We start from the raw sequence: 57,671 nt of genomic DNA on the forward strand, positions 1-57,671 counted from the left end.
GTTAAAGAACCGGCGAGGGCAGCGCCTCCAACCGTGGGATGCGAATTATACGCATCATTTGTTTCTTGGCAAGCAAAATTTTTAACTTTTTTTGCTGCCGGGTCACGTCGCTTTCCGCCTCAGCGTTCCGCTCCATTTCCCTTCTCCTCACTCCAAGGAGGCGCGCATTATACACATTCGCTTTCGCTTGTAAACACTTCATTTCACTCAAGTTTTACAAGCCGGTCAACTCGTCCTTTCTCAACCGCTCCCCGTCTGGAGAGGCGCGCATAATACCCGCTTTATCGCACCGCGCAACTCCTTTTTACAATTATTTTTTGGGGTGAACATTTAACAAACAAATCTGATTAACAAGCGGACATTTTGCGCACTTATACAACGGTTTATTGGTCCCCATCTGTATGGCGACGGCTAAAAATGAGACTGCGTTTACGCCATAGCCACAAAACCGGAGCCGACAGACCATAAAGAATCGAGATCGTAAGCAACACACTGGCCTGGTCAATCAACAAAACAGCAAATACAAATACGATCAGCAACATGACCACAAAGGGTACCCGGCCACGCAGATCAAAGTTTTTAAAACTGCTATACCGAAAATTGGACACCATCAACAATCCCGTCAACGCTGTGATCAGTGCTGCAGGTATTGCTGCTAACTCACCCATTTCACTGTTGTGCCAGGTCCAAACAATGCTGGCAATAATGGCAGCAGCAGCCGGACTTGCCAGACCGACGAAGTGCTTTTTATCGACAATACCGATCTGAGTGTTAAAACGAGCCAAACGCAGAGCCGCACAGGCTGCATAGATAAACGCAGCTGCCCAACCGAGCTTACCCAAATCGTGTAATGACCAACTGAACATAACCAGGGCCGGCGCCAAACCGAAAGACACCATATCCGACAAGCTGTCGTATTGCTCACCAAACGCACTGGATGTGTTCGTCAAGCGAGCAACCCGCCCGTCCATGCCATCGAACACCATCGCGATGAAGATGGCTATGGCTGCACTATCAAAATTGCCGTGCATGGCCGCGATAATGGCGTAAAAGCCAGCAAAGAGGGCGGCCGTGGTGAATAAATTTGGTAGCAGGTATACCCCCCGATGGCGCACCTTCTGGCCATTCTCGGAGACCTCTTCAACATGTTCATCAAATGGCAATAAACTTTCGTTTTCCCTTGATTCCTGCCCCTTTGTTTGCTCTGTCTCTTGGTTTGTCATACTTAGCCTCTTATTCTGCGAGAGCGACATTGTACACACGTGGCGCACTGACGCACCCAATAAAAAACGCGGCCTTAGCCGCGCTTTTTATTGTGACATCAATTGGGACCACGAAATCAGTTCTTGGTTTTGTCAATAATCTTGTTCGCTTGAATCCAAGGCATCATGGCGCGGAGCTTGGCACCCACTTGTTCAATTGGGTGGGCAGCATTATTGCGACGATACGCGGTCATTGAGGAATAGTTGGTCGCACCTTCCATGATAAATTTCTTGGCGTACTCACCATCCTGAATATCTTTCAACGCCTGACGCATCGCTTTGCGCGACTCATCATTGATCACCCGCGGGCCAGTTACATACTCTCCATACTCAGCATTGTTTGAGATGGAGTAGTTCATGTTGGCAATACCGCCTTCGTACATCAGGTCCACAATCAGCTTCAATTCGTGCAAACATTCAAAGTAAGCCATCTCCGGCTCGTAGCCTGCTTCGACAAGCGTCTCAAAGCCCGCTTTAACCAACTCAACACAACCACCGCAAAGTACCGCTTGCTCACCGAACAAGTCGGTTTCAGTTTCATCTTTAAAGGTAGTTTCGATGATGCCAGTACGACCGCCGCCAACACCTGATGCGTAGGACAACGCCAGATCTTTTGCCTTGCCGGATGCGTCCTGATAGATCGCAATCAAGTCCGGAATGCCGCCGCCTTTCACAAACTCGGAGCGCACTGTGTGGCCTGGCGCTTTGGGTGCAATCATGATTACATCCAGATCTGCACGAGGTACTACCTGGTTGTAATGAATAGCGAAGCCGTGAGCGAAAGCCAAAGCAGCGCCTTGCTTGATATTTGGCTCAATTTCTTCTTTATACAGACGCGACTGGAATTCATCCGGGGTCAAAATCATGACGAGGTCTGCTGATGCTACGGCAGAAGGCACGTCGGTCACTTTCAAGCCATGCGCTTCAGCTTTCTTGACCGTTGCAGAACCCGGACGCAGGCCAACAACAACATCCACACCAGAGTCTTTCAAGTTGCACGCGTGAGCGTGACCCTGGGAGCCATAACCGATAATGGCGACTTTTTTGGATTGAATAATGGAAAGATCACAATCTTTATCGTAATAAACGTGCATGACTGACTCCTGAATAAGGTGAGCACTGAGGATTGCCACGCCCATCCGGAGAGGCCGCAGCACTAAAAGGGCCGCTAGTGTAGAAAATTTCTCGTATGGCGTAAAATGATATATTCGCAACTTAATGATGCACAAATCGCAATATTATGGATATCGCCAAACTCAAGCTCTTCTGCGCTCTTGCCAATACACTCCATTTCGGACGGGCGGCGGCCGCCAGCCATGTCAGCCCATCGACTATCAGCCGTAGCCTTAAACAGCTCGAGGATGATCTAGGAACAATCCTGTTTGAACGCAATAATCGTTCGGTGGCGCTCACTCATGAGGGGCAAAGCTTTCTTCTGTTCGCACGGGAGGTGTTGCAGCAATGGGATACATATCAAGAGTCACTGTTAGCCCAAGCCGACCAATTGCGCGGCCAATTAAGTATTTACTGCTCTGTCACCGCCAGTTATAGCTTTCTCTTCGATATCCTGACTGAATTTCGCATCAGCCACCCGGGGATTGCGATTAAATTACATACGGGCGACCCGGCCCAGTCCATTGAGCGGGTATTAGCGGGCAATGAAGACATTGCGATCGCGGCCAAACCGGACAAACTTCCCGCAGGTATCAGCTTTAAATTGATCGCACGCTCACCGTTGATTTTCATTGCGCCGCGTAATGACAAAACCTGGCACCCTCCCACGTCCACTGCACGGGATTTTTGGCAAACCATTCCCATGATCATCTCCGAGGAAGGGCTTGCACGAGAACGCCTGGACGCATGGTTTACTGCACAACAGATCCGACCCAATATTTATGCTGAAGTAAAAGGGAATGAAGCCATTGTCAGTATGGTGAGCCTGGGTTTTGGTGTGGGGGTATTGCCAAAGATTGTGCTGGACAACAGTCCCTTGGCGGATCGGGTGCAGGCATTAGATCACCAACCGGATCTGGGGCCTTATGATCTGGGTATTTGCGTGATGGAAAAACGGCTCAGGAGTCCGATCATCAGCGCCTTTTGGCAACAATTGCCGGCAGAGGACCTGGCGATAGAAGAATAAAAAAACCGACCAGCGTTCACTGATCGGTTTTTTGAGGAGCAAGACAGACTTATAAACTCAGCACTTTCTCACCGCGAGAAATTCCGCTGACACCGGTACGCACCACTTCGAGAATGGCCGCGTCACCGACCGCTTGCAAAAACGCATCCAGCTTATCGCTCGCCCCAGTGATCTGGATGATGTAGAGCGAACTCGTTACATCCACGATCTGTCCGCGAAAGATATCCACGCAACGCTTTACCTCGGCACGCTGCGCGCCCGCCGCCTTGACTTTTACTAACATCAGTTCACGTTCAATGTGAGCACCTTCGGTCAAGTCAACCAGCTTCACCACATCAATCAACTTATTCAGATGCTTGGTGATTTGTTCAATCTTGTGGTCATCACCCAAGGTCGTCAGTGTTAAACGCGATAACGTAGGATCTTCCGTGGGCGCTACAGTCAAACTCTCGATGTTGTAACCGCGCTGTGAAAACAAACCGACAACGCGAGACAATGCACCGGGAGCATTTTCCATCAATACAGAAATGATACGTCTCATATCAGGTACGCTCCGTCTTACTCAGGTACATGTCACGCATGGAGCCATTGGGGGCAACCTGCATCGGATAAACATGCTCGGATTGATCCACCATGATGTCCATAAATACCACCCGGTCTTTCAATGCAAAACACTCTTCCAGTTTCGCCTTGAGCTCTTCTTTTTTGGTCACGCGCATACCGACATGGCCATATGCCTCAGCCAGTTTAATAAAGTCGGGTAACGAATCTTCGTAAAGGCTTTCGGCATAGCGGCTGGAGTACTGCATATCCTGCCACTGGCGCACCATTCCCAACGCCTGGTTGTTCAGGCAAATCACCTTCACAGGCAGATGATATTGAGTACAGGTAGACAACTCCTGAATACACATCTGGATACTGCCTTCGCCGGTTACGCACACCACTGTGGCATCACGATGAGCAATCTGCACCCCCATAGCGGCGGGCAGACCAAAGCCCATGGTGCCAAGGCCACCGGAGTTAATCCAGCGACGCGGCTTGTCAAACTTGTAGTACTGCGCCGTAAACATCTGGTGCTGACCTACGTCTGACGTCACAAATGCATCGCCTTGGGTGACGTCCCAAATGGCTTTGATTACATCCTGGGGCTTAATCAGTTCGCTGGCCGTGTCATAACGGGGTTTGGTGTAAATACCGTGCCGCTCGCGCCACTCATTGATCTGTTTCCACCAGGCCGCAATGGCCTCCGCATCCGGACGTTCATCAGTTTCCTGAATCAATGCCAGCATCTCGCTCAAAACACTATCGACTGCACCGACAATAGGTACATCCGCAACAACCGTTTTGGAGATAGACGCAGGATCTATATCCACGTGGATAATCTTGGCGTTAGGGCAGAATTTGCTCACCGTGTTGGTGACGCGATCATCAAAGCGCGCGCCGATAGCCAGGATCACATCGCTGTGGTGCATGGCGGTATTGGCTTCAAAGGTGCCGTGCATCCCCAACATGCCCAGGAAGCGCTTGTCCGTCGCCGGGTAAGCCCCCAACCCCATGAGCGTATTGGTGCATGGAAAGTCGAGCAGTTGAACCAATTGCGTCAGCAATTCAGAGGCATTGCCCTGCACTACACCGCCACCGGTATAAATGACCGGGCGCTTGGCGCCCAACAACAATTGCACCGCTTTCTTGATCTGCCCCGAGTGGCCACGGGTTGCCGGTGTATAGGAACGGATTTTGACCTTGTCCGGGTACTCATAAGGAAAGGTCTGGGCCGGATGGGTAATATCCTTGGGCACGTCAATCACAACCGGGCCGGGCCGGCCAGTAGCAGCAATGAAATAGGCCTTTTTGACGATCTCGGGAATTTCACTGGCGTGCTTGACCATAAAGCTGTGCTTTACGATCGGGCGGGAGATACCCACCATATCGGTTTCCTGGAAAGCATCCTCACCGATTAAATGGCTTTGGACCTGGCCAGAGATGACCACCATAGGAATGGAATCCATATAGGCAGTGGCGATGCCGGTAATGGCATTGGTCGCACCGGGACCGGATGTCACCAGCACCGTACCCACTCGACCGGTGGAGCGTGAATAAGCATCCGCCATATGGGTGGCGGCTTGCTCGTGGCGCACCAGAATGTGCTTGACATCTTGCTGCCTGAAAATAGCGTCGTAGATATGCAATGCAGCACCGCCCGGGTAGCCGAAGATGTATTCAACACCTTCGTCTCGCAACGCGCGGATTAACATATCTCCGCCTGAGAGCATTTCCACTTTGATTCCCCTTTAAAAACGTAAATTGCGCAAGTTACAGGAGTAAGAGTTGCGCGATAACAGAAATGGCAACGCACAGGTCCGACTTTACCCCAATGCGGGAGTCGCCCTGTGCATCATCGACAGTGTGATTAACCAGATTCCCCTGCCCCCGCGCGGGTAGCGATTGCGGTGGCCAGCAGGGCAGACGTCGTCGGTGGACGCGCCTTCGCGATTGCGAATGGTTCGATAAGCGGGTGACTTACCGGAAGCAGACTGTGGTGCCGAGGTTATCGACTGGATCTACAAGCCATCTTGCGAACTGGCAATTTTGGCAAGATAGTCACCAAAGTCAAGGGAAGATGCGGAGATTTTCCTGATTCCAGCCATTTCACCGCCGGTATTAGACTGGCAAACTGTCACAGTTTCCAGCTTTCCTGTTCCGCTATTTGCCCATAAGCAGCTATAGTTGATGCATTACCCGTAAAACAATGAGTCTTATCCATGAAACGTTTGTTTGTCTTCGCTCTTTGTATGGCCAGCCTGACACTGGCGGGCCAGGTGTTTGCCGCCAAAGTCTATAAATGGGTTGATGAAAATGGTGTTACACATTTCAGTGAGCACCCACCCAAAAACACGCAAACTGAAGTTATCAAGCCAAAAACCGGCCACAGCGAACCGGTCAATTACGAATCAGCCACGCCCACAAATAACGCGGACGCTGCGGCAGTCGCTGCACAAAAACAGGCTGAAGGAAATGTAGCACAAGCGTTAAAAGATCCCACCCGCTGCGCCGCCGCGCGCAAGAACATGGAGACATTGCAGAATTTCGGACGCGTCAAGGTCAAGGGGGAGGACGGTTCATTTCACTATCTGACTCCCGAGGAACAACAGGAGCGTATACAGTCGACGCAACAAGCTATTGATGAAAGCTGTTAATACCGAGCGCCGAATGAAAAAGGCCATCTTGCGATGGCCTTTTTTGTTATCAATGCATCCGTTTCTCGCCAAGGAGTTCCGCTTTACTACGGGAAAAAACCAACTTATCGCCTTTTAATCCCGCAAAGATCGTGTCTCCTGGCATGAACTTGCCGGCCAGTATTTCCTGAGCCAAAGGATTTTCAACCTGCTGCTGGATAGCTCGCTTTAGTGGACGGGCACCGTAGACCGGGTCAAAGCCAGCCTTGGCTAATTTATCCATCACCTCGTCATCCAAATCCAGACTCAAGTCGCGCTCAGCCAGACGTTTGCGCAACAGGTCCAACTGGATATCGGCAATACCGCGAATCTGCTCGCGCCCCAGTGGGTGGAACACAACCACTTCATCAATCCGGTTGATAAACTCGGGACGGAAATGCCCGGTAACAACCTCCATCACGGCATCCTTCATCGCGTTGTAACGATTCTCGTTGTTGATGGAATTGTTGGCATCATCATTGAGCAGACCGTCAAAGCTCACTGTGTCAAAAGATTTATCTTCGGCCAGCTCCTGGATGCGGTCTGAACCTAAGTTTGAGGTCATAACAATAACTGTATTGCGGAAATCCACGGTCCTACCCTGGCCGTCGGTCAAACGACCGTCTTCCAGTACCTGAAGCAAAATGTTGAAGACATCCGGGTGCGCCTTTTCAACTTCATCCAGCAACAACACCGAATAGGGTTTGCGCCGCACCGCTTCGGTTAGATAACCGCCCTCCTCATAACCCACATAACCGGGGGGTGCCCCGATCAAACGAGCAACGGAATGCTTTTCCATAAACTCGGACATATCGATACGTACCATGGCATCCGAGGTGTCGAATAAAAATTCTGCCAAGGATTTACACAATTCCGTTTTACCCACCCCGGTCGGGCCGAGGAACAGGAAAGACCCATTGGGTCGATTCGCATCGGAAAGTCCTGCACGCGAGCGACGTACCGCATTCGCGACAGCAACAACCGCCTCATGCTGGCCGATCACGCGTTTATGCAAGGCGTCTTCCATGCGCAACAATTTTTCCCGCTCGCCTTCGAGCATCTTGGATACTGGAATGCCGGTCCACTTGGAAACCACTTCGGCAATTTCTTCTTCCGTGACTTTATTGCGCAGTAACTTCATCTCCATCATCTCAGCCTGGCTGGCCATGTCCAATTGTTTTTCCAGTTGCGGAATAATGCCGTACTGCAACTCAGACATCCGCGCAAGGTCGCCTGCACGACGCGCCGATTCCAGATCCAGGCGAGCCTGCTCCAAATGGCTTTTAATTTCATGAGAGCCTTGCAACGCCGCTTTTTCAGTGCGCCAGATCTCCTCCAGATGCGCATATTCGCGTTCGAATTTCGCGATATCCTGATCAATCTTTTCCAGGCGTTTTTTGCTGGCTTCATCTTCGTCTTTTTTTACCGCTTCGCGCTCAATCTTCAATTGAATCAAGCGGCGCTCAAGGCGGTCCAGCTCTTCCGGCTTGGAGTCAATTTCCATACGGATACGGCTGGCGGCTTCGTCAATCAAATCGATAGCCTTGTCGGGCAACTGACGATCCGTGATGTAACGCTGAGACAATTTTGCGGCGGCAATAATCGCCGAATCGGTGATGTCGACGCCGTGGTGAACTTCGTAGCGCTCCTTTAATCCGCGCAGGATAGCAATGGTATCTGCCTCGTTAGGTTCGTCGACCAATACCTTTTGGAAGCGGCGCTCAAGGGCTGCGTCTTTCTCAATAAATTTCCGGTATTCATCCAGGGTGGTCGCTCCAACGCAATGTAATTCGCCACGCGCCAGGGCCGGTTTGAGCATGTTGCCTGCATCCATCGCGCCCTCCGCCTTGCCGGCGCCGACCATAGTATGCAATTCATCAATAAACAGAATGACCCGTCCTTCCTGCTTACTGAGTTCGTTAATAACCGACTTAAGCCGCTCTTCAAACTCACCGCGAAATTTCGCTCCAGCCAAGAGTCCCCCCAGGTCCAGGGCGAGCAGACGTTTATTCTTTAAGCCTTCCGGCACTTCACCGTTGATGATGCGCTGGGCCAAGCCTTCCACGATTGCCGTTTTGCCCACACCTGGCTCGCCGATCAGGACCGGATTGTTTTTGCTGCGCCGTTGCAACACTTGAATCGTACGACGAATTTCGTCATCGCGACCGATCACCGGGTCCAGCTTTCCGGCCTCGGCGCGCGCGGTTAAATCCACCGTATACTTCTCCAATGCCTGCCGGTTGCCTTCAGATTCTGGATCATCCACCGTTTCGCCACCCCGCACCTTGGCCACTGCTTGCTCAAGCCGTTGCGTGTTGCCAAACTCTTTCAACAATTTGCCGATCTGGCTGTCACCGTCGTCCATCGCCGCCAGTAACACCGCTTCACTGGAGATGAATTTATCCCCGGCCTTTTGCGCACGACGATCCGCCAGATTCAATAAACGCACCAACTCCTGGGACATATTGACGTCCCCGGTGGGGTTCTTGATACGCGGCAACTGTTCCAGTGTTTTTAGCAATGCATTACGCAAACCCGCGACGTCAAACCCCGCCTGGCTAAGCAGGAGACGCACCGTACCTGCCCCTTGCTGATCCAACATTGCCTGGAGCACATGCAGTGATTCCAGTTGGCTGTGGTCCCGCCCAATGGCCAGGGATTGCGCATCAGATAAAGCGGTTTGTAATTGGTTGGTCAGGCGATCAATACGCATGCTTACCTCGAATGAATAAGTCGGGAAAGAATGACTTCAAAATGGGGACACCATGAGTGAAATCAAGCAAGGTTATGGTGCCGAACCGTGACCAGGTAGTCGTTGCGGTATATCAACGAAACAAAAGATACGCTAGTGAGTGAGCATTACGAGTCAGCCAACCAGATCAGGCTCGCCATTCGGCCTGTGGTTTTATCACGGCGATAGGAAAAAAAACGATCGCTATCGGCGTAGGTGCAATAGTCGCCACCGTAGATAGCACTTACGCCAAGAGCATTGAGTTCAGCGCGTGCCAAGGCGTAAATATCGGCATAAAAGTGCAATGGGCGCAGTCCGGGTTTGAACGCCTGGGCGATATCGTCACTGTGCTGGGCGTTGCGGGCCATCTTGAAGAACGCTTCAAGCACTTCGATCCCGACTTCAAAATGCGGTTGGGAGATGGCTGGACCGAGATAAGCCATGAGCTGCGCACTGGGACCGCTAAATTTTTGCAGCGTGCGCGCGATGATGCCTTTGGCCAAGCTGCGCCACCCGGCATGGATCGCAGCAACCTGGGTGCCCTGTTGGTCACAAACCAGAATCGGCAGACAGTCAGCGGTCATGACGACACAAGCCAACCCCGGTTCGGCGGTGTAGCAGGCGTCGGCTGTTTTTACCTGGCCACCCGCCTGGGCCATGGCCACTTTGACGCCATGGACTTGTTCCAGCCATTGCGGCGTCTTTTCAAGCCCAAGAGATTCGCACAGATGTTGACGGTTAGCCGTTACCGCTGCGGGCACATCGCCCACATGAAACGCGAGGTTATTACTCTCGTAAGGTGCCTGGCTGACACCACCCCGGCGGGTAGTGATGCACGCGCGCACGGTGGAGGGCAAGGGCCAGTTCAACGTGAGAGAACCTCCAGCGCTCATCATCCGCCCGCCTTAGTCTTCGTCGTTATAACCATGCTTGAGCGCATCCAGCAGTTGCTGAAAATCATCCGGCAATGGACTAGACCATTCGCAATAGTCACCGGTGTCCGGATGTTCCAGGCCCAGGGTCGCTGCATGCAAAGCCTGGCGGGGAAAGTGTTTCAGCACATTGATCAAGTGATCATTAGCGCCCTTGGGAATCTTGAAACGCCGCCCGTAGGTTGCATCACCCACCAACGGAAATTGGATGTGCGCCATGTGAACACGAATCTGGTGGGTACGGCCCGTTTCCAGGCGAACCCGGATATGAGTGTGGTGAGGGAAACGATTCAGCACCCGATAGTGAGTGACTGCCCGCTTACCGCCATGACTCAATACCGCCATCAATTTGCGCTGAGTTGGATGGCGTCCCATCGGCGCATCAACGGTGCCACCACCGGTCATCGCGCCTACCGCTACCGCTTCGTACTCCCGACTGACGGTGCGATCTGCCAGTTGCTCAACAAGATCGGCGTGGGCCTGCAAGGTTTTGGCGACTACCATCAGGCCGGTGGTTTCCTTATCCAGACGATGTACGATACCGGCACGGGGTACGTTGATAAGGTCCGGGCAATGATTAAGCAAAGCATTCAACAGGGTGCCAGTCTGATTACCGGCGGCGGGATGAACCACCAGCCCTGCCGGCTTGTTGATCACCATCAGGTGATCGTCTTCATAGACGATATTGAGGTCGATAGCTTCCGGCTCCCAGGTGCCCTGCGCTTCCAGTTCAGCCCGTAATTCAAGGTGTTCGCCGCCGATGAGCTTGTCTTTGGGCTTGGCAGTGCGCCCGTCCAGGGTCAATTGGCCATCGCGAATCCAGGTCTGCAAGCGCGAACGGGAGAAATCGGGGAACAACTCCGAGGCCACTTGGTCGAACCGCATGCCGCCCATCGTGAGCGGAACCTGGGCGCTGTGTTCAAGCACTTCTTTCATTGCGTAGCAAAACCTCTGACTAAAAAAGTCGCCCAGCTTACACCATGAGCGATCCAAAAGCTGGAGCCGGAATAAAAACCACTCATAAGGACCAGCAACACAGAACGGTGATTGCCACTTTGGTATCGGCAAGCTCTGTGTTTAAATACCCGCCGCCAGTCAATGGCGGCACTTTCCTGAAACAAGATGCGAGTTTAAACCACTATGCGTGTTATGCACTTCCTGCTACTCAGCGCCCTGATCTTGCTGACAGCCTGCTCCAGCACCCCGAAAGAGCCCGAGTACACCACGGAGGCGGATCTCTATAATGCGGCCACTACCCAACTGAATCGCAGCCAGTGGGAAACCGCGATTAAAAACTTGCAGACCCTTGAAGAAAACTTTCCTTTTGGTACCTATGCCGAACAGGCCCAGTTGGAATTGATCTACGCCTACTATATGTCCAATGACCCGGACGCCGCCATTGCGACGGCCAACCGCTTTATCCGCCTGCATCCCCAGCACCGGAATGTGGACTACGCCTACTACATGATGGGGCTAAGCTCGTTCACTAAAGACAAAGGGATGTTCGAACGGGTGTTGCCCACCGACCTGACCATGCGCGACCCGGGTGCTGCACGCGAATCCCTGGCTAATTTTTCCCAGTTACTGAATCGCTATCCTGACAGTGCCTACGCTGCCGATGCCAAGAAACGCATGCTTTACCTGCGTAACCTGCTGGCCCGCTATGAAATCCACGTGGCTAACTATTACTTCAAGCGTGGCGCCTACCTCGCTGCCACAGCCCGCGGTCGCTATGTCCTGGAGAATTACCCGCGCACACCGGCCATTCCCGACGCCCTGGCTGTGATGGTACAAGGCTATAAAGAGTTAAAGATGGAAGACGCTGCCGAGCAGATGCTCGCCATTTTGCGCACCAACTATCCCAACCATCCCGTACTCGACAGCAATGGCCAGTTCAATGACAGATTTCGCTACGGTAGCGACGAGCGTTCCTGGATCAGCCGCTTGACCTTTGGCTTGTTCGACAAGCGCGACCCACCAGGCTTTGATACCCGGGACCTCTACAATCCTGAGTACCAGAAGCCAGCGCGACCTGATCGCAGCTGATAAAAAAATCCGGGCAAGCCCCGGATTTTTTTCGTCCATCACAAGTGCCTGGTTATTCGCCCGGCTTCCAACCGGAGGTGATAGGATAACGGCGATCACGGCCGAAACCTCGCTGGGAAATACGAACCCCGATAGGCGCCTGCCGCCGTTTGTATTCATTGACATCCACCAGGCGCACCACTCGCTCCACCGTCGCTCGGTCAAACCCCCGACTGATGATGGCTTCAGCGCTGTAATCCTGTTCCACATACAACGCAAGAATCTGATCGAGGATCTCGTAGGGTGGCAGGCTGTCTTCGTCCTTCTGGTCAGGAGCCAGCTCAGCCGAGGGCGGACGACTGATAACAGTCGACGGAATGACTTCATTCAACGTATTGCGATAACGAGCCAGCTCAAATACCAGGGTTTTGGGCACATCCTTCAAGGCATCAAACCCGCCCGCCATATCACCGTAGAGTGTTGAGTAACCCACCGCCATCTCACTTTTATTGCCCGTGGTAAGAACGAGATAACCCTTTTTGTTGGAGATCGCCATCAGCAGCACCCCGCGACAGCGAGCCTGAAGGTTTTCTTCCGTGGTGTCGCGCGCTGTGCCGGCAAACTCCTCGTGCAGAGCCGCCATGAAGGCCTCATACATCGGCTCAATGCTGATGGACCCGTAACGCACACCCAGCCGTCGCGCCTGCTCTGCAGCGTCGTTTTTACTGAGGTCAGAGGTGTAGCGAAACGGCATCATCACTGCTTCAACTCGATCCGCGCCCAGTGCGTCCACGGCAACGGCCAAGGTCAATGCTGAGTCAATACCGCCAGACAAACCAAGCACGACGCCCTTAAAACGGTTTTTATTAACGTAATCGCGCATCCCCAGAACCAGTGCCTGGTATACCGAAGCCAAGGGGTTTAGTAAGGGAGTCAGCTCTTGCTGCGGTATCGAGGCGGTTGTGCCAGTCACATCAAGATTCAGTGCAAACAAGTTTTCCTCGAAATTGGGAGCACGAAAGCAGACTTGCCCTTGAGCATCCACCGCCACGGAACCGCCGTCAAAAACCAGCTCATCCTGGCCGCCGACCAGATTCGTATAGACAATTGGCATATCCCCCTGTCGGGCGCGAATGGCCAACAATTGTTCCCGCTCCTGCTGCTTACCCTGATGGTAAGGCGAGGCATTGAGGTTGAACATCAGTTTCGCCCCCGCCTCTTTGGCCTGTGCCATCGGCTCCGGGTGCCAGATATCTTCACAGACACTCAGTGCGACAGACAGTTGCCCGAGGTAAAAAATACCGGGGCGGGCACCCTCGTCAAAATAACGCTCCTCATCGAATACCTGATAATTAGGCAAACGCTGTTTAGCGTACTCAACCAGCCATTCACCGTCGCGCATCACGCCGGCCATATTGAATACTCGCCCACCCTTCACACGCGGATAGCCAAATACCAGAGCAATCGGTAACTTCTGCGCCTGAATGTGGGTGAGTGCCCGCTCAATACGCGGAGCCAAACTTGGGCGTAATAACAGGTCCTCTGGGGGGTAGCCGGTTAACGTCAATTCAGGAAAGATAATGACATCGGCGTTGTGTTCATCAATGGCCCGGCGGGCGGCAGCAAGAATCAGCTCGGTATTGCCGGGGATATCCCCGACGAGGGTGTTGATCTGGGCCAATGTGATTGTCAGGCGTGGCATAAGAAAAGGCTCTCCAAAGGTATCGAAGCAGCTGGCGTCAAATACATGAATGGCGCGACTGATACAGAACCGGCAACAAGGGTATAGTACGCAGGGACGCGCATTGTCGGATAATCCGGTCGTTTAGGCAAAAACTGATTTTTAACCGCCAAACCCAAACGCAATACCAACATAAGATCGATGAGATTCAATGAAAGCATTTGCCCCTAATTCGCCCACCTATAACCCTTATGACTTACTGCGGGTCTACACCTATTACCGCACGCTTTTGGGTGCTGTACTGCTGTTGATGTTTCAAGGCGACATCGCCCGGAACGTGTTAGGCAACGATCACCCGGATATCTTTTTTTATACCTCCGCCAGCTATACCTTGATCAACTTCATCAGCCTGATCATGTTTTGGCGGGTACAGTTTCTGCCCTCACAGAAACAGCTGTTCAGCCTGTTGTTTATTGATCTGGTAGCCATCATCTTGCTGATGTACAGCAGCGGAGGCATCCTCAACGGCCTCGGCTATTTATTATTGGTGGCCGTCGCCGCGGGCGGCATGTTGTTACGCGGACAGATCGCTATTTTCTTTGCCGCGCTGGCCAGCATCGCGGTCATTTCGGAAAGCACCTATCGGTACTTCACTTCATCGCTCGACAATAAAGCTTTCTTTTCGGCAGGGTCTCTCGGCGCACTAATCTTTATCATTGCTATTGCGTTTCAATACCTGACCCGCAAAATCCGCAGCAGCAATGAAGAGGCAATTGCACAGGCGCAGCATGTCGAACATCTGCAAAAACTGGCGCAAATGATCGTCGAACGTATGCGTACGGGGATTGTGGTATTTAATAAACATCGCGGGATAGAATTATTAAATAATTCGGCGCGCAACCTCCTGGGGTTGCCGCCGGAGCAAACCTCTCGCCTCAGCCTGCGCGACGTACCTGCATTGGACCACAAGGTAACGCAATGGCAACAAGCAAAAAAACAATACTCACCTATCCTGAAGATTGATAACGGATTGAGCGATGAAGTAAAAATTAATTTCGCTCCACTGGAATCCGATGAAAATACTGATACCTTGATTTTTGTGGAAGATAACCGGGCTATTGCGCAACAAGCGCAGCAACTTAAATTAGCCTCTCTGGGCCGGTTAACCGCAAGCATTGCCCATGAGATCCGCAATCCCCTGGGCGCAATCAGCCATGCCAGTCAATTGCTCGGCGAGTCGGAAACCATGTCGACTCATGATCAACGTTTAATTGAAATCATCAACAGTCATTGCAAACGCGTCAATCAAATTATTGAAAATGTGTTGCAACTATCCCGCCGCCGAATGGCGCAACCTCAACAGGTGCATCTGAATAGCTGGATTGAGCGTTTTATGGAGGAGTACAAAAACAGCCGGGCAGAGCCTGTGGATCTGAAAGTCATCTGCCTGGAACCCAATATTGTCGGCCAGTTTGACCCGGGCCAGTTACATCAGGTTATTAATAATCTGTGTGATAACGGCTTGCGCTACAGCAAGATCGCCGGTGGCAGAGCCAGTGTCATTCTTGAAATCGGCGTCGATGAAAAATTACAACGCCCCTATATTAATGTAATAGACAGCGGCCCCGGCATCGCGCCGGAAAACATGAAGCACCTGTTCGAACCTTTCTTTACCACCGAGAATACCGGCTCGGGTTTAGGGCTTTTTATTTGCAAGGAACTTTGCGAAGCCAATCAGGCTTTTATACACTACCGTCGCACAGAAGACGGCAGCAGTTGTTTTCATATACAACTGGCACACCATGAACGCGCTCTATAAAGCTTCAGGGCAAAAATAAACGTATTACACGATGGTATTGTTATGAGCAACAAACGCGCACTGGTTATTGATGACGAACCGGACATTCGCGAACTGCTGGAAATCACCCTGGGCCGCATGCAGATCGACACAGATAGTGTCGCCAGCGTTAAAGAGGCTCGGCAATATCTCGCCCAGCGAAACTATGATCTCTGTTTAACGGATATGCGCCTGCCCGACGGCAACGGGCTGGAACTGGTGGAATTTATTCAGCAACACCATCCTCGTTTGCCTGTTGCGGTCATTACAGCCCACGGCAGTGTGGATACCGCGATTGAATCGATGAAAGCCGGCGCCTTTGATTTTATTACCAAACCGGTGAACCTCAGCACGCTGCGCAAACTCGTTTCCACCGCGATTCAATCCAGTCAACTACCGCCGGCAAAAATGCCCAGCGACACCTTAATTATCGGGCAATCTTCTGCTATTCAGGACCTCACTCGTAGTATCCAAAAACTCGCGCGCTCTCAAGCACCGGTGTATATCAGTGGCGAATCCGGTTCGGGCAAAGAATTAGTGGCGCGCTCAATCCATGAGCTCGGCCCGCGCGCGCACAAACCCTTTATTGCGGTTAACTGCGGTGCAATTCCCCGAGAATTAATGGAGAGTGAATTTTTTGGCCACAAGAAAGGCAGCTTTACCGGCGCACACCAGGATAAACCCGGCTTGTTTCAAGCAGCTGAAGGCGGCACACTCTTCTTCGATGAAGTTGCCGATCTGCCACTCGATATGCAGGTAAAACTCCTGCGCGCCATCCAGGAAAAATCCGTGCGCGCCGTCGGCTCCGCCGAGGAGATAACAACCGATGTACGTATTCTTTGTGCAACGCACAAAAGTCTTGAAAGAGAAGTCCAGGAGGGCCGTTTTCGCCAGGATTTATTCTACCGCCTGAACGTTATCCAACTCTCTGTTCCCGCCCTGCGCGAGCGTAGACAAGATATCCCTCTACTAGCCAATCATTTATTAAGAAAACTTGCTGAAGCTGTCAACCTGCCACCACCTCATTTATCCAATGATGCATTGAAGCGACTGAACGACTACGGCTTCCCCGGCAACGTACGCGAACTGGAAAATATTCTGGAACGTGCATTTACCTTGAGCGACAGCGATGTTATTGAAGCAGAAGACCTGCAGTTGCATGGCGAGCAATCATTAAAAATAAACCCGGCAACACATAAATCCTCAAGCAGCAATCTCGTTGACTACCCGGCCCGTTGCGCGGAATACCCATCGTTGGATGATTATTTACAAGATGTCGAGAAAGATATTCTGTGTAATATGCTGGAGCAGGTGAAATGGAACAAAACCCTAGCTGCGAAGCAGCTAGGGATTAGTTTCAGGTCGTTGCGGTATCGGTTGCAGAAGTTGGGGTTGGATGAGGATTGATGTATTAATAACTACCAACAGTTTGCAGCATCAGAGCCTGTTGCTCCTCGAGCACCAGAGTTATCCAACGTAAAGGTTGTACACTTAGCATCATTCGCTTGGGCACCCACAGGTGTCGCGGTTAAGGTGTATGTGTTCGCCAAGATCACACCGGTTATAGAGTAGTATTCCTCTGGTGAAATAACCTCTGCACCGTCAGCCATCGAGGTGGCCACCGCGCAATTAGCATGATTATAGACGCTGTAGGCAGTAAAGCACCGTTGCAACCGCTGCGCCGTATCATTCAAAGAAGCTTTAGCATCAGCTCGATTACTTTTTCTTACTGACTCCATATACGATGGGTAGGCAATACCGGCAAGTATCCCAAGTATTGCCACCACAATCATTACTTCTATTAACGTAAAACCATTGTGCTGTTTCATATAAAACCCTTTTTGCCGCTATCTTAATTGTCGCCAAGTCATCCGCCCTAATGCATCACCAGGCAAACAAACTGTTCTACTGGACGTTGAGCCATCCGAACCGCTACTCACTATAGTTGCGGGAGAGGTCCCATCAGGACATGGACCATCGTCAGGCTCGGGCTCAGAGCCTTCATCATCATCGTCAGAATTATCGATAATTCCTAACCCTAGATCACCAAGTATCAAATAATCGTTCTTGATGTTCTCGTCCAATAAGTAATTCCCCGTATATTTGTCACCAACAGCTGTTACTTGCATCAGCCAGCTTGTTCCACCATAGTTGCATGGCACATCTGACGGAATTAACGTAGCAAAAATAAGACGGTCATAAAGCAACAACGCTTTGATGGTGACTTTCTCGCCATTTTCAACATTAAAATCAAGATACCATCCGCTATCAACAGCCCAATCAGGCTCATTATTAGTAACAGTACGGACACCATTAGTCTCTGCAATTGTTTTCTGATGCAAATTACTACGATTAATATCTACAGCAGTCCCGGTATCCGCTATAGCATAAAAACTATGTATAGGTGATGCATTCGTCTGGTTATCGCTTATATCAAAATATTTACCTGTGCCAACGTACACCATTACTGCGTTATTTTTCAGAGCATTTCTTCCTAGCGTAGGAGGAGCACTAATAGGCTGAGCATTACCATCCTCGTCTACAGCCTGGAAAAGTTTATAGGCAACATCCCAATCATCCTCATCATCACTAAATAAATCAAACTTCCAGATATTACCACTTAGGTCTCCCGCATAACCCCACTCGGCTTGGCCAAGACCGTTAGGCATAAGCTCTGGCGCTGATAAACCAATCCCCTCTCCAGTGCTGATAACTTTAGTTCTGGTACTGTATGGATCCTCGACATCTACAACAAAAAGATGCGAGCCACCGGCCTCACTGCCATTACCAAAGACTACAGCCCAACGATTATTCTTCATTGGAACAATCAATGGCTTACCCATTACATAACCCAGCTCTGGATACTGACCTAGAGCTTGGTTTCTTGTAGCACTGTATTTGAGCTCAAAAATAACTTTAGGTGCATCATCAGGATTCGTAACATCCAAAGCGAATATACTTCGCCCACCGGCACCCAATGATCCCACGGCAATGGTGCGCCATTCACCTGTACCATTGCCATCAGTATCGATAAAAACATCACCAACTGTCACAGGTCCGTCAACGATATACTGATGCGGATTATCGCTGCGACCATAGTTAGGGAACGTCAGATCGGCCAATTTAGGATAAGCACCTTCCGGCACATAAGAATAAATAGGTTCAAGGGTGTCGGCCTCAAACGCATGAAACATCCCATCATTCGCACCAACAAAAATTCTTGGCTCATATCCTCTTTTAACTTGCAAAAACGCGTTATATGAATTGCCGCCTACAGGCAGTCGGCTATAACGCATATCTCTACCACCAGCATAAACTGGACTTGAATTAATGATATCTCCCAACAAGCGTTTGCGTGCCCGGAGACCACCAACCCCCTCATTCGTCCTATCGCCTTTTATCCAATTAAAGCGTTTCTGAGCATTCACATCATCCGTTTCTCCACCGATACGCAAAGATAGTTTTTGCGCAGCTGTCAGGTTAGCCCAGGTAAACGCCGATGCCGTATTCCAGCTACCTGTCGTAGTGCTGGTGTAGATACTGCGACCTGAATCGCTTGTGGGCATCGTGCCATTCGTACTTAGATCAGCCGTGCCAGAGAAACTGGCATTGGCACCAAATGCATAACCAAGTATCTCTCCACTCCAGTCTTCGCTATTGAATCTGGCTTGATAGAGATAATCACCTTCAGAGAGTCTAGTAGAGTTAGTCGCCACCGCAGATGCAGAGCCAACATCAGCTGCAACGCTTTGGAATGCGGTTCTTAAGGACTCCTCAAGGCGACGCGGATCGGTAGCATAAAAATACGTGTCTTGAGGATCTCTTGCTGCAATCGCAGCACTCAACATCTCATCTGTAAGCGTGGTGCTCTCTCCCAAATCTATATCTTCAATAAAATCATCCGAATATCCACCCCATTTGGCCGCATAGTACAACGGTTGCTCCAACGGTAGAGTGGTCGACGTCCCCAATATGTACGTATTCGTTGTAGCTGCGTTGTCTGTTTGGCAATTATTACAACCGTTAATGACTGCGCCTGCAGGTGCAGCCTGTGCTGCCCTTGTAAAACCATTCATACCGGAATGAACCTGAAAGCCATCAGAGGTAGTTCCACTGATCACATAACCAAAGCCCATTGGATCGCCACTGGATTGCGCGATAACATCCGTTGTCACTCTCACTACCGTCGGAGTTACCTCATAGTTAATAATGCCCCACATATCCTGATCAAAGTCACCACCTTGTTCGCTATCTTCCCAGTTCACATAAAGTCTACCTGCCCGAGTCAACACTCCGTTCACAGTCGTTTCCGTTTGACTCACAATCTTAAAGTCAACAATTGCGCAGTTTGCATCATTCGGGCTAGTTATGCGATTGCGACACGCGGGAAGAATAGTCACTTTATTAGTAGTACTACCTGGTACAGGAATAGTTATCCTTGGGACCGCTGGCGCTAATGCCACACCATATGTCCTTACCGTTTGGTTATTTGTTCCTGCGGTAACACCAGTCAAAGGAATACCATTTTTACGCGCGTGATATGCCAAGCCAGCAATTTGATAACCCCCTTCCAATCTGGGCGAATCAGGACATGTACCACGAGCAGCCGACAAGCTCCCCACAGTTTTAGCTGTACACAATTGGTTACCATCATCAGCACCAGTTCCGCCTATGACTTGACCAATAAACCGCGAGGAACCATTAATATTTTCACCGCTTCCCACAGCATTTGTTAGCGCATCCAAATTACTAATACCTATGTCACTTGCGCCGCCCAATTGATTCCAGTCATACGAACTGGTCGATGCGTTAAATTGAATAACACTCAACGGTGCACAATAGTTCGTATTATTAATTGGCCTAACCCAGGTAGCAGAATTTAATCCTGATATACGAGAGGAATCGTTCGCGGCAAATCCCGTCGTTGCTGTTGCCCCTGACAAATAACGCAATGACTCCAAATATATTTCCGATTGCGGATTTCCCCAATTGGAACAATCGCCATCAGCAAAGGAACTCCTGGCCCAAATGCAGTTATCACTACCAGTCGCGCTATGATAAGTGCCATCATCAAAACGATAACCATATATTTTCAAACGGTTTAACGTACCAATAATACTTTGCGTAGGAATAGTAAAAGTACCATCATCCAAATCAATCTCATTTGTCATACTGCCTATATTTTTTCGCAGCACACCACCCGATTTATTTGCACCATATGAGCCGGTTAATAAGCCGAAATAAATATCATCTTTTTCACCAAACTCTTGCAGTAGCCCAGTCGGCTTATAAGTCTCGCCATACAAACTACAATTTTCATTATTTGTGTCATTAATCAATGTATCATTAACACATGTTCTAACCCGAACCAAAAAATCTCTTCCGCCCAAGCGGTTGTCAGCCGTTGTTGGACTATATGAATAAGCGTTAATACCACTCAATGTCGGCTGGTTATCATTTGTACCCTGTCCCCAACGGCATTGCCAACGTTCGTTACTTGCCCACAAAGAGAAGTTTCCTCGCGCCACCCTCATACGTGGAGCACCATTGTCAGACTGGGACAAATTACTTCGGTTAGTCGGTTCAGTCGTATTACAAATCGTTATACCGGAAGCACTAGTATTCGCCCCTTTAGTAATCCCCCCCCTTGAAGATGAAGTATCAAACGGAGTCAATTTGTCTATATCACTTCCGTTGTAGTATTTTGCAAACGCGTGAGCATCTTGCGGCAAGTATGCTCTCTCCAATATTGTCATCGCGCCGGTATCGGTTGAACGTAACCCACCATAAAGAATTTTTCGCACAGCATCTATGCGGGTCATTGTGGCCCAATTCAGAAAGTTACCGCTCCATTCATTTGTTGTGGAGCCATTATTACAGTATCTGCCGCTATTTCCGGAGATAACACCAAAACCACTCGGATTGAATCGACCATTCGTTGCGTCGTATGTATAGCATTTCTGGCTATCAAAATAACCATAGTAATCATAGGTATTTTTGTAAGTTGTATCAGCAAAACCATCGTCGTCTAAGTCCGAATAATCATCATAGGCTTTGAAAAACAGTTGATGATCATTAGACATGTTTAACATCATTAGAGGTCGCACGGGAGCAGTCAAAAAGAGTGGTGCCTGTGCAGGTGCAGCCATCACACTGTGTGTAATACCCAATGACATCAAAGCAGTGAATAATGCTAATGGTGTTTTTATCTTTACTATGGATAATAAATTTTTAATTCGCATGGGATAACTCCCCAACTCTTCTGATATTAATCGATGAAGTACGTTTTGTAGGTCGACTGAAGAACAACTTCGGTGGTATCAGTACCCCCCAGGGCTCGACTGGTAACACGGAAATAATCCGGCTCAGGCACCTGGTTCCCCTGATTAATACTACCTATTCCTATAGCACTGCCGTCAGCCGCAGCCACCTCACCTATAGGAAGCGACATTTTTTCTATGACATACCTTGGATTGTTCACCAAGCCGGGCGCATTGGTTTCCAATGCGTTAACAACATTGTTATTTACCGCCAGCCATTGCTCAGCCTGCCAAGTGCTAACAGGAGTGCGCGGAGCTCCGGGAACATTCAGGTCCTCCCACAAACCATTTCCTGAAAACGGATTCCCCACCAAACCATCCACAGTGCTCTCTGCCAATCGCAGCCCCGACTCGGTAGTCTGGAAAGCGATATTGCGATCTCGCATATTCCCCGCCATCAACTCTTGCATACCGCTGCCTCGAATTGAAGCCAAGCCAACTACTGTAATTAACAACAACATAATTAAGCCGACGATTAATACTGCCCCCGTCTCAGCCCTAGGATAAATTACGTAAGTGCTCTGTTTATTGCGCATACACCGCTCCACGTATGTCTTTCTCTTTAAGGAAGCCTGCTGCGAATACCAACTGTATTCACAAAAACTTGTCGCATGCGACGATCCAACGGATCAGGCATTCTTTCTGGAGTCCCAGTTGGAAATATAAACGACTGCGGTTGATCCAATACATTATCCTGAACGCTACGAACTAGCAGCTCTATTCTCACACTAACCACCGGATTTTCTGTATCAGTCCAAGCGGCGGCGGGTAGCGTTGCTGCATCCTGAAAAACTGATGGGGAGTTGCTACGACTGTATGTCAGGTGCATGTCCTCCACCCCCTCCAGCAACTCAAGAGGTGCATCATTGTTGATTTTTTGATACAAAGAGGGCTCCTGGGATACATTACTGGCAGCTATGTAGTAGACGATATTATTTACCGTCAGAACCTCAGCGCCTGGACCAAATATCGGATCAGGATTCGCCGCCGCCCCCCAGGAAACCATTGCATTACCGGGTGTTCCAGCGGCGGCGTGAGCAATATTAATGACCAGTCCCGCATCCTGTACATTTGTTGCCTGAAAGATTCTAGCTTTAACGCAATCTGACACAATCAAGATATCCCCATCACATATACCACTATAACTTGTTGTGTTTCCTGGACATGCATTAGCAACAGCTCCTGTATCCGTTATAAATAATTGAGCAGCACTATTATTCTGCGCAACTGCAGCATTATTTCCATTGGCACTTCTAATCACGAGCACATCGGTATTGGCTAAGGGGGCAGGATTTAAATTGGATGCCGGCGGCGCCGCTGTATAGCCTTCAATGCCCACGTCCATTCGGTAATAAAAACCGTTTGCCGAATTCAAAGTATTCGCTATCTGAGGATTTGAACGGTCAGTACAACCCAGGTAACCCGCCATACGAATATCTCTCGATAAAAACTCAATAGCAAACCTACCAGTCTCCTGAATACGAGAAATACCTTGCTGGGTAGAAAAAGAAATGCGGCTGGTAATAAACATCTGAACAACACCAGTCATCAAAATAATTCCTATTGTGATAGAAATCATTAGCTCAATTAAAGATAACCCTTGCTGCTTACGCATGTGTAGCAGTCCTCTTACAAACGAATCGTATAGGTAAATGTAGACAAGCCAGTTTCTTCGTCCATGGCATCCTGCTCCGCCCAGCTAACTGTCACTGTACACACACGGCCCGGACAGTTGTTAACGTCAGCATCTCCTTCCGGCAATGAACTAGCCATCTCATCCAGGTCATCGTCAGAGGGGATGACCAAAGCACCTGGAGCGATCGGACTTAAAATTCGAATACGGTCGATAATGTCGTATGCAATAATATTTGCCTGCGAGCGTAAGAATGCGCTGTGATTGTGCTGCAATGATCTACTTTGAAGCGCAGCCATTGCTAAAAGAGAGGTTGCTAGAATTAAAACCGTTACCATAACCTCAATTAAACCTATCCCCTGCTGCTTTTGAATTTTCATTAGTTTCCTCCAGCCGGGCAAGCGTCTCGCTCGGTATTAACGATGCCAGATAAGCCAATGGTTATGGTATTGGCATTGTTGTTTACACATTTTTGAAAACGTGCGGAAACTGTAATGAAATTATTATCAACTCGTCCTAACGCACCCAAACCCGTGAAACGCACGAACGTTTTGTTATTGCTGACAGTTACTACCGCCTGATTATCGATGTCATCCCAGTAACGCAATACATTGTTAACCACAACAGCTGCTGCATTATCCGTGTTTGCACCGTCAAGAAAAACTATCCATCCATCATTCCAGCCACCACCACAGGCAGCACCGTCACTGCTCGCACATATAGAAACCCTCTGGCCTCTCTTAACCGCTTCACTGCGAGCAAAATTGAACGCTGACGCCAACTCTTCTCCTAGTGCAACAGAGCGGCTATTCTGAATTTGAGTGTTGAAGCTGGGGATGGCTATACCAAGCACGATAGCGGCAATAGTAACCGTCACCATGAGTTCTATTAGGGTAAATGCCTTTTGATATTTATACATAAACTCTATTCACCTAAAGTCTGGAACCTAGTTTTTTTAATTGCGCCACTATACCCATTCGCACAAGAACAAACGAATAAACCTGTCACCAATTTATGCAGAATCAGTCATAGAACCTGCTGAAAAAGGCTGGACGCATGGTTCTTCGATGTTTATATTGGCCCACGCTATCACAAGCTGCCTGATGTAGAGCAGTTTCAACGATACGCGGTCAACAGGGATGAATGAACGGCAGGGCGACCACGGGTTGTGGATAGGCTGCTGTTTAAGTGTCTCGTAACCTACTGTTTTTTCAAGGATGATTGTCTTATGACGGCTCGTGGTTTTACGCTTTTTGAGTTATTAGTTACCCTCCTGATTTTGGTATTACTTCTCACAATAGGTGTGCCAAGCCTCTCACATCAGATTCAAAATACCCGCACCCAAGCTGCTTTACAGGATCTGCTCCAGTCAGCTCAGCACGCCCGTACGCTCGCCGTCAGCCAGAATCAACGCGCAACCCTGATGCACAAGGGAAGCTGGGGGGACGGATGGGAGCTTTTTATTGATACAAACAATAACGGAATACGTGATGGCGAGGAGGCACTTATCTTTGAAGGAGCACAGCCGGAAGGAGTAAAGGTGTATTCCAACGGTCCAGTTCGGGATTACATTTCCTTCATCGGCACCGGCGAAAGCAGGAAAGTCGGCCGCGCCAACGGCGGCAGCTTTCAGGCCGGGACGCTGCGCGTTTGCCCCGAGAGCGATGGGGACGGATTTCAGCTGGTGCTCGCGCGTAGCGGCAGAATGCGTGTCGAATCGATATCAGCTGACGCCTGTGTAGCTTTTAATGGATGATGCACAGACAGGTATGGAACACAGCCGAGCGAATACGCCATTCAGCTCCAAAGCACCGCACGAGCTTCATCCGGCATCCTGAATACGCAACGCTTTAGGCAACGAAAAACTGATATTTTCAGGAATCCCCGGAAGTTCTTGCGGTGCGGTGGCTCCATGAGTGCAGAGCCTTTCAATCACTTGTTGAACCAGGACCTCTGGGGCGGATGCGCCGGCGGTGATGCCAATACTTGTTTTGCCTTGCAACCATTCGCTACGAATATCATCCGGACCGTCAATGAGATAAGCCTCTGTACCGCACCGCTCCGCCAATTCGCGCAGACGATTAGAGTTGGAACTGGTGGGCGATCCAACCACCAACACCAGGTCACACTCCAGAGCCAACTGGCGCACGGCATCCTGGCGGTTGGTGGTGGCATAGCAGATATCATTTTTGCGTGGCCCCTGAATGCTGGGGAATTTTTCGCGCAGCGCATCGATAACCTTGGCCGTATCATCCATGGACAGAGTAGTCTGTGTAACATAAGCCAGCGCCTCAGGGTTTTTCACCTGAAGCAGGGCAACGTCTTCTTCGTCTTCAACGAGATAAATTTCACCCCCATTACTGTTGTCGTATTGCCCCATCGTGCCTTCGACTTCCGGATGGCCTGCGTGGCCAATCAAAATGCACTCGCGACCCTCGCGGCTGTAACGCATCACTTCCATATGGACCTTGGTCACCAGCGGACAGGTTGCATCAAACACCTGCAAGCTACGCCGCTTTGCTTCTTGCTGCACGGCCTGGGAAACACCATGGGCGCTAAAGATGACAATGACATCATCCGGCACCTGATCCAGCTCATCGACAAATACAGCCCCACGTTCGCGGAGCGAATCCACAACAAATTTGTTATGCACTACTTCATGACGCACATAAATCGGCGCTCCAAATACATCGAGTGCACGATTCACGATGTCGATGGCGCGATCAACACCGGCACAAAAGCCGCGCGGGTTGGCAAGTTTAATTTGCATAGTGTCAATGTACCTGTGCAGGTTCTATACGCAAGATAGCCACATCAAACAGGATGTCGCGCCCCGCCAGCGGATGATTAAAGTCAACAATTACCCGCTCATCGTCAAAACGTTGTACCACCCCGGGCAATTCGGTTTTCTGGGCGTCAGCGAATGACAGCATTAGCCCTTCACTTAACTCAATATCTTCACTGAACTGATCACGCGCGATTTCCTGGATATTGTTAGGGTTACGCTGACCGAACCCTTCTTCCGGCTTGATCAAAAATGTTTCGCGATCACCTTCCTGCATACCGAAGATCGCTTTTTCAAACCCTATCAATAAGCTGCCGTCACCCACGGTAAAAGTGGCCGGATCGCGTTCAAAATTGGAATCGATCACATCGCCATTCGCGAGCGTCAGCGAAAAATGCAGGGTCACTTTTGTACCGGGTCCGACGGTTAATTCACGCATTGGCTGGCTTTTCCTTGGTGAAAATCATATCGGCAATCAACAGGATGGCGCCTAAGGTAATGGCAGAGTCTGCCAGATTAAAAGCGGGCCAATAATAATCCTGATAATGCACCACAATAAAATCAACGACGTGACCGAGCACGATACGATCATAGACATTGCCAATAGCGCCACCGAGGATCATGGTCAAGCCGAAGGCTTCCAGTCTTTTGGTCGCAGCAACGCGCGCAATCCACACCACCAGTAATGCACTGACGACAATCGCCACAACAGTAAAAAACCATCGTTGCCAGCCACCGGCGTCGCTTAGGAAGCTGAACGCTGCGCCTGGGTTGTAACGCAAGGTAAAGTTAAAAAACGAGGTAAATACAACCGGCTCGTTATACGTCAATACCGCTTCGACCCAGTGTTTGCTGATTTGATCCAGCACAATTACCAGGAGTGCCAGACCATACCAACGCCAAGCTTGAGCAGGAACTTTATTCAGCATGACTTTCTCTCTAATAACCTCATGAATTAGCGCGGCGCATCATTAACACATTAACAGATCAGGCATATTGACGCTGCTCGCCCTCACCGTTCACATTTTCAACACAACGCAGACAAATTTCCGGATGCGCGGCATTTGCACCAACATCGGCACGATGATGCCAGCAGCGCGCACATTTGACATGCGCAGATTTTTTAACCGCAACACGTAAACCTTTCAGCGCCGTCGGTTCCGCATGATTTGCTTCAGCAGCGGGACGCACTTCGGCGGTTGAGGTGATCAGGACAAAGCGCAGCTCATCACCCAATGCCTGTAGTTTCGGTTGCAATTCGCTATCGCAATACAAAGTCACTTCTGTACCCAGTCCGCCGCCAACCTCACCACTGTTGCGCTTGGCCTCCAATACTTTATTGACTTCATCTTTAACCTGCGCGATCAAATCCCAGTAGCTATCGGCGAAGGAGTCTGCAGGCATCGTCGGCAGCTTGTACCACTCGGCCACAAATACTGTTTGATCGCGCTGCCCCGGAATCAATGGCCACATTTCTTCAGCGGTAAAACTGAGGATGGGTGTAATCCAGCGCACCATTGCTTCAATGATGTAATGCAACGCCGTTTGTGCTGAGCGACGCGCAAGGCTGTCAGCTTTGGTGGTGTACTGGCGATCCTTGATAATGTCGAGATAAAACGCACCCAATTCCACAACACAGAAGTTATGCAATTTCTGATAGATCAAGTGCAACTGGTAATTGTCGTAGGCCTTAATGATGTCTTGCTGCAGCGCAGCCGTGCGACCGACAATCCAGCGGTCCAGCTGCAGCATCTGCTGCATATCCAGCGCATGAATTGAGGGATCAAAGCCGTTTAAATTCGACAGGATAAAACGCGCGGTGTTACGGATACGACGGTACGAATCCGCTGTGCGTTTTAGAATTTCATCCGAGACACTCATCTCGGTGCTGAAGTCGGTCGCCGCCACCCACAGACGCAACACATCAGCGCCCAGGTCATTCATGACTTTTTGTGGAGGAATCACATTACCGATGGATTTGGACATCTTGCGCCCTTGAGCATCCACGGTAAAGCCATGCGTGAGGACAGTTTTATACGGCGGCACACCATTGATCGCCATGGAGGTTTTCAATGATGACTGGAACCAACCGCGATGTTGATCTGAACCTTCAAGATATAAATCCGCCGGGAATCGCAATCCGGCGCGTTGCGCCAGCACGGCGTAATGCGTTACGCCCGAATCGAACCAGACGTCCAGGGTATCAGTCACTTTTGCGTAGTGTTCAGCATCGGCGCCGAGCAATTCCGCAGCGTCCAGGTCAAACCAGGCATCCATTCCATTCTGCTCCACCTTTTGCGCGACGGCTTCGATCAGGCGCGGTGTTTCCGGGTGCAGTTCCTGGGTTTCCTTATTCACAAACAACGCAATGGGAACTCCCCAGGTACGCTGCCGCGAGATGCACCAATCCGGCGAGCTGGCCAACATGGCATCAATGCGTGCCTTGCCCCAATCCGGCACCCAGCGCACATCATCCACCGCATGGGCAACCTGTTCACGCAGATGGTTTTTACTCATGCTAACAAACCATTGCGGTGTTGCACGGAAGATCAACGGCGTCTTGGTTCGCCAGCAATGCGGAAAGCTGTGCGTGATCTTGCCTTGCGCCAGCAGTGCATTTTTTTCCTTTAACAGATCGATAACTTTTTCATCAACCTTGTAAACATGGTCGCCAGCAAAAATCGCCACAGTGGGGCGGTAATAACCATTATCGTCAATATAATTGAGCGTGCCGATGTCGTACTTCAAACCGACTGCAAAGTCGTCAGCACCGTGATCAGGTGCTGTATGTACGAAGCCGGTACCCGCTTCCGTGGTGACGTGATCGCCCAGAATAACGGGCACTTGTCGGTCATAGAATGGATGTTGGACTTGCAGGTTTTCCAGCACAGCACCTTTGCAATAACCCACCACTTTAAAATCCGCGATGCCTGCCCGGCCCATGACACTGAGCAATAAATTTTCAGCGATCAGCAGGCGCTCTTCGCCCACCTGAACCGCTACATAATCCACTTCTGCGTTGGCACTGACGGCTTGGTTGGCCGGGAGCGTCCAGGGCGTGGTCGTCCAGATAACGAGCGAAATCTGCCCGCGCCCGGTCAATTTACCCAGAGCATTTTCAACCGCCGCCTGGTCGATAAAGGCAAATTTTACGTCGATGGAGAAAGAGGTTTTTTCCTGATATTCAACTTCCGCTTCCGCCAGCGCAGAACCGCCCACGACGCTCCAGTAAACTGGCTTGAATCCTTTATGCAAATGACCGTTTTCAGCAATCTTGCCCAAGGCGCGGATGATGTCGGCTTCGAACTTATAATCCATCGTCAAGTAGGGATTATCCCAATCACCCAATACGCCCAGGCGAATAAAATCCTGCTTCTGTCCAGCCACTTGCTTGGCGGCGTATTCACGACATTTTGCGCGAAATGTTTTTACATCCACTTTATCGCCGGCTTTGCCGAGTTTTTTCTCCACATTGTGTTCAATCGGCAGTCCGTGGCAATCCCAGCCCGGCACATAAGGTGCGTCAAAGCCGCTCAAGGTACGACTCTTGATAATAATGTCTTTAAGAATTTTATTAACCGCGTGACCAATATGAATATCGCCATTAGCGTAGGGTGGACCGTCGTGTAGGATAAATTGTTCACGACCGGCGCGAGCTTGGCGAATTTGCTGATAAATATTGTTGCTTTGCCATTGTTTGAGCATCTCGGGCTCACGCTGGGCCAGGTTCGCCTTCATGGCGAAGTCGGTGTTGGGCAAATTCAATGTCGCTTTGTAATCAGTCATGATCCACGGTCAACTTAACGTTTGAGAGTTAAAAAAATCCTGCGAGTGTTTAATATCCTGCTGCAACTGTGCCTGCAAGGCTTCCAGTGATGGAAAGCGTTGTTCATCGCGCAACTTTTGATGAAACACCACTTCTATCATGGTGCCGTAAATTGCTGTAGCGAAATCAAACAAGTGCACTTCCAGGATAGGCTTTTTGTCGCCACTCACCGTCGGGCGCACCCCCACGTTGGCTACACCCCGATGTACATCACCCTGCTTGAATCTGGCCGTCACTGCAAATACGCCGTGCAGCGGCGAACGGTAACGCCACAGGTGAATATTCGCCGTCGGCACCCCCAGCTTGCGGCCCAGTTGCTGGCCATAACCTACCCGTCCGGTAATGCTATAAGGCCGGCCCAGGAGTTCTTCGGCCCGGGCAAAATCACCCAGTTCCAACAAATGGCGAATACGGGTACTACTGACACGCTCACCGTGCAACAGCAGCGTACAGGTGTCACTCACGGTAAAGCCGTGCCTGGCACCTTCCGTTTGTAAAAGGCTGAAATCCCCCTTGCGATCACAGCCAAACCGAAAGTCGTCCCCCACCACCAAATGCCTGATAGCCAGTCCGCTGACCAACACCTGATCAATAAACGCCTGCGCTGATAAATTGCGCAAGGATTCGTTGAACTCGATGCACAATATGCGGCTGACACCGGCGGCAAACAATGCCTGGATTTTTTCCCGCAGACGCATCAGCCGTGCTGGCGCTTTATCGCCAGAAAAAAATTCGTGGGGCTGGGGCTCAAATATGATCACCACCGAGGGCAACTGATGCGCTTCGGCAGCCTGCGCCAACTGGAGCAAAATCGCCTGATGACCGAGGTGGACGCCGTCGAAAGAGCCGATTGTGGCGACGCAGCCCCGATGCCAGGGGCGCAGGTTATGCAGGCCACGAATAAATACAGGGGGCGCCGGAGTCACAGACTGCTACATTGCCTCGATTGGGTATTAAAACGAACGCGGGAGTATACAGGAGCAGGCAATGCCAGCCTACCCCGCCCCCATTGGGCATCTCGCCCCGCCTTACAGGTTGCGGAAGTCTTTTAGGCGTACACCAACCACTGCCAGCGTAATCACGTAGACCATGAACCCGGCTCCACATAGCGCCCCCAGCCGCATGGCACGCTGGAGCCAATCCCAGGTTGCCCAGTCGCTCCAGACCTGCAACAAACCGAGCAGTGCCAACACCATCATCAGATTGGCTGTGCCATAACGCATCATCAACCTTCCCCAGCCCCGCTCCGGCTGATAAACGCCGCTGCGACGCAAGCCGCGATACAACAAACCAGCGTTGACATAAGCCGCCAGGGCGGTCGCCAAAGCCAGTCCGACGTGCCCCAGATTGAAAAGGAAGTAAAGGGGGGCGACAAACAGGGCTTTCATGCCGATGTTGGCAAAGACGGCAATGATGCCAATCCGCACCGGCGTTTTCATATCCTGACGCGCAAAATAGCCCGGAGCCAGCACCTTGATGAGCATAAAGCCGAGCAATCCCAGGGCGTAGGCTTGCAGACTATAGGAAGACATCAGGATATCGCGCACCGTCATCTGGCCGTGGTGAAACAGGGTAAACAGAATCGGCTGCGCCAGGATCACCAGGGCGAGCAAGGAGGGCAATGCAATCAGCACGATCATCCGGATCGCCCAGTCCAGGGTGCGATTGAAATGCTCACCCGATTGCGCGGCATGCTGGCGCGATAGATTGGGCATGATCACCGTCGCCACCGCGATGGCGAATACCCCCAAAGGCAATTCCACCAGACGATCTGAATAGAACAGCCAGCCCACGCTACCGTCGGGCAAAAACGATGCAAGGATGGAGTCGAGCATCAGATTAATCTGGCTGACCGAGACACCAAAAAGCGCTGGTACCATCAACGTCAGGATGCGCTTGACGCCCGGATCCTGCCAATCCAGCCTGGGCACTGGTAGCAAATGAATGCGGCGCAGGAAAGGTAGTTGGAACAGCAACGACAAAATTCCCGCCACCAATACCCCCCAAGCCAAGGCGAACACCGGCTGGGAAAACCAGGGCGCGGCAAACCACGCTGCACCGATCATGCAAATATTCAGGAGCACCGGGGTAAAGGCAGGCACCGCAAAGCGGTCGTAGCTGTTAAGCACCGCGCCCGCAAAACCCGTCAGGGAAATCAATAGCAAATAAGGAAACGTAATGCGGATCAGGTCGCTCAGTAAGGTAAATTTAAGCGGATCGTTTAAATAACCTGACGCAAAGATGGCAGCCACAACGGGCGAGCCGATCACCGCCAATACCGTCACCAACAACAATACCGACCCGAGGCAACCGGCAACCCGGTCCACCAAGGCCTGCACCGCTGCATGGGGCCCGTTTTGGCGATACTCCGACAGGACCGGGACAAAGGCTTGGGAAAAAGCGCCTTCGGAAAATAACCGCCGGAAGAAATTCGGAATCTTGAACGCCAGAAAAAATGCGTCCGCCGCGCCCCCTGCACCGAGCACATGAGCCAACACCTGATCGCGCACCAGCCCCAGCACCCGCGACATCATCGTCATAGACCCGGTGACCACACTGGAACGCAGCATACCGGTGCGGGGCTTGATGGGAGTTGACGCTTGATCGGACAAGATGAATTTCCTTGAGGACTCAGATTAAGGGGCGCCATTATCCATGCTTCTATCAGGGAGATACAGCCTGACATTCAGGCCGCACTATGCCTCATTTAATCGTTGACATTCTTTCGGCGCACGAATACTGTATATAAAAACAGTATCGAGATGCGCTGTTTACTATTGTTGAAATACAGGTAAAAACACGAGGGTAAGATCATGGCAGTTATCGCCGTTTGGCAATGCGATCGGGACGGAAGTATGTTTGAAGATAAGAAACAAGCCGAAGAACACGACAAGTATCTGGAACTGGCCGCCAATATTACCAGTTTGATTGAGCGCGAAATTCCCGGTATCAGCGATCAGCACAGCGAAGCTATCGGGCTGTTGCTCGCCCAGCGCCGCGAACAGCTAGCCAAAGCCTGCAAGGGTAAACCGGAAGAGTTGCTCGAACCCTTCGAAGCAGATACTCAACCCAAGGGCATGATCAACGCCGGCTTGAAATCTGCGGGAGCTACAGGAAACAAGGAAACGGATAACGTGACGCCATTGGCAGCCAATCAATAGAACACCTATTGCCATTGCGAGGCAAGCGGCAACGCAAGGCCTCAATCATCGTCGCCTATATTGATCATCGGTTTATGGACTCATCAGCAAGGACGCTGTTTTTAAATTGCATTAGTTAATCGAGCTTTTTAACTATCGGGTAAAACAGGCAAAAAAGACTCTCCGCCTCGACTCTATCAACCGCGCGGATCACCCCAACCACTTTTATCATCCCCGAATTCCAATCAAGTTACCCATGTCAGCCATGGTAACTTTCTTGCCACTGCACCTGCCTCAACGGGTGCGGTGGTTTTTTTTCTGCAATTCCTATAGCCAAAATTTATGGCTTTTCGATTGTCATCGTTTTATGCGCCGGGTAGAACACGCTCTGTAGCACGATAACAATGATTATCTACAGGTTCAGGCAGCATGAATTCCCAAGGTATCTCCTTCCATCATCCGTTCGCGTTCTGGTTTGGTTGCATCTTTATTACCGCTGGCGTACTCGCTCATATCCCCATGTTCATGCACGCTTCCCACATGGGTTATCGCATGGCGGGTATGCCAATGGACGCCACCATGCTGACGGGTATGGGGTTGATTCCGCTGGGCGTACTGCTGGCCTGGTACGGTTTGATGCCGCGCCTGGCCCAGTTGCGCCACGATGATCAGAGCACTATTCATTTCCATGTGGCAGATAACATGCCGCTCAATCGGGAGCATTGGAAGCTGGTGATTGCACTGGTGGTCGCCGTCGCGGTCGATGTGATGAAGCCAGCCACCCTTGGGTTTGTTATGCCGGGCATGACGCTGGAGTATGAGATCAGCAAACAGTCCGCCGGCACACTGGCGCTGGTGGCACTCACCGGCACAACGGTTGGCTCGATCATCTGGGGACGATTGGCCGATACCATGGGACGCCGCGCGGCCATCCTGTTATCAGCGCTTATGTTTATCGGCACCGCTATTTGTGGCGCGATGCCGACCTTTGAGTGGAACCTGATTATGTGTTTTCTGATGGGCGCTTCCGCCGGTGGTTTGCTGCCCATCACCTTTACCCTGATGGCCGAGATGATTCCGGCGGCTCACCGCGGCTGGTTACTGGTGGCGCTCGGCGGCGTGGGAACTTCTGCGGGCTATCTCCTGGCGTCCGGCTCTGCGGCAGTGCTTGAACCCTTGTTCAGTTGGCGCGTGCTGTGGATGCTGGGATTGCCGACGGGCCTGTTGGTGATATTCCTTAATCGCTATATTCCCGAATCACCCCGTTTTCTGGCCAGCGCCGGCCTGAAACGGCAAGCTCGGACTATTCTGGCAAAGTTCAATGCCCATATTGACCAAGAGTCCGGTGACCAAGCGACAGCCGCTGAAGTCCAGCATGCCGGCAGTTTTCGCGACATGATTCGCGGCCCCTATGCGCGCATTACACTGGGACTTGTCGGTGCCGGGGTTGCCTGGGGTCTGGTGAATTTCGGATTTTTACTGTGGTTGCCGACCAATTTGCGCGACATGGGCATGAGCGCTGAAGCCGCCAATGGCCTTCTCGCGCAATCTGGCCTGCTGGCATTGCCCGGTATTCTGATGGTGATCTGGCTTTATCATCACTGGAGTAGCATCAAGACCCTGGTGCTGTTTATCGGAATGACGGCAGCCAGCTTGCTGTTATTTTTGGTACTGGGGCTGCTAAAGGTCAATGCCCACACTGCCATCATCGTGGCGACCGCACTACTACTCATCAGCGCCAGCGGAGTGATTGCCATGCTCATTCCCTATGCTGCCGAGATTTATCCTGTCCATTTGCGAGGCACCGGCGCAGGACTGGTCGCCGCCAGTTCCAAATTTGGCGGCATCCTCGGTGCCGCATGCGGTGTCCTGGGGCTATTCAATGACCTGGCGATCTCCGCGTTACTCATCGCCCTTCCACTCATTCTTTTTGGTGGCTTGTTACTGCAAAACGGTATCGATACCCGCGGACGCAGGCTGGAAGAAATACACGCAGCCGTCATGCACAAATCCGGTGTTGAACCGACACTGGACGCATAACCTGCGGTTGGCAGACGACAGAAGTAGAGCAGATAAACTGACGAAATTGCTCAGGGCTCTCCGGAATCAGAGAGCCCTGACGGTGATATTCAACAGTGAGGGGTTACTTGGGCCCGAAGAATAGCCACAAGATAAATCCAAGGAAGGGCAGGAATAACAACACCAGAATCCAGATGACTTTCGTACCCGTGCTGGCGCGACTCTGCAAAGTTTTCACAATCGCGTAGATCACGCAAACCAGTAATATAAAACCTAAAAAACCACTGACTTCGACGCTCATACTAATCTCCTGTTATCGCGTTTATAAATAGAATCCCGTTGCAGGAAGATGGACACCCACGAGTATCAGAGGTTCAGGGGAGCATAATATGTCAGGTATCAATGTCCGTTGCGCTATTAAAATCCTTATCGGCCGGCTATGCTGTGAGCATCGTTTAAAATTGTATCAAGGATGTGGTCAACCAGCCCCCTGATTGCACGTTGATGAAACAACAACCTATACACACCATTATTCGGGTCACCCCGGAGATAAAAAAGCCGTCCCGCCCGTGGTGCTGGCTTGCGCTGTTATTACTATGCTGTTTTTCTTCCGCCTCCCAGGCACAAGCTCTGAACAAACATAAAATCACTGCATCCTACCTCTACAACTTCGCCAAGAATATTGAATGGCCCGACGAAAAATCGATGGCATCATTCAACATCGGGTTTTACGGCAGTGACAATCCGCAGCTACTCAATGAAATCCGTACCATGGCTGCCAGCGTCAAGCTGAGAAATCTTCCCATTACCGTTACCCAGGCCACCACTGTCAATTCCTTGTCACGTTTTCATCTGGTTTATGTAGAACAAGCGAACAACAATATGGTGTCGGACATCTACGATGCGCTCGGCGGCCAGCCGGTGCTGTTGGTGACAGCCGAATACCCTAACAAACAACTGGTGATGATCAACCTGATCACTGACAATGATCGGCTGCGTTTCGAGGTAAACCGCTCAAACATCATCAACCACGGCTTGCAGCCCTTGCCGGAGTTGATACTCAACGGCGGCACCGAGATTGATGTGGCCCGGCTATATCGCGAGGGGCAGGCGTCTCTGGTCGCGCTGCAAAGACAACTACAGAATCGTGAAAAAACACTGAACGAATTGAGCACCGCGATTGACGCTCAGGAAGCCAAAAACCAGCGCCTTGAAACACAACTTGCGACGCTCAATCAGAGCATCCAGAAAAGTGATGCACTGATTGCGGATCAAAATCTGTTGATACAAAACCAGCTTGACCAGATTGAGCAAAGCAAACAGGAACGCCTCCGCTTACTGGAAGAAGTCGAACAGCGGACCCAGGAGCTGGATAAGCAACAGCAGCAGCTGGATGCCATCGTGCAACAAATTGATCGCCGCGAAAAACGACTTGCCGAACTCAACACCACCATCAAGTCCCAGGAAGATGAAATACTGACACAACGCCAGGCTATCGCCGGTCTCGATGAAAAAGTCGACGCGCAAAAAACAGCCTTGACCTATTTATGGGGGCTGGTGAGTCTGGGTGTGCTGTTGATCATCACCATCCTGATTGGCTACACCATCAAGCGCCGCGACAATCAACGGCTGGCGGAGCACAGTAAAGATTTACAGATCGCAAAAGACCGCCTGGCCATCGCCAAACGCAAGGCGGAGGACGCCAGCCAGGCGAAGAGCGAATTCTTGTCGCTGATGAGCCATGAACTGCGCACACCACTGCAAGCCATCATTGGTTACACCGAGGTGGTGATCGAAGAATTAAAGCTGGCCGACGATGAAAACCACATCAATGATCTGACGCGCGTCATCAGCAACAGCGAACGCCTGCTAAAACTGATCAACGGGGTGCTGGACCTGGCGAAGATTGAGTCCGGCAGAATGGAACTTGACCTGACCGAAGTGAAACTCTCCAGCCTGGTGGACGAGGCGGTAAGCGTAGTAGCACCACTTCTGGAAAAAAATGCCATTCAATTGAATATCGATGTTGATGACGGCAGCTTCTTACCCATGGCCGATCCGGAAAAAATACTGCACATACTGATTAATTTATTGGGTAATGCGAGTAAATTTTCGCCAAAAGGCACAGTTACCATCAAAGCCCTGCACCAACCCAATCGCATTTATATCAGCGTTGCCGACACCGGTATTGGCCTGTCAGCAGAACAGCAGCAGCAAATTTTTGAACCCTTCAGGCAAGCGGACAGTGGCACAACACGCAAATTTCAAGGCAGTGGCCTTGGACTTTCGATTACCCGCCAATTGTGCGAGATGATGGGCGGCAGCATTGAGGTGGAAAGTGAATTGGGCCGCGGGGCGACATTTATTGTGGATCTGCCCTTACCCATCGAATTACCCCCGGCGTTTGGCGGACCCGGTGTAGATGCCAATGCCGATGTGGCTATTCATGATTCTGATATTGCCAGCAACGGCCAGCACATTGTGATGATTGATGACGACCCGGCGTTCCTGGATATCATGGCGCGCACCATGCAGTCGGAAGGTTTTCTGGTGCATACCGCCCACGATGCCGAGACAGGCCTGCGTTTATTGCAGACCATCAAACCCGATGTGATTACACTGGACCTGTTGCTGCCGGACCAACATGGCTGGATGCTCTTTGAAAGTATCAAGGCCGATGCCGACCTGCAGGACATTCCGGTCATCATCATCTCGATCATGGATGAACGCAAACAAGTGCACAAACATCAGGCAGAGGATTATTTAACCAAACCCATTCGCCGCGAAACACTCAAGCTCGCCATTCAACGCCTGGTGCCTAAAACCTGATCGTTTTTTAATAGCTCTCCATCCGAAAATTCATAAACCCATAGAACAAACTTGGCTTTCCCGGCCGGGTCAACTATCTTTACCTTCTATGAACATAAGATGGTGTTGATCATAAGATTTTCGCTGCACTGACTCACCTCGATTGCCGGGGCTGATGTGCGCAATAACAACAGATCGTCATTCTCGTAAAATCATCCGTTGCATTCTGCACAGGCTGTTTTTCTGTGTGCTTAGGGGCACCTTATGAATAGGTTGTCATTATGATGTCACCTTATGTTCGCGTGTTCGTCCCGACATTGCTGTCACTCATGGTCTCTGCGGCGGCCATGGCGCAATCCGGCGAAACGGCACCGAACGATATTTACAATCTGTCTCTGGCGGAATTAGGCCAGGTCGAAATCTCCATCGCCACGGGGAACAGCACCCCTTTGGATAAAGCACCGGCCACCGCTTCCGTTATTTACGCGGCCGAAATTGAAGCCATGGGTGCCCGCAACCTTAACGAAGTACTCGAAGCCGTACCGGGCTTGCACGTTTCGCTTTCCACACTCAGCCGTCTCGATTCCGTCTACTCTATTCGCGGCATTCACACCGGATTTAATCCACAAGTTTTGTTGTTGATGAATGGGGTACCGGTGCAGTCCAGTCTGCAGGGAGGACGACCGTCATTGTTTCGCCTTCCGGTTGCCAGCATCGCACGCATTGAAGTTATTCGCGGCCCAGGCTCGGCGATCTATGGGGCTGATGCCTATGCCGGTGTTATTAATGTCATTACCAAAGATGCAGCAGCCATCAACGGAACCGAAATTGGTGTGCGTCATGGATCATTCAACAGCAGCGATTTCTGGTTACAAAGCGCAGCATCATGGAATGATTGGGGAATTGCGTTGAATGTCGCCTATCAGGAAAGTGACGGCGACAGCGACCGTCGTATAAATACCGATCTACAGTCTTCTCTCGATACCCTGTTTGGTACCGATGCGTCCCTGGCTCCCGGCCCCTTATCAACGCGTTATCAACTTCTCGACACGCATTTGGCGATCAACAGCGAAGCCCTGCAGTTTAATCTGTGGAGCTGGATCTCCAGGGATGCCGGAATAGGTGCAGGCGCCGCACAAGCCCTCGATTACGAAGGAGAGGATGACAGCGAATTGTGGATGGCGGATATCACCTATCGGCTTAATGATGACAGTGATGTGTGGGATCACAGCCTTCGCTTTAGCTACCTGTATTATGATCTTCAGGCTCGCTTCAACCTTATGCCCAAAGGTTCGATATTACCTATTGGCAGCGACGGCAATTTAAATTTTACTGAACCCGCAGGAACAGTTTATTTTCCTGATGGCCTTCTCGGAAATCCAGGACAACGGGCTGAAGACACGCAATTTGACCTTGTTTCCATGTACAACGGTTGGGACTCTCATCGGCTGCGTCTCGCCGTGGGCACGCGGCGACAAGCGCTGAAATCTCACGAAAGTAAAAATTACGGCCCCGGTGTTATCGATGGTTCGTCCAGCGTTGTCGATGGCACACTCACCGATGTGAGCGATTCACCCTTTGTGTATCTGGAAGATAGCTCACGCACGATCCATTACATTTCTGTACAGGATGAATGGCAACTTATCTCCACGCTCACGCTGACAGCCGGCGTTCGTTATGACAATTATTCTGATTTTGGTGGCACCACCAATCCACGTGTCGCACTTGTCTGGGCCACGAATGATAATTTGACCACCAAGTTGCTATACGGCAGCGCATTTCGCGCGCCCTCTTTTTCCGAGCAGCGTTTCAAAAATAATCCCGTCTCACTCGGCAATCAGGATCTCGATCCGGAACACATTGATACATTGGAGCTATCATTTAATTATCGTTTGAACGCGAACTTCCAGACAACACTGACACTGTTCACCTATCAAGCCAAAGACATGATTGAATTTATTCCTGACATGGATGCCACAACCAGTACCGCACAAAATGCGCGCGACCAGGACGGCAATGGCTTTGAATGGGAGGCGAGCTGGCAACCCATCCCCAGCCTGCGCCTGAACGGTAATTATTCCTGGCAAGATGCCAAAGATGCACAAACCGGTTTGGCGGTGGCGGACGCGCCAGGGCAGCAATTTAAACTGGGGGCTAATTGGGAATTCAGACCAGAGTGGGCACTCAACAGTCAAATTTATTGGGTAGGTGACCGTCAGCGAGCAGCGGGAGATGAGCGACCGGCTATTGATGATTACGCGCTATTGAACCTGACCTTGCGTCGCAAAAATATTTTACCGAATCTGGACCTTTCCATTGCCATGCGCAATTTGACCGATGAAGATGCGCGCGAGCCCAGCAATGGTACCATCGCCGATGATTACCCGCTGGAGTCCCGCAGTATGTGGCTGGAGCTGAAATACCTGTTCCGCTGATCCGCAATATTTCTGTTCCTATATTTCTACATTTTTACCCCGCGAGAATGTTCCCATGTCAGAAGAGCCCAAGCACGATCAGGTGCGCAGCCGCAACGAACCTTTTACCGAAAAAACAGCAACTCGCATCTGGTCCGAACTGCCTAGCGATGACAATCCTTACATTGCAGCAAAAACTTTCTGCCACGGCTATGACCTGATTGAGTTAATGGAAAAGCGTTCTTTCGTCGACGTATTTTATTTGCTCTTTCGCGGTGAGCTTCCCGGCAAAGCCGAAGCCCAGTTACTACAATCACTGATGATTGCGTTAATCAATCCCGGGCCACGCCACACGGCCACTCGCGCGGCTATGAATGTCGGCGTTGGAAAAACAGACCCGCTGCATATCCTGCCAATTGCCTCAGCAGTCCTTGGTGGCGAGCATCTTGGCGGAGGTGAAATCGAATCAGCCATGCGCTTTTTACGGAAGCGGCAGCAAGAAGCTCCTGCAGTTGTAGCTGCCGAGATGGTAAATACATTTCACCCGCAGGGAAGTGATTTTCCAGGATTCGGCGAACATTTTGGTGGTGTTGATCTCATGGCAAAAGAAATCGCCCGACAACTCATGAAGAAGGAAGCCGCTGGTGATGCATTGTGTTGGGGAAATCAGTTTGCCACCGCACTTGAGCCGCACGGATGTGGATGGTTAACCACCGGCGTAGCCGCTGCAGTATTTTCGGACCTCGGCTTTCATCCTCGCGCCGGTGGCTGTCTGTTCCAATTACTTGGCGCACCTGGATTGATCGCTCATGGCCTTGAGCTAGCCAACAAACCAATTACCGCGATGCCCTTTGTGAGTGACGAAAACTATGTTATCGAACGATAGAACGGCAGTGACATGCAGCAGTATTTCCCACATCGACCTTCTCGAACAAAAACGCGGAAAAATTTTCAGTAAAACCGGTGGGTGGTTTCCCGGCAAAGGCGTCTTCTGTCACGGTTACTCCATGCTGGAGGAATTGGTTGGAGAAAAATCCTATTTCCAAATTCTGGTGTTGAATGCCACAGGCAAATTAATCGAAAAACCGCTGGCAGATTGGATTGAAGGCATCTACGGCTGCCTGAGTTGGCCAGACCCACGGATCTGGTGTAACCAAATTGGCGCCCTGGCCGGTTCAGCGCGCACGTCGGTGGTCGCTGCCACAACCATAGGCTCTCTGGCAGCAGATTCACGGTCCTATGGCCCCTACACCTTATTGGGTGGTGTAGCATTTATCCAGGATGCATTTCACCAGCATCAGGCGGGCGCGTCCGCAACGGATATTGTTGAGAAGATAACAGCAGCTAACCGGGGTAAGCCTTACATCGTAGGTTACATTCGCCCTATCGCTAAAGGCGATGAACGCTTGGAAGCGATGGAAAAATTCAGCAAAAAGCTCGGTTTTCAGATCGGACCACATCTCGCGCTAGCCTATGAAATAGAGCGGGTTTTAATGCGCCGATTTGATGAAGGCATGAATATTAATGGATACATGTCGGCTTTCCTGTCCGACCAAGGATTTACGCCCGAAGAGGTCTATCAAATGTTTGCGGGTATGGTCGCCAGCGGCGTAACCGCCTGTTATCTCGACACCTATCATCGCCCGCCAGAGACCTTCCTGCCGCTGCGCTGCAACGACATTGATTATCAGGGCGCGGCACCGCGGCCCGTGCCGGATGCGGACTGAATTCAGGAACGGGTAAAGCGGCTCATCAACGTGGAAGGTTTGGTAGACGCGGGGGACACGCCAGCATTTTCGCCAAATAATTTTTCGATCGGCAAGGGATAGCCGATGTGGAAGCCCTGCACAAAATCAATACCCATTTCTTGCAAGATATCCAGAATTTCCTGATTCTCAACGTACTCCGCCACCGCTTTTTTACCCAGCGCCTGCACCACCTGGATGATCGAGCGCACCAGGGTTTGGTCAACCGTATCGCGGTGCAGGTTCTGGATAAAAGAACCATCCAATTTTATATAGTCAGCAGGCAGATCTTTCAGATAGGCAAAGCTGCTGAAACCTGAGCCGAAATCATCCACCGAAAAACTGCATCCTAATGAATGCAGATCGGCAATAACGCGCTGGGTAATATGCAGGTTGAACAGGCTATCACTTTCCGTCAGCTCAAAGGTGATTCGGCTGGGATCGACATCGGTTTCCTGCAGACAGTCAAGGATAGAAGGCACCAGGCTCTCATCTTTAAATGCCTGGGCCGAGAGATTGATCGCGATATGATTAAGCTCCGGGTAATCTTTCAATGCCCTGCTGGCGAGTTTGATAATCCAGCGATCCAACAGATGCATTTCACCGGAGGTTTCCAGTGCAGGAATAAACTCCGCCGGTCCAATAATTCGACCGTCGCTCTCGCGCATGCGAATCAACGCTTCGTAGTAGGAAATCTCGTGCTTTTTTACATCGAAGATCGGCTGAAAGTAAAGCACCATTCGATCTTCCGCGATAGCGCGACGAATTTTTTGTGACACGTTGATGCAGCGCCGCAACTCGTCGCTTTCGTTGTCCTGCGGGTCGTATTGGTGAATCAGGTTGCGACCGCGGCCTTTGGCTACATATAGCGCTATATCAGCGCGCATTAAATACTCTTCGGAATTGGCCGTGCTGCCGTCGATCAGAGAGAGGCCGATACTACACCCCAGATTCATGCGCTGGTCGTGTAACTGAAAACCGAAGTCGCCGATAATCTTCTGGATTTCCCGCGCAAAGTGATGCGCTTCCTCACCGCCGATATCATGCAGCAACACGGCAAATTCATCACCACCCAGACGGCACAGCAAATCCGGCTTGCGAATACGCTTGCCCAGCAGCAACGACATTTCCCGCAACACCTCATCACCTTTCTGGTGACCGAAGGTATCGTTGATGACTTTAAAGTGATCCAGGTCAATATACACCAGGCCGTGGTGACGATTGTTGCGCAACGCATCAGCAGCCAGCTGTTCCAGTGTGGACTCAAAAAAGTGGCGATTGAACAAGCCCGTCAAGGAGTCATGCATCGCCAGGTATTTCAGTTGCTCCTGCGTCTCACGCCGCTCGGTAATATTGTCGAGGCACACTGTCAGCGTGGATGTATTTTCTGCGCGGGTCGAACGGCTGGGTTTTAACTGAGTCCAGATTTTCTGGTTTTTCCGATCACACAAACACAACTCGATTTCCGGACAGGGTTTCTTCTGCAATAACGCCAGGGTGATCTTTTCTTTGAAGAGTGTGAAGTGCGCAGCATCCTCCGGTGCAATAAACATTTCGAGGGACGAACCGAGAGATTCCTCGATAGAAAAACCCATCATGGTTTCCCATGCCCGATTGAGGAAACAGATCTTAAAATCCTTATCCAACTCCATTACCACCGATTGCAGATCATCCAGCAATTGATGATGGCTTTCGTACAAGTTGCGATAGGCCATTTCACGGGCTTCAAGGGATTTCACCCGCGCGGCAAATTGGGCGTTACTGACTAAAAAGTCATCGCGATGGATGGCTATGTCACAGACCTTGCGCAATTGTTCGGCGCGAAAGGGCTTGGGTAGAAAATCCACGGCCCCGAGCAACATTAATTCTTCGGCCTGATCAATAGTGGTGTGCGCGGTCATGATAACCACCGGCTGGTTCGGGTCGATACGCTGAATCTCGATCAGGATGTCGCGCCCGGACATGGTAGGTAACATGATGTCGAGCAACACCAGATCATGGCGCCGCGCTCGCCAGGCTTGTAATCCGGCTTCGCCGTCGGCCGCCACTTCAATCTCAAAGGGGGTGGTTAATACGCGCTTGATTAAATCCGCGGTATCCTGCTGGTCTTCCACCACCAACAAGCGCGGCCGGGCCAGTTCGCCCTTGCGCTCAACTGACAAATGCCTGGCCAATTCCGGCAAACGATACAGATGGTTGAGCGGCACCAGATAATTGATGCCGTATTCCCGTGCCGTCACCTCGGCTATGCGCTCGCACCAGGTGCTGGTCACAATAATAATCGGCAGGTCTGCACGGCAGTTCAGAATGCCACTGCGCACCAGGCGCGACAGACGCCAGCCATCGAGATCACGGGTATCAACATCAACGATCAATAAGTCAACGGGATGATGACGCAGATAACGCAACGCCTTGGTCGCTGAATCCACCGAGGCAAGACGGGAATAACCGGCTTTTGTCAGGCAGGTTGCAATCTGGTCCAGCGCTGCCGGATCGTTATTCACAATCAGAATCGTGGGTAGCGATAAAGCTTGATTGTTATTAGTGGTAATAGACGACACGCATAAAACTCCCGGCTAAGCTCCTTTCTAGCCTAGCATATACCAGCACACCCTTCGGGTTAACCTGCATTAAACCAAACCTGCCATCAGCCGCCCGGCGTCGCCGAACCGGCTTGCTGTGCCAGACCTTTGATACGATCGCCCATGGGAGGCACTTCATCCCGGTCGATACGCACATCCAGCAAAGTTGGGCCGCTCTTGGCAAACAAGGCATCCAGATCGAGCAAATCCAGTTGCTGCGGCCGCTCGATCACCATACCGTCTACCCCCATCGCGCGGGCCATCGCCGCGTAATTCACATCATTCAACTGCCAGCCGATCGACTCTTGCTGACCGAGCATCTGGCCGTGCATCACCATCCCCATGGCCGCATCATTCAATACCACAAATACAATCGGGAGCTTTTGTTGCGCCGCCACGGTAATTTCCTGTGCGCTCATCAAATAGGAACCATCACCCAGGATACATACCGTCGGGGCGCCACGATTGGCCAGCGCGGAACCGATAGCTGCCCCAATGGACCAGGTCATGGAGCCGTACCCCATCGCAACGCGATACAGCCCCTCACTATTGGAGCGAGTCAGATAATGTGTTGCCCAGGACCAACCATTACCCGCATCAACAAAGAGCCGGGCGTTGTCAGGCAGTGCCTTGGAAAGATATGCCATCAAACGTTGCGGTTTGACCGGAGCCTCGTTGGATAAACACTTCTCCGGTTCTTTCAGGGTGACATAGCTGTTGTAAATATTCTTCTTGCTGCTACGCATGGGCGGAGACTGCCATTGGCGCCCCCACTGCCGCGCAGTTTTCACCTGTACCAGCAACCGGTCAAATACAAGTTCGATATTGCCAAAGACGTGCAGGCAAGCCATGGGTGAGCGAATGAAATGATCCGCGCATGCCTCGATGTGCACCAGCTTGTGATTCAGCAAGTCTGCACTCCAGCCACTGGTCTCCAACTCTTCCAGCGCCGTTCCCACCGCCAGAACCAGTTCTACATGAGGCTGTTGCAACAACTGTTGGGCGCTATCGTGACCGGCAAAACCGTAAACACCGCGATATAAAGGGTGCGTTTCATCCACCCAGGATTTGCCGGTGGGGCTGGTCACAAACGGGGTATTGGTGAGCTCAGCAAACTCCACCAGCTTTCTGGCGGCCCGCCCTACCCCACTGCCGATATACATCACCATGCGGTCAACACGCGCTAGCTTTTCGCACAGGCGCCCGATGGCGAGATCATCCACCACAGAAAAATTTGGGATAAGTAAATCGTTATGAATCCGCTGGGTGTTCATCGGTGCGCGAAGTACATCAGAAGGAATACTGAGATGCACCGGACCACGAGTGCCCTGGTGCGCGCTCATGATCGCCGAAATCAATTTGTTTTCCAGTTGTTCCTGGTGGGACACCAGCGTATTGAAGCGCGTGACATAGCGGAACATGCCTACCGTATCAATAGCCGTGCAGCTGGACTCCTGCAACGCGCCCTTACCGAATTTGGGCAAGGGTGTTTGCGCCGTGATCACCAGCATTGGAATTTCTTCGACAAAGGCAGAGGCTACGCCGGTCAGCAGATTGGTGGCACCGGGACCAGTGGTACTGCACACAGCACCCATCTTGCCAGTCTCGCGATAGTAGCCATCCGCCATAAAGGCTGCGCCGCATTCGTGCCGCGCCACAACCAATCGCGGACCACCCTGGCGCTCGCTCCGGGCCAAGGCATTCAGTAGCGGCTCTATCGCCCCACCCGGTACACCGAAGACCACCTCAATCCCCACGTACTGTAAATAGCCCACAATGACATCGGCACCGGTAGGCTCAATGGAAGGCTGCGATTGCGAGTCAGTTTTAATGGACGGGAGTGAAAATGCGTTGTTGACGGCCTGTAACATGTATATGCGTACCTTGTTGAATAAACAACGTGATCCGTCACCAGGGTTGGAAGGTGCTTCAAAGCGCGCAATATATCCTAGGGTTGATTACTATGCCATATAAAAAACAATCAAATTGATTCAAATTTGATCTAAAAACACCGCTTATGACGGATATCAACCATAACTGTTCATTCCATGTCGCCGAATACTACGCCACATGCATCCTGTCACATAAATGCGCGTTAGGCGATGGAAAAATACAGTATATGGACAGCTGATTTTCACAAGCTGTCCATATTTTTTCTATCACAAGAAGCAGCGCGCTATGAAGCGCGCGATCAGGACTATTTCAGGTACGCCAGACACGTATCTACTTCATTTGCAGAGCCGAGGATAACAGCGACGCGTTGGTGAAGTGCGGTTGGCTGAAGGGTGAGTATGCGTTGCGCTTCGGTCCAGGCTTTGCCACCTGCACCTTCAATCAAGAAGGCCATGGGGTTGGCTTCATACAGCAAGCGCAACTTGGCAGGCTGGCGGGGATTGCGACTATCCGAGGGGTAACTGAATATACCGCCGCGCATTAATACGCGATGCACATCACCGACCATCGCCGCGTTCCAGCGCATGTTGTAATTTTTTTTGCGGGGACCGGTGTCCCCGGCGATTAAGTCGTCCACATACTGTTTGAAAGCGGGGCGCCAGAAACGTTGGTTAGACAGGTTGATGGCAAACTCTTGCGTGTCTGCGGGTATGTCTAAACTGGCCTGCGTGAGCACGAAATTGCCGCTGGCAGCATCCAGGGTAAAACATCGGGTTGCGCCACCCACAGAAACAACCAATAGAGTTGAACCACCATAAAGCACATAACCGGCGCATAACTGCTGCGTACCCGGTTGGTGGAATTGTTGTTCACTGTCAAACGCGATATCACGCAGCGCCGGAAAAATGGTAAAGATTGTCCCGACCTGCCCGTTGATATCAATGTTCGATGAGCCATCGAGCGGATCAAATGCCACCAGGTACTTGCCCTCCGGATTTCCGACAACCGGTGTATCCTCTTCCTCCGAAGCCAGCGCACAAACATCTGTACATTGCAGCAATGCATTCTTGAGCAACTGATTGGCAATCACATCCAGCTTCTTTTGCGTCTCGCCCTGGATATTTTCATCGTCGGTTGAGCCGAGCACACCCGCCAATGCGCCCTGTCGGACGCATTGGGCAATCTGCGTTGCAGCGCCCAGGATTATGTCAACCAGTGCTACCAACTCTGGCGTGGCGCCGTCGGCGCGCAGGGCTTTACTGACATCGTGCATATCACTACCTGTATTGATTAATGCAATTAAGATCCGCAAACGATTGTTGCAGGCGCTTGGCCATGGACTCCTCACTTTTGCGCAACCAGACACGTGGGTCATAGTATTTTTTATTGGGCTTCTCCTCGCCGTCGGGATTGCCGATCTGGGTCTGTAAATACGCGTGGTTCGCTTCGATATACGCTTTTACACCCTGCCACGCAGCCCATTGGGTATCCGTGTCGATATTCATCTTCACCACACCGTAGTCAATGGCTTCGGTGATATCGGCCGGTTCCGAACCGGAGCCCCCATGGAACACAAAATTCAAGGTATTTTCCGGCACAGCAAATTTTTCGCTCACGTAAGTTTGCGAGTTCTTAAGGATCTTCGGCGTCAGTTTTACATTGCCCGGTTTGTACACACCGTGCACATTGCCAAAGGACGCCGCAATGGTAAATCGTGGACTGATGGCCGATAGCACTTCATAGGCGTAGGCAACATCTTCCGGTTGTGTGTACAGTGCCGAGCTGTCCATTCCCGTGTTGTCCACACCGTCTTCTTCACCACCGGTACAGCCCAGTTCAATCTCCAGCGTCATGCCCATCTTGCTCATGCGCTTAAGGTATTCCGCACACAATTCAACGTTTTCGTGCAAAGGTTCTTCCGACAGGTCAATCATGTGCGAGCTGAATAATGGCTTGCCCGTTTGTGCGTAGTGCGCTTCACCAGCGTTTAACAAACCATCGATCCAGGGCAACAAGTTTTTTGCGGCATGGTCGGTGTGCAGGATAACCGGTACACCATATACACGGGCCACCGTGTGTACATATTGCGCAGCCGCCACGGCGCCGAGGATGGAACTCTGGTGTCCATCCAGCTTTACGCTTTTGCCTAAAAAGAAGGCGGCACCGCTGTGAGATAACTGCACAATGACCGGCGAATTCACCTGGCGGGCGGCTTCCAGCGTAGCGTTGATGGAATTGGTTCCCACCACATTGACCGCAGGATAAGCAAACTTCCCCCGCTTCGCGAAATCGAACAGGGTTTGTACCTGATCACCCGTTGCCACTCCGGGTGCCACTGCATGTACCAGCGTTTTGTTCACGAGTGCGTTCATCTCAATCTACTCCCGCTTGTTGGTTGATTAAATGCCGGAAAGAGTTCCGGTAAGGTCATCTTTAAAAATCTGTCTTCGTTAATTCACGAAAACACTTTGCTCTCACCCAAAGATATCTTTGAAAACAACCTTTATTGATAGCGAATGTTTTTGTTATACCTGCGCAACATTATTCGCTTGCTTGCAAATCTCCAGAAAGTGGTCGGGATCGAGGCTCGCGCCACCGACCAACAAGCCGTCAATATCTTCCTGGTTTAACAATTCTTTGGCATTGGTTTTGTTCACGCTGCCGCCGTAGACAATACGGACACGCTGGGCCACCGTCGGGTTATACAGCGCTTCCAGTTTGTCACGGATAAATCGGTGAATTTCCTGCACCATGTCCGGTGTTGCCGCCAAGCCGGTACCAATCGCCCACACAGGTTCGTAGGCAATACAAATGTCTTTGTCGGTCAAATCGATATCCAGCAAACCCTCACTCAGTTGCGTGAAGATAACCTCCTTTGCCGTACCCGCTTCGCGTTCCTCTTTGGTTTCACCAATGCAGAGTACCGGCAACAAACCATGATTGAGTGCGAGCTGGACTTTGGTACGGCAACCGGGATTGTTTTCCGCAAACATGGCCCGGCGTTCGGAGTGACCGATCAGGCATAAGGCACAGCCCGCCTGCTTGAGCATTTGCGCGGAGGTTTCACCGGTGTATGCACCGGATTTAAATTTGCTGACGTTCTGACTGCCGATTTGCAATTCGGAATACTGCAAAAATGTCATCATGTCGCGCATGTAAATATAAGGCGGACAAATGACGATCTGAGCTTCAAAGTGTTTACCGATAAACGAAGCCACGGAGGTACAGATTAGATCCAGGCCGCCATTGAGCTTCCAGTTGGCGATTACGATGGGCTTGCGTTGCTGCGTCATTGTCCACTACTCACTTGATTGCGAAGATACAAGAACTCGATTGAAGAGAAGACCGGAATAATGTCCGGGCTCAGAGGTAGAACCAAAAGCCGATGCTTAAACCCTGACCGGATCGGGTCACAGGATCGAACTGATGGCATAGTGCTCTTTTCAGCGGCGTCTGATTCCGGTGCAGGTGCCCCTATTATTCACCTATAAAACAAATCAATCCAGCCCCTTGAGCCCACGTATGCCCCTGTTTTTTCAGGGTTTTAGGCCGCTACAAGCAGAGTGAAAATGCGGTTACATCCACTGCTTTAGCCCGCATGAAAACGGTTACAAATTGAGTATATTTTGATCATTTCGTCCCTGTATAGAAAGAAATTTCTGTCATGAGCGCACTTTCAGAGGGCTTTTCATCCCTACGGCTTTTAAAAGCGGGGACGCTATATTTCCGCATGATAATTCGTATTTTCATCATGATGATGGGTAGTGAAGGTCACTTCAACTAACCTCGACCTGCCTTATCCACGGCGCGAAAATAATTTCAATGATATCGGTTACATTGTTAGCAAAAACACAGTGATATCGAACCCTCAAGGGTTAAAAGGAAAAACCCGCTCCCTATTTTGTCTCTTGTGGAACCTTGACTCATACCATTTATTTCTGTAATTTCAGAAATTACTGAAAATACAGGAAACACTTATGCCAATCTCAATCACCCCCATGATCCAGGCCTGCATCCTTCACTTCGGCGAAATGGGTAGCCGCTGGGGAATTAACCGTACCGTCGGCCAGATGTATGCCTTATTGGTGCTCAGCCCTGAACCGCTCACAGCCGATCATATTGCCGAGGCGCTCGGCTTTTCCCGCTCCAACGTCAGCATGGGACTCAAAGAATTACAGTCATGGGAACTGGTGCGCCTGCAACATATCCCCGGCGATCGTAAAGAATATTATTCCGCGCCAGCGGATGTGTGGGAAATTGCCAAAACGCTGATAGAGCAACGCCGCAAACGCGAGATCGACCCAACTCTTTCTACCTTGCGCAGTCTGCTTATGAACAAGCCGGCCAGCCCCGATGAACAGTACGCGCAGCAACGCATGCAGGAAATGCATGACCTGATTGAAATGCTGACACTCTGGACAACGGAGATTCAGCGGCTCGATACGGACCGTCTGCACAAACTGCTCAAGCTCGGCAACAGCATCGGCAAAGTGCTGGATATGAAAGACAAATGGTTAAGCACAGCCAAGCATTAAAGTAGGTCGGATTAGCCGCAAGGCGTAATCCGACAAAAAATCATTACCACCGTATTTACGCAACCGTTCATGCCGCTTTTTTTGAGGTACCTCGTATGGAATTAGATACCTTCCTGCTCTCCCGCATCCAGTTCGCGGCCAATATCAGTTTCCATATTTTATTTCCCACCATCACCATCGCATTATGTTGGTTCCTGTTGTTTTTCCGCGTGCAATACAACCGTACACAGGATGGCGTCTGGATGCGCTGCTATCGTTTTTGGGTGAAGATTTTTGCGTTGAGTTTTGCGATTGGTGTTGTCAGCGGTTTGGTGATGTCGTTTCAATTTGGCACCAATTGGCCCGGCTATATGGAAACGGTGGGTAACATCGCCGGCCCGTTGTTAGGTTATGAGGTCTTAACGGCCTTTTTTCTTGAAGCCACTTTTCTTGGCATCATGTTGTTCGGTATTAATCGTGTCTCAGCCCGTGTGCATACACTTGCCACGCTATTGGTCGCCATTGGTACCAGCCTCTCGGCCTTCTGGATTCTCGCTTTAAATTCCTGGATGCAAACACCTGCCGGATTCGAAATGCGCGACGGCGTCGCCTTTCCCCTGAGTTGGTGGGAGATTATCTTCAATCCTTCGATGCCGTACCGTTTGACGCATATGATGCTCGCATCCGGTTTGACCGCTGCGTTTTTAATTGCGGGAATCTCTGCGTACCGTATCTTGAAAGGCGATCATAAACCCGCACCGCGGCTGGCCTTAAAGGTCGGCGTTTTCGCGGCAGCCATCCTGATACCCTTGCAAATTCTCATGGGCGATTTGCACGGTCTGAATACCCTGAAACACCAGCCGGCAAAAATTGCCGCAATGGAAGCCATCTGGGAAACCGGTAACCGTGTGCCGTTGGTGTTGTTCGCGATCCCCGACGAAATTGAAAAGAAAAACCTGTTCGCGATTGAAGTGCCCGACTTCGCCAGCCTGATCCTGACGCACAATGTCGAAGGCGAGCTGAAAGGATTAAACGAATTCCAGGGTGAACATCCTCCCGTAAAACCCTTGTTCTATGGATTTCGCCTGATGGTCGGTATCGGTTTGTTGATGTTGATCATCTCCTGGACCTCAAGCGTATTGTTATGGCGTAGAAAAAGCTTGCCGCCCTTGATGCTGCGCGTACTGGTAGCCATGAGCTTTTCCGGCTGGATCGCTACGCTCGCCGGTTGGTATGTAACGGAAATCGGTCGGCAACCTTACCTGGTCACCGGCGTATTAAAAACAGCGGATGCCGTCACCAGCGTCGCAAGCAGCAATGTCGCCATTTCACTCAGCATCTATCTGACGCTTTATGTAGTGCTGCTCATTGCTTATATCCGTACCTTATTCGTTATGGCTCGCAAGTCAGTGCTGGTTGATCGTCCTGATGAAATGCCGACACTGCAAGAGCAACACAATCCGATTCACGGCAAATAAATTGCACTGACGTAACTGAGGTTTGTTATGGATTTAACAGGTGAAGCTTATTGGTTGCCGGTCATCTTTACCGGCTTGATGGGGCTGGCGTTTCTGATTTACGCCATGCTGGATGGATACGATCTCGGCGTCGGTATTTTATTACCCGCCGATTCCGACCCGCAACGCGATACGATGATTGCCTCTATCGGTCCCTTCTGGGACGCCAACGAAACCTGGCTGGTGTTGGGTGTCGGCATTTTGTTGATTGCCTTTCCCAGTGCACACAGTTTGATTTTGTACCATTTTTATTTGCCGGTAACAGCAATGCTGGGCGGGTTAATTATGCGCGGTGTGGCGTTTGACTTTCGCGCTAAAGCACCCGCTGACCACAAAGAGCTGTGGGACCGGATTTTTAAATTCGGCTCATTATTGGCCACATTGGCGCAGGGTTATATGTTGGGCATGTTCGTGATGGGGTTTGAAGAAACACCGGCGGCTTTCGCCTTTGCCGGGCTCAGCGCCATTTGTGTCACGGCGGGTTACAGCTTTATCGGTGCCGCCTGGCTGGTCATGAAAACCGAAGGAGAATTACAGATGCGCGCCGCTTATTGGGCGCGCATCTGCATGTGGTTTATGGCGTTGGGTATTATTGCCGTATCTGCCGTGAACCCGTTGATGAGTCACAACGTTTTTGAGAAGTGGCTTGGTAGCCCCTTGTCGCTGTTGTTGTTGATTATTCCGGCAGTCTGCTTTGTGACTTTTATGATGGTCGAACGCTATCTCAGCAAATTTCCCTATGAAAATGATTTTGGTTGTAGCATCCCTTTTATTGGTGCTGCGATTATTTTTATCTTGTGTTTTTTTGCGCTGGGTTACAGTTTCTTCCCGTACATCGTTCTGGGTGAGATGGACATCTGGCAGGCGGCCAGCGCGCCGGAATCGCTGTGGTTTATTTTGGTGGGTGTGATGATTGTGTTGCCGGCGATTATTGCCTACACGATTTTTTCTTACCGGGTGTTTTGGGGGAAGGCGACGGAGTTGCGGTATTACTAAAAAACTCCGCAAGATTGCTGTGCTGCTGCGTGGTATTTTTTAAATTGGGGAGAGTGTCGGATTACGCCGTTGGCTAATCCGACCTACGATCTGCGCAGCTCAGGAGAGGACGAGGTTGTCGCGGTGGATAAGTTCTTCGTCGTCTTTGTAGCCGAGCAGTGCTTCAATTTTGCTGCTCGGTTTACCGATAATCTTGCGCGCTTCGTCGGCGTGGTAGTTCACGAGACCACGCGCGATTTCTCGCCCGTCGGGCGCCACACAAATAACCATGTCACCGCGCGTAAAATTACCGCGCACTTCTTTTACACCGACAGGCAATACACTTTTGCCCTGTTCACGCACGACGCGCACCGCGCCATCATCCAGTACGAGAGTGCCACGCGTTTGCAGCTGCCCGGAGATCCAGCGCTTGCGCGCCGCCTGCGGTTGCTGCTGCGCCCACAGAAAGGTGCCAATGTTATCGCCGTCTGCCAACCGCAATAACGCGTTTTCAATTCGGCCACCGACAATCACCGTGTCCGCACCCGAGCGGGCCGCCACGCGCGCCGCGCGCACTTTGGTGATCATGCCACCGCGCCCCAATACTCCACCGCCGCCCGCCATTTTTTCCAGTTCTGGCTCTTCAGCAGCGATTTCGCTCAGCAATTTCGCATTCGGATTACTGCGCGGATCACTGTCGTACATACCCAATTGATCGGTAAGAATGACCAACAAATCCGCTTCAATTAAATTGGCGACGAGTGCACCCAGAGTATCGTTATCGCCAAAGCGGATTTCATCTGTCACCACCGTGTCGTTTTCATTGATAACGGGAATCACGCTTAAACCAATCAAGGTTTTTAACGTGGAGCGAGCATTCAAATAACGCTGACGCGAAGAGAGGTCATCGTGATCAAGTAATACTTGTGCAGTGAGCAAACCGTAGCGCTGAAATTCCACCTCGTAGGTTTGCACCAGGCTCATCTGTCCGACGGCAGCGGCGGCTTGCAGCTGGTGAATTTCAGTCGGGCGGGACGACCACCCCAGGCGACGCATACCCGCCGCTACGGCACCGGAAGAGACCAATACCAGTTCAATGCCTTGTTGGCGCAGCTTGGCCATTTGCGCAACCCAGCCAGCGATTGCCCGGGCATCCAGTCCTTTGCCATCGTTGGTCAGCAGCGCGCTGCCGATCTTGACTACCCAGCGCCTGGCCTGGGGGATGAGATCTCGTTTGCTCATCAAATTACCTTACGTATTCGACTTCAACGTCATAGTCGCCTTCATCGAAGTCATCGTCATCATCTTCGCCCAAAGCACGCTTGGCAGCACGGTGTGCCTCGCGCAACTCTTCAATACGGTCGCGGGCTTCCTGGGCCATTTGTAACTGCAATTGCATCTCACGCTCGCGCGCTTCCGGGTTTTCACTTTCTTCTTCCCACACGGCTTCCAGGTGATCCATGATCCTACCGGCAAGCTGTGTTGTGCCATCGCGGTGCAAGGCGGAAATACGAAATACCGGGCCGGTCCACTTAAGTGAATCAATTACCGCCTGGCAGCGCGCTTCAACTTCATCGGGCGGCAACAGGTCGATTTTGTTCAACAGCAACCAACGCTCCCGGGTTGCCAGGGTTGAGCTGAATTTTTGCAGCTCCTCAGCAATAACACGCACATTGTCTGCCGGATCAGAATCATCCACCGGCGCCATATCAACCATGTGCATCAGCAAACGGCAGCGGGTTAAATGCTTGAGGAAACGCACCCCCAAACCTGCACCTTCCGCTGCGCCCTCAATCAGACCGGGAATGTCTGCGATAACAAAGCTGCGGTACTGTTGAACTTTTACCACGCCAAGGTTGGGAATCAGGGTCGTAAAAGGATAGTCGGCTACTTTGGGTTTGGCAGAACTGACCGCACGAATAAAGCTCGACTTCCCGGCATTGGGCAACCCCAGCATGCCGACGTCAGCCAGTACCTTCATCTCCAGCTTCAGGTTGCGCACCTCACCTTCTGTACCATAGGTGAAGCGGCGCGGTGCACGGTTAGTACTGGATTTAAAACGGGTATTTCCCAAGCCATGAAAACCGCCTTGGGCGACTTTCAATTGCTGACCGTGCTTGGTCAGATCACCAAATACCTCTTCGGTGTCTGTGTCAATGACGGTAGTGCCGACCGGCACAGGCAGAAACAGATCATCACCCTTGCGCCCGGTACAATCTTTACTACCGCCTTTCTGGCCGTCTTCAGCCTTGTACTTGGGTTGGAAACGGTAGTCGATAAGCGTGTTCAGATTTTCATCCGCAACCAGATAAACACTGCCGCCATCGCCGCCATCGCCGCCGTTAGGACCGCCTTTGGCAATAAACTTTTCCTGGCGGAAGCTCATCATGCCGTTACCGCCCTTTCCTGCTTCAACATGGATCGGCGCTTCATCAACAAATTTCACGGTGAACTCCCGGCGTTAACCAAAATATTTAAACTAATCAATCCTGAACAAACGATCAAACTGCTTGCGGCGCATCCTGAATAAAAAAAGCCCTGACGACAACGACAGGGCTTTATTCTTCTCAGGTGCCAGCGCAGTCAAGCAGCGCAAGCTATGATCCGCAATCGCAATCAGGCAGCAACGATGCTGACGAATTTACGATTGTTTGGACCTTTAACCTCGAATTTTACTTGACCGTCAGCCTTGGCAAACAAGGTGTGGTCTTTACCAATACCTACGTTCACACCAGCATGAAAACGGGTGCCACGTTGACGAACAATGATGCTGCCCGCCGGAACCACTTCACCGCCAAAGGCTTTAACGCCGAGGCGTTTCGCTTGTGAATCGCGACCGTTGCGGGTACTACCGCCAGCTTTCTTGTGAGCCATTTTCTAATCCTCTTAACCTTGGATACCAGTGATTTTCACTTCGGTAAACCATTGACGGTGACCTTGACGCTTCATGGAGTGCTTACGACGCTTGAATTTGATAATTCTCACTTTGTCTGCACGACCGTGGGCAACCACTTCTGCGGTCACTTTAGCGCCGGCTACCACTGGCGCGCCGATTTTTACGTCGCTGCCGGTGCCTACCAGGTAAACTTTATCGAACTCTACAGTGCCACCGGTGGCCACTTCGATTTTTTCGAGCTTCAGGGTTTCACCTTCCACTACACGGTGCTGCTTGCCACCGCTTTCAAAGATTGCGTACATAGTTGCTCCAATACACGCTTGGACGACACGAAGTAGCTGAGCGATATGCTCTGGCGTTTGGGACTAGCGTCGTATGGGGTTTTCAGGGGCGGCGATTGTATGCCAGGCACAGATAAAGTACAAGTCGGACAGGGTTGAAAAATGATCGCCCCGCGACTGTACAAAGGTCATTTCAACCATCTGGCCAGGCGCAACTGCTGCCGTTTAACCTCCGCCGCAAACAACGCGGCCACCTGTCGCGCGCCGTCAACCTGCAAATGCGTGTCATCTTGCTTGCCCTCCGGCGGCAGGTTGGCATATTGGCCGGGCGCGGTGTGCATATACAACTGCTTACTTGCCTCTGGCCCCGCCTGTGTTAGCCAGGCGGCAGTGAGCTGGTTCAAATCCACCAGGGGAACGGCGGCGTCACGGGCCAGCTCGCGGACGACAGCAGGATAATCTCCCAGCGTTTCCTGCAAGCGGCCTTGGTCATCAAAGTG

The 57,671-nt window shown here is 51.1% G+C and carries 46 protein-coding genes (1 of these 46 running past the window's edge); 15 read left to right on the forward strand and 31 right to left on the reverse strand.

What is annotated here, in order from left to right; translation table 11 throughout:
- Positions 1–383: 383 nt before the first annotated feature.
- Both pssA and ilvC read right to left on the reverse strand, forming a co-directional pair.
- Positions 384–1,253 carry a CDP-diacylglycerol--serine O-phosphatidyltransferase gene (gene pssA / locus ACSV5M_RS16555; protein WP_439177473.1) on the reverse strand — a complete coding sequence of 290 codons (870 nt, stop codon included), beginning with the start codon at positions 1,251–1,253 and terminating at the stop codon, positions 384–386.
- Between the two features lie 86 nt (positions 1,254–1,339).
- On the reverse strand, positions 1,340–2,356 hold the full coding sequence (gene ilvC / locus ACSV5M_RS16560; RefSeq protein WP_439177475.1) for a ketol-acid reductoisomerase: 1,017 nt from the start codon (positions 2,354–2,356) through the stop codon (positions 1,340–1,342).
- 146 nt (positions 2,357–2,502) lie between these two features.
- On the opposite strand from ilvC, the gene ilvY reads away from it, so the two are divergent.
- Positions 2,503–3,402, forward strand: a complete 900-nt coding sequence (gene ilvY / locus ACSV5M_RS16565; RefSeq protein WP_439177477.1) for an HTH-type transcriptional activator IlvY — start codon at positions 2,503–2,505, stop codon at positions 3,400–3,402.
- A gap of 49 nt (positions 3,403–3,451) precedes the next feature.
- Here ilvY and ilvN read toward each other — a convergent pair whose 3' ends face one another.
- Complete coding sequence (ilvN, locus tag ACSV5M_RS16570) at positions 3,452–3,943, reverse strand: acetolactate synthase small subunit (protein ID WP_087466590.1); 492 nt, start codon at positions 3,941–3,943, stop codon at positions 3,452–3,454.
- A gap of 1 nt (position 3,944) precedes the next feature.
- Positions 3,945–5,681, reverse strand: coding sequence for an acetolactate synthase 3 large subunit (locus ACSV5M_RS16575; protein ID WP_439177478.1), 1,737 nt, complete (start codon positions 5,679–5,681; stop codon positions 3,945–3,947).
- A 483-nt stretch (positions 5,682–6,164) separates the two neighbouring features.
- On the opposite strand from ACSV5M_RS16575, the gene ACSV5M_RS16580 reads away from it, so the two are divergent.
- Positions 6,165–6,599, forward strand: coding sequence for a DUF4124 domain-containing protein (locus tag ACSV5M_RS16580; RefSeq protein WP_439177480.1), 435 nt, complete (start codon positions 6,165–6,167; stop codon positions 6,597–6,599).
- Positions 6,600–6,648: 49 nt separating this feature from the next.
- On the opposite strand, the gene clpB is transcribed toward ACSV5M_RS16580, so the two are convergent.
- The 3 genes from clpB to rluD all read right to left on the reverse strand — a co-directional run bounded on the left by clpB (position 6,649) and on the right by rluD (position 11,216).
- Complete coding sequence (clpB, locus tag ACSV5M_RS16585; RefSeq protein ID WP_439177481.1) at positions 6,649–9,330, reverse strand: ATP-dependent chaperone ClpB; 2,682 nt, start codon at positions 9,328–9,330, stop codon at positions 6,649–6,651.
- Between the two features lie 146 nt (positions 9,331–9,476).
- Positions 9,477–10,244 carry a peptidoglycan editing factor PgeF gene (gene pgeF, locus ACSV5M_RS16590; RefSeq protein ID WP_439177482.1) on the reverse strand — a complete coding sequence of 256 codons (768 nt, stop codon included), beginning with the start codon at positions 10,242–10,244 and terminating at the stop codon, positions 9,477–9,479.
- Positions 10,245–10,253: 9 nt separating this feature from the next.
- Positions 10,254–11,216, reverse strand: a complete 963-nt coding sequence (rluD, locus tag ACSV5M_RS16595; RefSeq protein ID WP_439177483.1) for a 23S rRNA pseudouridine(1911/1915/1917) synthase RluD — start codon at positions 11,214–11,216, stop codon at positions 10,254–10,256.
- 204 nt (positions 11,217–11,420) lie between these two features.
- Between rluD and ACSV5M_RS16600 the strand changes: the two genes are divergently transcribed.
- Positions 11,421–12,326: an outer membrane protein assembly factor BamD gene (locus ACSV5M_RS16600; protein WP_439177485.1), complete on the forward strand. Its 906-nt coding sequence runs from the start codon at positions 11,421–11,423 to the stop codon at positions 12,324–12,326.
- A gap of 52 nt (positions 12,327–12,378) precedes the next feature.
- Here the strand turns inward: ACSV5M_RS16600 and ACSV5M_RS16605 are convergent, their stop codons facing one another.
- Entirely contained in the window at positions 12,379–14,007 is a 1,629-nt protein-coding gene (locus ACSV5M_RS16605; protein WP_439177487.1) for an NAD+ synthase, read from the reverse strand.
- A 190-nt stretch (positions 14,008–14,197) separates the two neighbouring features.
- Here ACSV5M_RS16605 and ACSV5M_RS16610 point away from each other — a divergent pair, with 190 nt between their 5' ends.
- Entirely contained in the window at positions 14,198–15,805 is a 1,608-nt protein-coding gene (locus tag ACSV5M_RS16610; protein ID WP_439177489.1) for a sensor histidine kinase, read from the forward strand.
- Between the two features lie 42 nt (positions 15,806–15,847).
- On the forward strand, positions 15,848–17,230 hold the full coding sequence (locus ACSV5M_RS16615) for a sigma-54-dependent transcriptional regulator (protein ID WP_439177491.1): 1,383 nt from the start codon (positions 15,848–15,850) through the stop codon (positions 17,228–17,230).
- 11 nt (positions 17,231–17,241) lie between these two features.
- On the opposite strand, the gene ACSV5M_RS16620 is transcribed toward ACSV5M_RS16615, so the two are convergent.
- From ACSV5M_RS16620 to ACSV5M_RS16645, 6 genes are read right to left on the reverse strand one after another with little or no spacing between them, the layout of a single operon-like run.
- Positions 17,242–17,652, reverse strand: coding sequence for a type IV pilin protein (locus tag ACSV5M_RS16620; RefSeq protein WP_439177493.1), 411 nt, complete (start codon positions 17,650–17,652; stop codon positions 17,242–17,244).
- A gap of 18 nt (positions 17,653–17,670) precedes the next feature.
- Positions 17,671–22,065, reverse strand: coding sequence for a pilus assembly protein (locus ACSV5M_RS16625; protein ID WP_439177495.1), 4,395 nt, complete (start codon positions 22,063–22,065; stop codon positions 17,671–17,673).
- Positions 22,066–22,091: 26 nt separating this feature from the next.
- Complete coding sequence (locus ACSV5M_RS16630; RefSeq protein ID WP_439177497.1) at positions 22,092–22,679, reverse strand: pilus assembly PilX family protein; 588 nt, start codon at positions 22,677–22,679, stop codon at positions 22,092–22,094.
- 26 nt (positions 22,680–22,705) lie between these two features.
- On the reverse strand, positions 22,706–23,758 hold the full coding sequence (locus ACSV5M_RS16635) for a PilW family protein (RefSeq protein WP_439177499.1): 1,053 nt from the start codon (positions 23,756–23,758) through the stop codon (positions 22,706–22,708).
- 14 nt (positions 23,759–23,772) lie between these two features.
- A complete protein-coding gene (gene pilV, locus ACSV5M_RS16640) occupies positions 23,773–24,156 on the reverse strand; it encodes a type IV pilus modification protein PilV (RefSeq protein WP_439177500.1) in 384 nt (127 codons plus the stop codon).
- On the reverse strand, positions 24,156–24,695 hold the full coding sequence (locus ACSV5M_RS16645; RefSeq protein ID WP_439177501.1) for a GspH/FimT family pseudopilin: 540 nt from the start codon (positions 24,693–24,695) through the stop codon (positions 24,156–24,158). The genes pilV and ACSV5M_RS16645 overlap by 1 nt, the downstream gene beginning before the upstream one ends.
- A 309-nt stretch (positions 24,696–25,004) precedes the next feature.
- Between ACSV5M_RS16645 and ACSV5M_RS16650 the strand changes: the two genes are divergently transcribed.
- Positions 25,005–25,532 carry a GspH/FimT family pseudopilin gene (locus ACSV5M_RS16650; RefSeq protein ID WP_439177502.1) on the forward strand — a complete coding sequence of 176 codons (528 nt, stop codon included), beginning with the start codon at positions 25,005–25,007 and terminating at the stop codon, positions 25,530–25,532.
- A 66-nt stretch (positions 25,533–25,598) separates the two neighbouring features.
- On the opposite strand, the gene ispH is transcribed toward ACSV5M_RS16650, so the two are convergent.
- The 6 genes from ispH to murJ all read right to left on the reverse strand — a co-directional run bounded on the left by ispH (position 25,599) and on the right by murJ (position 32,957).
- Positions 25,599–26,546 (reverse strand): 4-hydroxy-3-methylbut-2-enyl diphosphate reductase, encoded by a 948-nt coding sequence (ispH, locus tag ACSV5M_RS16655; RefSeq protein ID WP_439177504.1) that lies wholly within the window; start codon positions 26,544–26,546, stop codon positions 25,599–25,601.
- A gap of 4 nt (positions 26,547–26,550) precedes the next feature.
- The gene (locus tag ACSV5M_RS16660; RefSeq protein ID WP_439177505.1) at positions 26,551–27,000 is read right to left on the reverse strand and encodes an FKBP-type peptidyl-prolyl cis-trans isomerase; all 450 of its coding nucleotides are present in this window, start codon (positions 26,998–27,000) and stop codon (positions 26,551–26,553) included.
- Positions 26,993–27,490, reverse strand: coding sequence for a signal peptidase II (gene lspA / locus ACSV5M_RS16665; RefSeq protein ID WP_439177506.1), 498 nt, complete (start codon positions 27,488–27,490; stop codon positions 26,993–26,995). Before lspA ends, ACSV5M_RS16660 begins: the two co-directional genes overlap by 8 nt.
- 58 nt (positions 27,491–27,548) lie before the next feature.
- On the reverse strand, positions 27,549–30,347 hold the full coding sequence (gene ileS, locus ACSV5M_RS16670; protein ID WP_439177507.1) for an isoleucine--tRNA ligase: 2,799 nt from the start codon (positions 30,345–30,347) through the stop codon (positions 27,549–27,551).
- A gap of 9 nt (positions 30,348–30,356) precedes the next feature.
- Positions 30,357–31,313 carry a bifunctional riboflavin kinase/FAD synthetase gene (gene ribF, locus ACSV5M_RS16675; protein ID WP_439177509.1) on the reverse strand — a complete coding sequence of 319 codons (957 nt, stop codon included), beginning with the start codon at positions 31,311–31,313 and terminating at the stop codon, positions 30,357–30,359.
- A gap of 102 nt (positions 31,314–31,415) precedes the next feature.
- Entirely contained in the window at positions 31,416–32,957 is a 1,542-nt protein-coding gene (gene murJ, locus ACSV5M_RS16680; protein WP_439177612.1) for a murein biosynthesis integral membrane protein MurJ, read from the reverse strand.
- 285 nt (positions 32,958–33,242) lie between these two features.
- Here murJ and ACSV5M_RS16685 point away from each other — a divergent pair, with 285 nt between their 5' ends.
- On the forward strand, positions 33,243–33,548 hold the full coding sequence (locus ACSV5M_RS16685; RefSeq protein ID WP_439177510.1) for a YebG family protein: 306 nt from the start codon (positions 33,243–33,245) through the stop codon (positions 33,546–33,548).
- A 408-nt stretch (positions 33,549–33,956) separates the two neighbouring features.
- The gene (locus ACSV5M_RS16690) at positions 33,957–35,567 is read left to right on the forward strand and encodes an MFS transporter (RefSeq protein WP_439177512.1); all 1,611 of its coding nucleotides are present in this window, start codon (positions 33,957–33,959) and stop codon (positions 35,565–35,567) included.
- A 103-nt stretch (positions 35,568–35,670) separates the two neighbouring features.
- Here ACSV5M_RS16690 and ACSV5M_RS16695 read toward each other — a convergent pair whose 3' ends face one another.
- A complete protein-coding gene (locus ACSV5M_RS16695; RefSeq protein ID WP_439177513.1) occupies positions 35,671–35,847 on the reverse strand; it encodes a PLDc N-terminal domain-containing protein in 177 nt (58 codons plus the stop codon).
- A 203-nt stretch (positions 35,848–36,050) separates the two neighbouring features.
- Between ACSV5M_RS16695 and ACSV5M_RS16700 the strand changes: the two genes are divergently transcribed.
- The 4 genes from ACSV5M_RS16700 to ACSV5M_RS16715 all read left to right on the forward strand — a co-directional run bounded on the left by ACSV5M_RS16700 (position 36,051) and on the right by ACSV5M_RS16715 (position 42,495).
- Positions 36,051–38,375 (forward strand): YfiR/HmsC family protein, encoded by a 2,325-nt coding sequence (locus tag ACSV5M_RS16700; protein WP_439177514.1) that lies wholly within the window; start codon positions 36,051–36,053, stop codon positions 38,373–38,375.
- Positions 38,376–38,635: 260 nt separating this feature from the next.
- Positions 38,636–40,789 carry a TonB-dependent receptor plug domain-containing protein gene (locus ACSV5M_RS16705; RefSeq protein WP_439177515.1) on the forward strand — a complete coding sequence of 718 codons (2,154 nt, stop codon included), beginning with the start codon at positions 38,636–38,638 and terminating at the stop codon, positions 40,787–40,789.
- Positions 40,790–40,844: 55 nt separating this feature from the next.
- Positions 40,845–41,654, forward strand: coding sequence for a citrate synthase (locus ACSV5M_RS16710; protein WP_439177516.1), 810 nt, complete (start codon positions 40,845–40,847; stop codon positions 41,652–41,654).
- Positions 41,638–42,495, forward strand: a complete 858-nt coding sequence (locus ACSV5M_RS16715; RefSeq protein WP_439177517.1) for a hypothetical protein — start codon at positions 41,638–41,640, stop codon at positions 42,493–42,495. The genes ACSV5M_RS16710 and ACSV5M_RS16715 overlap by 17 nt, the downstream gene beginning before the upstream one ends.
- A gap of 2 nt (positions 42,496–42,497) precedes the next feature.
- Here the strand turns inward: ACSV5M_RS16715 and ACSV5M_RS16720 are convergent, their stop codons facing one another.
- From ACSV5M_RS16720 to tpiA, 5 genes are all read right to left on the reverse strand, one after another.
- A complete protein-coding gene (locus ACSV5M_RS16720) occupies positions 42,498–45,074 on the reverse strand; it encodes a GGDEF/EAL domain-containing response regulator (protein ID WP_439177519.1) in 2,577 nt (858 codons plus the stop codon).
- A gap of 86 nt (positions 45,075–45,160) precedes the next feature.
- Complete coding sequence (locus ACSV5M_RS16725) at positions 45,161–46,966, reverse strand: thiamine pyrophosphate-binding protein (protein WP_439177520.1); 1,806 nt, start codon at positions 46,964–46,966, stop codon at positions 45,161–45,163.
- 326 nt (positions 46,967–47,292) lie between these two features.
- Entirely contained in the window at positions 47,293–48,261 is a 969-nt protein-coding gene (locus ACSV5M_RS16730; protein ID WP_439177522.1) for a class 1 fructose-bisphosphatase, read from the reverse strand.
- Positions 48,262–48,265: 4 nt separating this feature from the next.
- Entirely contained in the window at positions 48,266–49,360 is a 1,095-nt protein-coding gene (gene fbaA, locus ACSV5M_RS16735) for a class II fructose-bisphosphate aldolase (protein ID WP_439177523.1), read from the reverse strand.
- Between the two features lie 153 nt (positions 49,361–49,513).
- On the reverse strand, positions 49,514–50,281 hold the full coding sequence (gene tpiA / locus ACSV5M_RS16740; protein WP_439177524.1) for a triose-phosphate isomerase: 768 nt from the start codon (positions 50,279–50,281) through the stop codon (positions 49,514–49,516).
- Between the two features lie 684 nt (positions 50,282–50,965).
- On the opposite strand from tpiA, the gene ACSV5M_RS16745 reads away from it, so the two are divergent.
- The 3 genes from ACSV5M_RS16745 (at position 50,966) to ACSV5M_RS16755 (ending at position 54,015) form a co-directional block, all read left to right on the forward strand.
- Positions 50,966–51,523 (forward strand): GbsR/MarR family transcriptional regulator, encoded by a 558-nt coding sequence (locus ACSV5M_RS16745; RefSeq protein ID WP_439177525.1) that lies wholly within the window; start codon positions 50,966–50,968, stop codon positions 51,521–51,523.
- A gap of 95 nt (positions 51,524–51,618) precedes the next feature.
- On the forward strand, positions 51,619–52,980 hold the full coding sequence (locus ACSV5M_RS16750; protein WP_439177526.1) for a cytochrome ubiquinol oxidase subunit I: 1,362 nt from the start codon (positions 51,619–51,621) through the stop codon (positions 52,978–52,980).
- Between the two features lie 27 nt (positions 52,981–53,007).
- Positions 53,008–54,015, forward strand: coding sequence for a cytochrome d ubiquinol oxidase subunit II (locus ACSV5M_RS16755; protein WP_439177527.1), 1,008 nt, complete (start codon positions 53,008–53,010; stop codon positions 54,013–54,015).
- Positions 54,016–54,114: 99 nt separating this feature from the next.
- Here ACSV5M_RS16755 and proB read toward each other — a convergent pair whose 3' ends face one another.
- From proB to ACSV5M_RS16780, 5 genes are all read right to left on the reverse strand, one after another.
- Positions 54,115–55,236, reverse strand: a complete 1,122-nt coding sequence (proB, locus tag ACSV5M_RS16760; protein ID WP_439177529.1) for a glutamate 5-kinase — start codon at positions 55,234–55,236, stop codon at positions 54,115–54,117.
- Between the two features lie 4 nt (positions 55,237–55,240).
- Positions 55,241–56,440 (reverse strand): Obg family GTPase CgtA, encoded by a 1,200-nt coding sequence (cgtA, locus tag ACSV5M_RS16765; protein WP_439177531.1) that lies wholly within the window; start codon positions 56,438–56,440, stop codon positions 55,241–55,243.
- Between the two features lie 170 nt (positions 56,441–56,610).
- On the reverse strand, positions 56,611–56,868 hold the full coding sequence (gene rpmA, locus ACSV5M_RS16770) for a 50S ribosomal protein L27 (protein ID WP_087466625.1): 258 nt from the start codon (positions 56,866–56,868) through the stop codon (positions 56,611–56,613).
- Between the two features lie 12 nt (positions 56,869–56,880).
- Positions 56,881–57,192, reverse strand: a complete 312-nt coding sequence (gene rplU, locus ACSV5M_RS16775) for a 50S ribosomal protein L21 (RefSeq protein ID WP_439177532.1) — start codon at positions 57,190–57,192, stop codon at positions 56,881–56,883.
- Between the two features lie 167 nt (positions 57,193–57,359).
- Positions 57,360–57,671 carry the final stretch of a rhamnogalacturonan acetylesterase gene (locus ACSV5M_RS16780; RefSeq protein WP_439177533.1) on the reverse strand. It continues 438 nt past the right edge of the window, so the window shows 312 of its 750 coding nt (coding positions 439–750); its start codon lies beyond the right edge, outside the window; it ends in the stop codon at positions 57,360–57,362.

Source organism: Cellvibrio sp. ARAG 10.3, assembly GCF_051846955.1.
In the GTDB taxonomy this organism is placed as follows: Bacteria; Pseudomonadota; Gammaproteobacteria; order Pseudomonadales; family Cellvibrionaceae; genus Cellvibrio.

Bases quoted from the DNA above. Each gene is read 5' to 3' on its own strand.
- ACSV5M_RS16630 (WP_439177497.1), bottom strand. From the start codon at position 22,679: ATGCGCAATAAACAGAGCACTTACGTAATTTATCCTAGGGCTGAGACG.
- ACSV5M_RS16755 (WP_439177527.1), top strand. From the start codon at position 53,008: ATGGATTTAACAGGTGAAGCTTATTGGTTGCCGGTCATCTTTACCGGC.
- ACSV5M_RS16730 (WP_439177522.1), bottom strand. From the start codon at position 48,261: ATGCACGATGTCAGTAAAGCCCTGCGCGCCGACGGCGCCACGCCAGAG.
- ileS (WP_439177507.1), bottom strand. From the start codon at position 30,347: ATGACTGATTACAAAGCGACATTGAATTTGCCCAACACCGACTTCGCC.
- ACSV5M_RS16750 (WP_439177526.1), top strand. From the start codon at position 51,619: ATGGAATTAGATACCTTCCTGCTCTCCCGCATCCAGTTCGCGGCCAAT.
- ACSV5M_RS16695 (WP_439177513.1), bottom strand. From the start codon at position 35,847: ATGAGCGTCGAAGTCAGTGGTTTTTTAGGTTTTATATTACTGGTTTGC.
- pilV (WP_439177500.1), bottom strand. From the start codon at position 24,156: ATGAAAATTCAAAAGCAGCAGGGGATAGGTTTAATTGAGGTTATGGTA.
- clpB (WP_439177481.1), bottom strand. From the start codon at position 9,330: ATGCGTATTGATCGCCTGACCAACCAATTACAAACCGCTTTATCTGAT.
- ACSV5M_RS16725 (WP_439177520.1), bottom strand. From the start codon at position 46,966: ATGTTACAGGCCGTCAACAACGCATTTTCACTCCCGTCCATTAAAACT.
- ACSV5M_RS16745 (WP_439177525.1), top strand. From the start codon at position 50,966: ATGCCAATCTCAATCACCCCCATGATCCAGGCCTGCATCCTTCACTTC.
- ispH (WP_439177504.1), bottom strand. From the start codon at position 26,546: ATGCAAATTAAACTTGCCAACCCGCGCGGCTTTTGTGCCGGTGTTGAT.
- ACSV5M_RS16705 (WP_439177515.1), top strand. From the start codon at position 38,636: ATGATGTCACCTTATGTTCGCGTGTTCGTCCCGACATTGCTGTCACTC.
- ACSV5M_RS16605 (WP_439177487.1), bottom strand. From the start codon at position 14,007: ATGCCACGCCTGACAATCACATTGGCCCAGATCAACACCCTCGTCGGG.
- ilvC (WP_439177475.1), bottom strand. From the start codon at position 2,356: ATGCACGTTTATTACGATAAAGATTGTGATCTTTCCATTATTCAATCC.
- rpmA (WP_087466625.1), bottom strand. From the start codon at position 56,868: ATGGCTCACAAGAAAGCTGGCGGTAGTACCCGCAACGGTCGCGATTCA.
- ACSV5M_RS16660 (WP_439177505.1), bottom strand. From the start codon at position 27,000: ATGCGTGAATTAACCGTCGGACCCGGTACAAAAGTGACCCTGCATTTT.
- ilvN (WP_087466590.1), bottom strand. From the start codon at position 3,943: ATGAGACGTATCATTTCTGTATTGATGGAAAATGCTCCCGGTGCATTG.
- ilvY (WP_439177477.1), top strand. From the start codon at position 2,503: ATGGATATCGCCAAACTCAAGCTCTTCTGCGCTCTTGCCAATACACTC.
- tpiA (WP_439177524.1), bottom strand. From the start codon at position 50,281: ATGACGCAGCAACGCAAGCCCATCGTAATCGCCAACTGGAAGCTCAAT.
- ACSV5M_RS16620 (WP_439177493.1), bottom strand. From the start codon at position 17,652: ATGAAACAGCACAATGGTTTTACGTTAATAGAAGTAATGATTGTGGTG.
- lspA (WP_439177506.1), bottom strand. From the start codon at position 27,490: ATGCTGAATAAAGTTCCTGCTCAAGCTTGGCGTTGGTATGGTCTGGCA.
- ACSV5M_RS16580 (WP_439177480.1), top strand. From the start codon at position 6,165: ATGAAACGTTTGTTTGTCTTCGCTCTTTGTATGGCCAGCCTGACACTG.
- rplU (WP_439177532.1), bottom strand. From the start codon at position 57,192: ATGTACGCAATCTTTGAAAGCGGTGGCAAGCAGCACCGTGTAGTGGAA.
- ACSV5M_RS16635 (WP_439177499.1), bottom strand. From the start codon at position 23,758: ATGCGTAAGCAGCAAGGGTTATCTTTAATTGAGCTAATGATTTCTATC.
- fbaA (WP_439177523.1), bottom strand. From the start codon at position 49,360: ATGAACGCACTCGTGAACAAAACGCTGGTACATGCAGTGGCACCCGGA.
- ACSV5M_RS16600 (WP_439177485.1), top strand. From the start codon at position 11,421: ATGCGTGTTATGCACTTCCTGCTACTCAGCGCCCTGATCTTGCTGACA.
- ACSV5M_RS16690 (WP_439177512.1), top strand. From the start codon at position 33,957: ATGAATTCCCAAGGTATCTCCTTCCATCATCCGTTCGCGTTCTGGTTT.
- murJ (WP_439177612.1), bottom strand. From the start codon at position 32,957: ATGCTGCGTTCCAGTGTGGTCACCGGGTCTATGACGATGATGTCGCGG.
- ACSV5M_RS16710 (WP_439177516.1), top strand. From the start codon at position 40,845: ATGTCAGAAGAGCCCAAGCACGATCAGGTGCGCAGCCGCAACGAACCT.
- proB (WP_439177529.1), bottom strand. From the start codon at position 55,236: ATGAGCAAACGAGATCTCATCCCCCAGGCCAGGCGCTGGGTAGTCAAG.
- ACSV5M_RS16685 (WP_439177510.1), top strand. From the start codon at position 33,243: ATGTTTGAAGATAAGAAACAAGCCGAAGAACACGACAAGTATCTGGAA.
- ACSV5M_RS16715 (WP_439177517.1), top strand. From the start codon at position 41,638: ATGTTATCGAACGATAGAACGGCAGTGACATGCAGCAGTATTTCCCAC.
- ACSV5M_RS16650 (WP_439177502.1), top strand. From the start codon at position 25,005: ATGACGGCTCGTGGTTTTACGCTTTTTGAGTTATTAGTTACCCTCCTG.
- ACSV5M_RS16610 (WP_439177489.1), top strand. From the start codon at position 14,198: ATGAAAGCATTTGCCCCTAATTCGCCCACCTATAACCCTTATGACTTA.
- pgeF (WP_439177482.1), bottom strand. From the start codon at position 10,244: ATGATGAGCGCTGGAGGTTCTCTCACGTTGAACTGGCCCTTGCCCTCC.
- pssA (WP_439177473.1), bottom strand. From the start codon at position 1,253: ATGTCGCTCTCGCAGAATAAGAGGCTAAGTATGACAAACCAAGAGACA.
- rluD (WP_439177483.1), bottom strand. From the start codon at position 11,216: ATGAAAGAAGTGCTTGAACACAGCGCCCAGGTTCCGCTCACGATGGGC.
- ACSV5M_RS16615 (WP_439177491.1), top strand. From the start codon at position 15,848: ATGAGCAACAAACGCGCACTGGTTATTGATGACGAACCGGACATTCGC.
- ACSV5M_RS16625 (WP_439177495.1), bottom strand. From the start codon at position 22,065: ATGCGAATTAAAAATTTATTATCCATAGTAAAGATAAAAACACCATTA.
- ACSV5M_RS16645 (WP_439177501.1), bottom strand. From the start codon at position 24,695: ATGTATAAATATCAAAAGGCATTTACCCTAATAGAACTCATGGTGACG.
- ACSV5M_RS16700 (WP_439177514.1), top strand. From the start codon at position 36,051: ATGAAACAACAACCTATACACACCATTATTCGGGTCACCCCGGAGATA.